We start from the raw sequence: 55,569 nt of genomic DNA, 5'->3' as shown, positions 1-55,569 counted from the left end.
AAACCTGGTGCACCGGCAAAACCTCGTCGAGCTGCAACGCAAGCTCGATGATCTGCACTCTGCCGACGTCGCCTACATACTTGAAGCCCTCCCGCTCGATGATCGACTGACCCTGTGGCAGTTGGTCAAGGCCGACCGTGATGGCGACATCCTGCTCGAAGTGTCGGACTCGGTGCGTGAAACCCTGATCGCCGACATGGACGATCACGAACTGTTAGCGGCGGCCAAGGAGATGGACGCCGACGAACTGGCCGACCTGGCGCCGGAATTGCCGCGTGATGTTGTCCACGAGCTGATGGAGGCCCTTGACGGTCAGCAGCGCGAGCGCGTGCGCTCAGCGTTGTCCTACGATGAGGATCAAGTCGGCGCCCTGATGGACTTCGAGATGGTCACCATCCGTGAAGACGTCAGCCTGGAAGTGGTACTACGCTATCTGCGTCGATTGAAAGAATTGCCAAGCCACACCGATAAGCTGTTCGTGGTGGATTACGAAGGTATTCTCAAGGGTGTGCTGCCGATCAAGCGGCTGCTGGTCAACGACCCTGAGAAAAAAGTGGCCGATTTGATGGCTAGCGACACGGTGAGCTTTCATCCTGACGAAGATGCTTACGAGGCGGCTCAGGCCTTCGAGCGTTACGACTTGATTTCGGCTCCCGTGGTCGATAAGAACGGCAAGCTGATTGGTCGTCTGACTATCGATGAAATCGTCGACCTGATCCGTGAAGAGAGTGAGACCGAAGTCCTCAACATGGCGGGTCTGCGTGAAGAGGAAGATATTTTTGCCTCGGTTTGGCGTTCGCTGCATAACCGCTGGGCGTGGCTTGCAATCAATCTGATTACTGCGTTTATCGCATCCCGCGTGATCGGATTGTTCGAAGGCTCCATCGAGAAGCTGGTGGCGTTGGCGGCGCTGATGCCGATTGTGGCAGGCATCGGCGGCAACTCAGGCAACCAGACGATTACCATGATTGTGCGTGCGATGGCACTGGATCAGGTGAGTACTGCCAACTCCTCGCGATTGCTGCGCAAAGAATTGGCGGTGGGCTTGATCAACGGATTGGTATGGGGCGGCGTGATCGGCGTCGTGGCTTACTTGCTGTATGGCAGCTGGTCGCTTGGCGTAGTGATGACTGCCGCCATGACCCTTAACCTTCTGTTGGCGGCGCTGATGGGGGTGTTGATACCCATGACCTTGGCACGCCTGGGACGCGACCCTGCCATGGGTGCCAGCGTGATGATCACGGCCATGACCGACAGCGGCGGCTTCTTTATATTCCTGGGCCTGGCGACGATCTTTCTCCTCTAAGCCAACTCGATGCGCGGCTGCCCGGCCGCTACGCCGCAAGAGCGAGCAGACTTGCTCTTGCGGTTGTCTTCACAAATCCCACGCAAAAAAAAAGCCAGCACTAGGCTGGCTTCTGCTTTCAGTTGCAATTCATTCGGCTTCTGCGGCCGCCTCAACGTCGTGCGCGATCAGCGAGACGAGAGCATTTTGCTGGCGATGGGAGAGCTGACGAAAACGCTGCAGCAGTTCGCGTTCGTGCAGCGACAGCTCAGGACTGTCCAGGCGCATGCTCAACTCTTCACCCAACGCACCTTCCTGAATAAGGCTCTGTTCCAGGCGCGCGATGATTTCGGAGTTCATGCTGCGGTGATGATTGCGAGCCACCTCGGCAATGCGTTCCCGCATTCCGTCTGGCAGACGTACGACGAACTTGTCAGCCGTACGGCTGGAATAAATTGCCTGTTTCAATGGGCGCATATATTTAACCGGTTAGTTCAGGGGAGCGGTTTCTGGAATTGGCCGCAAGATGAGTGTTAAGACAAGACTCACGACCAAAGTTCAACCCGAATTGCAAAGAGGCCGCATCATGCCTCACATTTGCCAGTTCCTTGGCGTCAATTCTGTGACAAATATTGAACTGCCTGGAGGCTTTATGCCAGCACTGATTTGCATTTTTGCGGACTGGTTGGAAAACATTCACTTGAGGGGCTACCCAGATGGAACTATCCCGAAAACCCAGTCGCAGCAGGGTTTGAGGCCGCACATCCTATAGCAAAGTGGCCTTTTGCCCTTATCCTTTAGACTAGTGGCAAACGGCCAAATGAGTAGGTTGAGGCGACGTAAGGTATGGGTGAATGAAAGGAAGAGGAGGAGCTGTCAGCGCAGGATCGGATCGAATTTGATCCGACGGCCTACGAAAAGGGTTAGTAAGAAAAAGCAGGCGGATATGCCGCTGATAATTAAAGCGGTGCTTTGCTCATCTTTTGTATACGTCTCTAAGCCATACAGGCCGGTGGCGGTGGTCAAGCACAAAAAAAGCCAGGCAGATTTGCTCATTATTAAATTCTCAGAAAACCCAGTGTTCGGATGTAGGTGCGGCCTGGGTGCCCTGGGTCAGGCGTACGGGAGATTGCGCGGTTGGCGTCATCACTGCCAGTTGCGGGCGTTGCTGCAAGTGGTGTGGAACAGCGTGTTGGCTGATCTGCGCTGGGTCCTGCGCATTTGACGATTGAAAGTGAAACATCACCAGTGCAGCCAGGGCGACAGAATTGAGAGCTAACAGAAGGGCGCTGTTCATGGGCATGTTCTCCGTTTACCGCCTGGCTGAGTGGTGGGGTATAAGAACAGTATTGCAGGTGTCGTGCCAAACCATTAACTCAATAAAATCAATGGCTTGTAGGCGTTTATGCTGCTTCTCAGGTTGCAATTTGCAACGCGACCAGTTTGGGGGAGTGCATTTTGCACGACTTAGACCAAGTGCCTATGTTTACGGGGCGAAACCGAATTCGCTGTAGTCAGGATCGGCTTACGGGCAAAAAGCCTAAGGACGACATGACAAAACCCACCTCCGCCGTTAACATGCACGCCGTCCATCGCCGCCATGGCTTGATGGCTGTCATTAGTCCCAGTAGCTCAATTGGATAGAGCATCCCCCTCCTAAGGGGAAGGTTGGCCGTTCGAACCGGCCCTGGGACGCCATATTCAAAGCCCCGTACGGAATATCCGGCGGGGCTTTTTTGTGCGCGCTTGAACTTTTGCAACACGGGTCGAACCTTGGCGTCAATCGAGGTTCACAGCAGGGCTTAGCGTGTATTTGTGGCAACGGTGTACCTCGCACCCCACTGAGCATCGTCTGAACAGCAGTTAATTGTTTTGTAAAAATTTATCCCCGGAAGCTGCCTGTATTGCCTGTCCGGAACCGACCACCGGGGACTATCATGCCGATAGCCCTGTTTCTCACTGCAAGGAGCCGCTCGGAACGCCGATGCGACAGATCTGGAAATCTTTTCGAGCCCTTTATTTCGCCTCCTTGATGATGCTGATCGGCTCTGGCTTGCTCAGCACCTACCTGGCTCTGCGCCTGGCGGCTGATAACGTTGACAGCCTGTGGGTCGGTGCGCTGATGGCCGCCAACTATTTTGGTCTGGTGCTGGGCGGCAAGATTGGACACCGCCTGATTGCCCGAGTCGGGCATATCCGCGCGTATGCGACCTGTGCCGGAATTGTCGGTGCGGCGGTGTTGGGTCATGGCCTGGTCGATTGGCTGCCGGCCTGGATCGTGCTGCGGGTGATCGTGGGTCTGGGCATGATGTGCCAGTACATGGTCATTGAAAGCTGGCTCAACGAACAGGCGGACGCCAAGCAGCGTGGTGTGGTGTTCAGTGGCTATATGATCGCCTCTTATCTGGGTCTGGTACTGGGTCAGTTGATTCTGGTGATGCATCCCCAGCTCGGCCTGGAACTGTTGATGCTGGTCGCGTTGTGCTTTGCGCTTTGTCTGGTACCGGTTGCCATGACTCGGCGCATTCACCCGGCGCCTTTGCGGCCGGCTCCGATGGAGCCGCGCTTCTTCATCAAGCGCGTGCCGCAGTCGCTGAGTACAGTGTTGGGCGCGGGGCTGATCGTCGGTTCTTTCTACGGTTTGGCGCCGCTGTATGCGTCCCAGCAGGGGTTGACGACCGAGCAGGTCGGCCTGTTCATGGGTAGCTGCATCTTTGCCGGGTTGGTGGTGCAGTGGCCGTTGGGCTGGTTATCGGATCGTTATGATCGCGCGCTGCTGATCCGTTGCTTCGCGCTTTGCCTGGCCGTGGCGTCATTGCCGTTGGCGATTCTCACTCAGGTGCCGCTGGAGGTGTTGTTCATCGCCGGGTTCCTGTGCTCGTTGGTGCAGTTTTGCCTCTACCCGCTGGCGGTGGCGTTTTCCAACGACCATGTCGAAGGTGACCGCCGGGTATCTTTGACGGCCATGCTGTTGGTTACATATGGCGTCGGCGCCAGTGTCGGGCCTTTGTTGGCGGGTGTGGTGATGAAGTTGTTCGGCAGTCAGATGCTGTACGCGTTTTTCACCTTGTGCGCGCTGATCCTGGTGTGGCGGATTAGGCCCAAGGCTGTCACTAATCTGCATCAGGTGGACGACGCGCCTTTGCATCACGTAGCGATGCCCGACAGTATGTCCAGTTCGCCGTTGGTCGCGGCGCTCGATCCGCGGGTGGATGAGCAAGTGGTGCAGGATCAGATGCAAACGAGCCCCGAGCCCGAAGTCGAGCCGCCGCAGCCGCCGGTCGAGGAGCCCAGTACCGAGGCGCCTGCCGAGCAGCCGGACTCCGACGAGCATCCCAACGGCTTGAGCGGGGCGCGTCCCTAACAACGAAAAACGGGCAGACCCCTGAGGGCTGCCCGTTTTTTATTGCGACCTGTGGCGCTTAAAAGTCGTCGTCTTTGTCGAAACGACGTGCTTCGCGCTGCAATTGGTAAACGAAACGCTCGACCTGTCGCTGCACCAGCCCGCTCATATTATGGAAGCGTACGCCGGCGAAAGTGGTGTTGATCTTCTCTTCGAAGTGCAGGTAGCGCAGTTCGACCGAGGTGGTCATGCTGCCGAAGGGCAGGGCGGCGATAAATCGGTCATAGACCTGGCCCAGTTGCAGGCGCTCAGTGATGTCTCCCTCGAAGCGCAATTTGCAGCCGGTGGCGGAAATATCCAATAGCTTGCCGTTGATCGGTGCCTTGAGCTTTTCACCACCCAGCTCGATGTTCACCAACTGTGCCAGCTTCAGGGCTGCACGAAAGGCATTCCTGCGTTGGTGATACACAACTTCATTGGGCATGCTGCCGGTGTAGATGCGGTGACCATTCTTTTCGCTGATGGTCATGCCACCGTTGCTTTCCCACGCGACGCGCACGCCATCGTGGAAGCCTTCGATGCGGAACGGCTCGCCATTTTCAAGATAGCGCTCACCGTCGCGGGGGATCATTTCGTCCATGACCAGCGTGTTACTGTCCCGATCGACATCCACCAGATAACTCTGGAAACGCTGGCTGCGCTCGTGAAACGTAATGATCAGCGGGTCATGGCTTTCTTGCAGCATTCGCAAGTTGCCGGCGATTTCCAGAGGCGTGGTGAGGACCTTGGGGGGCTGCGGAGCATCTTCCGCATTAAGAGCGTTGAACACGGTTCTTCCATCTCCAGACAAATACGACTACACGCAAGAACCGGCATTTTGCCAGCATGTAGCGCGCCTTGGATAGGGCGCGCGGTAAACCGGTGTCAGGCTTGGCTGCGGGTGCTGGGCTTGACCAGACGCGAGGTGGAGCCCTGAGCGTTATACAGCGCCGGTGGCTCGCCGCCGTGGAGTATACGCAACTGGTTGGCCGTCGTAGCTTGCTGAAGCTGAATCGACTGGCCGTTGAGTTGATTGGCTTCCTGGCACTGGCTGAGCAATTGATTGAGTGCTTTGCTCTGAGTGAGCAGATGGTCGCCCACCGAGGAGTGGCTGGCCAGCTGTGCCAGGCCGTCATGGTCTGCGGGCAGACCCAGGCTGATAAGGATCTGGCTGCGTTTCTTGCCATGCTGTTCCAGTAGGACGATCAGCGACTGCTTGCGCGCCAGGATTTCCTCAAGGAGCGGCATATCCCGGCCATAGAGCGCCAAGGATTCTTCTTTTAGCAGCTCGAGCAACTGTTGCGTCGGCGCTAGATCATCGATGATCAGTTGAAGCAGGGTTTCGTCGTGATGCATGGCTGGCCTTGGGTTTTAAGCGTCCAAAAGCCCGGCGCAGGCCTTTGCCTAGCGCTCGGCTTCGAAGTTAAGCAGCTTGCTGGCTACACGGTTGCTGTCGACTTTGTAGCTGCCATCAGCGATTGCCTGTTTCAATTCGGCCACGCGGGCTTTATTGACCACCGGTTGATCGCGCAGCGAGTCAGTGACCTTCTGCAACTGTTGAGCCTCATTGCTCAGGTGTACCGATTCCCCGCTCTGGCTGGCGCTGGTCTGTTCCGTCTTGGCAGGCGCTGGGGCCTTGGTTTCCGCACTTTCTTTGGCACCCGTGGTGCGAGCAGTACCAGACGTTGCCGGGGAGTTATTTAAACGATTGAAATCAATGACCATGATAAAAAACCTCTGGGTATTTGGACGCTTGCCATGTTTTCGGCCATACCCGGATAAACTTTAGGCGCGAATGACAATAAATCTCCACACGGGACTTCTCGTGCACAGTGTAGGAAAACCCAGCGTCCTCTACCAGCGATCTATAAAGCCACCTCCACTTGTCCTGGGGCGGTCACGCGCGCTTTGATCACGCGGTTTGAATTGAGGTTCTTAACCCGGATCTGCTCGCTCATGCCGCCGTTGGACAGTGCTTCACCGGGCATTTTCACATTCAAAGCGCCGCTACTGGCTGAAATCACCACCTGATCGCCCTTACGGATAACCTCGGCCTGCTCTAAATGAACCAGCGTGAGAACCTGATCGGTGACCACTGGTCGGGTTAATCTCTGCCCGATGGCCTGGTCGACGCTCGTCAAATAACCCTGACTGATCTGACTGATGTCACGTTCACGTAAGACGACATCCTCAAAAGCGATGATCCCGGTGCGCTTCAGTGGCCTCGCCACCACCACCACATCGCGGAATAGTTTGACCTGCGCCGGCACAAACACGGTCCAGGGCGAGGCGCCGTCGCACCGGACCCTTACAGTCACACGGCCGATGGGCTGGGCAGGACTTTCCAGGGTGGCTGTCAATTCCTTGTCGCACATCGGCATGCGCAGGCGAGGGTCCAATTGGTTGACTTGGATTTCATAACGACCCAGCGTCTGTGTAGTTGCCAGATAATCTTCTACAGTGAACTCAAGAAAGCCTTGAGTGACGCCGATAAGGAGATCAGGCAAGGTGACGTTCTCTGCGCGGGCCGTGGTGCCCAGGCAGAAAGCCAGCAATGCCATCGAGACGCTGAGCAATCTGCGGTGGCGGGGGTGTCGGGAAACTGTCGTTTTCATATCCATAGCCAACAAATAGCAAAGCTCGTGCCGTTTAGTGTCGGGTGCGCGTCGTACCCCCGAAGGTTTTAGCGTAGGAGTCTGGGCATGGCAGGTGTAATGGATTCAGTAAACCAGCGCACACAGCTGGTAGGGCAGAATCGCCTGGAGTTGTTGCTTTTCCGCCTCGATGGCAGGCAGCTGTATGGCATCAATGTGTTCAAAGTGCGGGAAGTGCTGCAATGCCCCAAACTGACGATCATGCCCAAATCCAGTCCGGTGGTATGTGGTGTGGCCAATATTCGCGGCGCCACTATCCCGATTCTTGATCTGGCCCTGGCGACAGGCTCGTCCGGTCTTCAGGACCGTGAAAGTCCGTTCGTGATCATCACCGAGTACAACACCAAGACCCAGGGTTTCCTGGTGCGCTCGGTGGAGCGCATTGTCAACATGAACTGGGAAGAGATCCATCCACCACCCAAGGGCACCGGCCGCGATCACTACCTCACGGCGGTGACGCGGGTCGATAACCAGTTGGTGGAAATTATCGATGTGGAGAAGATCCTCGCCGAAGTTGCCCCTACCTCTGAGACCATTTCGGTGGGCGTGGTCGATGCCGAGACGGCGCACAAAGCGGTGTCCCTGCGTGTGCTGACGGTGGATGACTCTTCCGTGGCGCGCAAGCAGGTGACCCGTTGCCTGCAAACTGTCGGTGTGGAAGTGGTGGCGCTCAACGATGGCCGCCAGGCGCTGGATTACCTGCGCAAACTGGTGGATGAGGGCAAGAAGCCGGAAGAAGAATTCCTGATGATGATCTCGGATATCGAGATGCCGGAAATGGACGGCTACACTCTCACAGCCGAGATACGTAGCGACCCGCGTATGCAAAAATTGCATATCGTCCTGCATACTTCATTGTCGGGTGTATTCAACCAGGCCATGGTCAAAAAGGTCGGGGCGGATGATTTCCTGGCCAAATTCCGTCCTGATGACCTTGCATCGCGGGTTGTCGACCGGATCAACGCAGCAGATCACGGCTAAGGTTTAACCTTGGCGATCATACGATTTTAGAGGCGGTATCAGTGTCGACAGGTAATTTGGATTTTGAACAGTTCCGGGTCTTCCTGGAAAAGGCCTGTGGCATATTGCTCGGTGAGAACAAGCAGTACCTGGTATCCAGCCGTCTCAACAAGCTGATGGAGCAGCAGGGCATCAAGTCCCTGGGCGAGTTGGTTCAGCGGATCCAGAGTCAGCCGCGCAGTGGGCTCAAGGAGATGGTGGTCGATGCCATGACCACCAACGAAACCCTGTGGTTTCGCGATACGTATCCGTTTGAAGTGCTTAAGAGCAAGGTGTTGCCGGAAGCCATCAAGGCCAGTCCCGGACAGCGCTTGCGCATCTGGTCGGCGGCCTGTTCGTCGGGGCAGGAACCGTACTCGATTTCCATGGCTATCGACGAGTTCGAGCGGACCAACATGGGCCAGTTGAAGGCTGGGGCACAGATTGTCGCCACTGACCTGTCCGGGACCATGCTGAACAACTGCAAGACCGGCGAATACGACACCCTGGCACTGGGTCGCGGTTTGTCTCAGGAGCGTTTGCAACGTTACTTTGACTCCAAGGGAGCAGGGCGTTGGGCGGTAAAGGCGCCGATCAAGAGCCGAGTGGAGTTTCGCTCGTTCAACCTGCTCGACAGTTACGCCAGCCTGGGCAAGTTCGACATGGTGTTCTGCCGCAACGTGCTGATCTACTTTTCGGCCGAAGTGAAGAAAGACATCCTGTTGCGTATCCATGGCACGCTCAAGCGTGGCGGCTACTTGTTCCTCGGTGCGTCTGAGGCGCTCAACGGCTTGCCGGATCACTACCAGATGGTGCAGTGCAGCCCTGGCATCATCTACCAGGCCAAGTAAACAAGGCCTGTGCAGTCAAAAATGTGGGAGGGGGCTTGCCCCCGATAGCGTCGGATCAGTCACCTATCCATGACTTGATACACCGCTATCGGAGGCAAGCCTCCTCCCACTTTTAGTTTTGCGGCAATCCCCCATTGCCGCTTTACTGGCGCCAAGCGGAAGCCGCTTGCCGCTTTTCTGGCATTGCCGCCGGTAATTTCTGCTTAAGTCCTTGATATATGGGGGCTGAAAAAATTGGCATGCACCTTGCTATACCTCTGTCAACGAACAGCAGGTCAGCCTAAAGGTTTCCGCCATGAGCATCAGCTTCGATAAAGCGCTCGGTATCCATGAACAAGCCCTGGGCTTTCGCGCCCAGCGTGCCGAAGTCCTGGCCAACAACATTGCCAACGCCGATACCCCGAACTACAAGGCTCGGGATCTGGATTTCTCCGCCGTGCTCGCTGCACAGCAGGACAAGACCAAAAACGGCACCTTTGCCTTGAATATGACCAACAGCCGTCATATCGAAGCGCAAGGCCTGAGCAGTGGTGACGAGTCGCTGCTGTATCGCACGCCGATGCAGCCATCCATCGATCAGAACACCGTCGACGCGCAGCTGGAGCAATCTGCCTATGCCGAGAACTCGGTGAACTTTCAGGCCAGCTTCACCCTGCTCAACAGTAAATTCAAAGGGCTGATGTCAGCCCTGCGTGGAGAGTAAGCCATGTCCCTGTCCAGTGTTTTCAATATTGCCGGCAGTGGCATGAGCGCGCAGACCACGCGCTTGAACACCGTCGCCAGTAACATCGCCAACGCCGAGACCGTGTCTTCGAGCATTGACCAAACCTACCGCGCCCGTCACCCGGTGTTCGCCACCATGTTCCAGGGCGGCCAGAGCGGTGGCAGCGATTCGCTGTTCCAGAACCAGGACGCCGCGGGCCAGGGTGTGCAGGTACTCGGCGTAGTCGAGGATCAAAGCAACCTGGAAGCCCGTTACGAGCCCAACCATCCGGCGGCGAACGAAAAAGGCTACGTGTACTACCCGAACGTCAATGTTGTCGAGGAAATGGCGGACATGATTTCGGCCAGCCGCTCGTTCCAGACCAACGCGGAAATGATGAACACCGCCAAAACCATGATGCAGAAGGTCCTGACCCTGGGTCAGTGATAAGGGGCGCCAACCATGGCCATTGTCGATACGTCTAATAACACGGCGGTTCAAGACCTTTTCAACTCGAAGGTCAAGACGGCGTCGGACAACACTAACTTAGCGGATGCTTCCAAGGCCGCGACCGGCAGCCAGTCACTGGGCAAGGACGCATTCTTGCAGTTGCTGGTCACCCAGCTGAAAAACCAGAACCCGCTGTCGCCCCAGGACAACGGCGCGTTCGTTGCCCAACTGGCGCAATTCAGCAGCCTGGAAGGCATCAACACCCTCAATGACTCGGTGAATTCGATTTCCAGCAACTTCAGCTCCTCCCAGGCGCTGCAGGCTTCGTCTCTGGTAGGTCGTTCGATCATCACCCAGACCGACAAGGCTTTGGTCGATACCAGCAAGAGCATGACCGGTTCGGTGGCGGTGACGGCGGCGACGGGCAACGTCTCCGTCAAGATTACCGACAAGGACGGCAACGTGGTCCGCACCATCGATATGGGCGCCCAAAGCGCCGGCACGTCCGACTTCATCTGGGACGGCAAGAACGACAAAGGTGAGGTGGCGGCAGCGGGTACTTATACCTTCGCGGCCACGACCAAGAACGACAAAGGCGACTCGGTGGCCCTGGCGACTTCGCTGCCGGCAACGGTGACCAGCGTGACGCTGAGCAAGACCGGCGGCGAAATGCTGCTGAACCTGGCGGGCGGCATGGGCAGCGTCAAGCTGTCGCAAATTCAGACTATCGGTACATAGAGCCGGCTAAATACGGCAGAAGGAGAGAAACATGTCTTTTAACATCGGCCTTAGCGGCCTCTATGCAGCCAACAAACAACTGGACGTGACGGGCAACAACATCGCCAACGTCGCGACCACTGGCTTCAAATCCTCTCGTGCGGAATTCGCCGATATCTACGCTGCCTCCAAGCTGGGCACCGGTCAGAACAGCATTGGTAACGGTGTGAACCTGGCGGCGGTGTCACAGCAGTTCACCCAAGGTGACGTCAACGGCAGCGGCGGTATCCTGGATATGGCGATTCAGGGCGGTGGCTTCTTCGTGCAGAAGGGCAGCGACGGCTCGCTTGAGTACACCCGTTCCGGTGCGTTCCGTGCCGACAAGGACGGCTACATCACCAACAACACCGGCACCTCGCGTCTGCAAGGTTATGCAGCGGATGAAGACGGCAAGATCATCAAGGGCGGCCTGACCGACCTGCAACTGAACCTGTCGAATCTGCCGCCAAAGGCGTCCACCAAAGTGGACTCTACCAGTAACCTGAACTCTTCTGAGCCGGTGATCGACCAGACGCTCAAGCCGTTCAACCCTACCGATACCAGCACCTTCACCACCCAGTACAGCACTACGTTGTACGACTCCCAGGGTAATGCGCACCCGATGGTGCAGTACCTGGTGAAAACCGACGGCAACAAGTGGAACGCCTACACCCTGATCGACGGCCGCAACCCGAACGGTTCGGCGCCTACCGGCACACCGTCCACGCCGCCTGTTCCGTCGACCCTGAGCTTTGATGGCGCGGGCAAGCTTACCGGTATTCTCACCGGGACTGTTTCCAGCACGACTCTGAACATCACCGGCTGGGTGCCAGGCACCGTGACCAATGGTGTGTGGAAGGCAAACGGTGCGGATGCCAACCCGACCGGTATCGCCATCAACATGGCCAACATCACGCAGTACAACTCCGCCACTTACCGTAACCCACCGGTGACTGACGGTTATGCGACTGGCCAGATCACCGGCCTGAAAATTGACGGCAGCGGTGTACTGTTCGCCACGTTCAGCAACCAGCAGAGCAAGGCCATCGGCCAGATATCTCTGGCCAGCTTCAACAATGAGCAGGGGCTGCAGCCTTCCGGCGGCACTTCCTGGCGTGAAACCTTTGCTTCGGGCCAACCGGGTTACGACACCCCTCAGGCCGGTACCTTGGGTTCGATCGTGGCCAACTCGCTTGAGAACTCCAACGTCAACCTGACCAACGAACTGGTAGACCTGATCAAGGCCCAGAGCAACTACCAGGCGAACGCCAAGACCATCTCGACCCAGAGCACCATTATGCAGACCATCATTCAGATGACCTGATGCCATCGCGCTCGGTAAAAAAGCCCCTCATTTGAGGGGCTTTTTTGTGGGCGCAGAAAAGTGATCGGAGGGCAGCAGTTAATTGCTGTTACGCATTGGCAGGAACGCCCGTTCCAGTCTCGCCACTGAAGTGAGCAGAACCCCATGGGGGGCACTGCAATGAACAGAGGGGCGGTGGTGATGGCAATTGCGGGAGCGTCGCGGCGCAGCGCCGTGAGTGTGCTTTACGGGGTGGATGCCAGGCAGTCGACTTCAGATGTCGTGGAACCGGTCAGCGAGGCTTCAACGGTCAAGGCACTGCTTAACGAACTATTTGATGCAACAAAAGACAACAAGTCGCAAACGGTTCAGGACGTACGGGACAAGTTGAATGCGTTGCGCGAAAAGCTGGGTGACGAAAAATTCAAGGAGATCTTGAACAAGCTGATCGAAGAGGCGAGAGGCGAGTGGCTTGAGTTTCTCAAGCGGCTGTTGGGACAGTGGTTTCCTGATGAAGTGACACCACCGGCTCCCCCGGCACCGTCACTACCCAGAGGTGGCGGTGGCGGCGGTGGCGGCCAAGTTAATCCGCAGGATTTCGGCCCCTCGGAATCCATGAGCGACAAGCCGATTACCGAAGGCGCGAATTTCTACGACTATAAGCCGGACAACAGTAATCCTGGGGTTAAACCCGACAAGGGAAGAGGGGCTGGCAATATCTGGAGTGGCTTTTTCCAAGGGCCTGACGGCAATTGCATTACGGTTTCAGCCATAAAGGCGGCCATGATGCATTTCGGCAAGAAACCTACGGATGTTTTCAAAAGCGTTAAAGAGGCCGGTGACGGTTATGACGTGGAAATGAGAGACGGGGTCAAAGTCCATTTGTCCAAGGACGAGCTGAAACAAGCCGCGCTTCACGCGCGTTTTAGAGGGGATGACCCCGAGATGTTGACCAATGCCAATTTCATGTACGCCGTTAGCGCCAAACGTGCGCAGAAGGAAAATAACGATGGCGTGGCTGGACGCAGTTTCATGGCGGCGATGCAAAGTCTTAACAATGGAGAGTATGCGCGAGAAGGCCTGGACCGTTTGAGCTTGAGAGGGCATTACCGGCCAGCAACCGATGCCGATTTGAGAAGTAGCAAAGTGGGGACGGTGGAGTACGGTGGGCATTCAATGGCGGTGATCGACGGCCGCATTGAGAAATGGGGGCGGCGAGGTTTAGCACCTGAGTCGGGCATTGCGACTGTGCTGATCTAAAGCGCTTTGGTATTTCGTCAGATAAAAGAAAAACCCCCGATACGCCATCAGGCGTATCGGGGTTTTTTTTAACCTTGGACGGTTAAGCCCGAGGCACGCTCAGCTTATTGGCAAGCTTCGCAATCCGGCTCGTCGATAGCACAGGCCTTTGGCACTGGCGCTGGGCCGGCCGGGGCGGCGAGTACCGAATCATCACCGTGGTTGCCGCTGGACACTGCGTTCAGCTTACCGGTGTTGATGGTCGACTTCTCAGTGCTGGTTGCGGCCAGGGCGCGGAGGTAATAGGTGGTTTTCAGGCCACGGTACCAAGCCATGCGGTAGGTCACGTCCAACTTCTTGCCCGAAGCGCCGGCGATGTACAGGTTCAGGGACTGCGCCTGGTCGATCCACTTCTGACGACGGCTGGCGGCGTCAACGATCCACTTGGTGTCTACTTCGAATGCAGTCGCGTAGAGCTCTTTGAGTTCTTGCGGGATGCGCTCGATCTGCTGCACGGAACCGTCGTAGTACTTCAGGTCGTTGATCATCACCGAGTCCCACAGGCCGCGGGCTTTCAGGTCGCGAACCAGGTACGGGTTGATCACGGTGAATTCGCCCGACAGGTTCGATTTCACATACAGGTTCTGGTAAGTCGGTTCGATCGACTGCGACACGCCGGTGATGTTGGCGATGGTGGCGGTCGGTGCGATGGCCATGATGTTGGAGTTACGAATACCTTTCTGCACACGGGCACGTACCGGCGCCCAGTCCAGGGTTTCGTTCAGGTCAACGTCGATGTACTTCTGGCCACGGGCTTCGATCAGGATCTGTTGCGAGTCCAGCGGCAGGATGCCCTTAGACCACAGCGAACCCTGGAATGTCTCGTAGGCGCCGCGCTCGTCGGCCAGGTCGCAGGAAGCCTGGATCGCGTAGTAGCTGACCGCTTCCATGGACTTGTCGGCGAACTCGACCGCAGCGTCCGAACCGTAAGGAATGTGCTGCAGGTACAACGCGTCCTGGAAGCCCATGATCCCCAGACCCACTGGGCGGTGCTTGAAGTTGGAGTTCTGCGCCTGTGGCACCGAGTAGTAGTTGATGTCGATCACGTTATCGAGCATGCGTACGGCGGTGTTGACGGTGCGCTCCAGCTTGGCGGTGTCCAACTTGCCGTTGACGATGTGGTTCGGCAGGTTGATCGAGCCCAGGTTGCAAACGGCGATCTCGTCCTTGTTGGTGTTCAAGGTGATCTCGGTGCACAGGTTGGAGCTGTGGACCACGCCCACGTGCTGCTGCGGGCTGCGCAGGTTGCACGGGTCCTTGAAGGTCAGCCACGGGTGGCCGGTTTCGAACAGCATGGACAGCATCTTGCGCCACAGGTCTTTGGCCTGGATGGTCTTGAACAGCTTGACCTTGCCTGGGTACTCGGTGAGGGCTTCGTAGTACTCGTAGCGCTCTTCGAAGGCCTTGCCGGTCAGGTCGTGCAGGTCCGGTACTTCGGAGGGCGAGAACAGGGTCCACTTGCCGTCATCGAAGACGCGCTTCATGAACAGGTCAGGAATCCAGTTGGCGGTGTTCATGTCGTGGGTACGACGACGGTCGTCACCGGTGTTCTTGCGCAGCTCGATGAACTCTTCGATGTCCATGTGCCAGGTTTCCAGGTAGGCACACACAGCGCCTTTGCGCTTGCCACCCTGGTTAACGGCGACGGCGGTGTCGTTCACCACTTTCAGGAACGGTACGACGCCCTGAGACTTGCCGTTGGTGCCCTTGATGTAGGAGCCCAGTGCACGCACCGGCGTCCAGTCGTTGCCCAGGCCACCGGCGAATTTGGACAACATGGCGTTGTCGTGGATCGCGTGATAGATGCCCGACAGGTCGTCCGGCACGGTGGTCAGGTAGCAGCTGGACAGCTGTGGGCGCAGGGTGCCGGCGTTGAACAGCGTCGGTGTCGAGGACATGTAGTCGAAGGACGACAGCAAGTTGTAGAACTCGATGGCGCGGTCTTCTTTGTGCTTCTCTTCGATCGCCAGGCCCATGGCCACGCGCATGAAGAACACTTGCGGCAGTTCGAAGCGGATACCGTCCTTGTGGATGAAGTAACGGTCGTACAGGGTTTGCAGACCCAGGTAGGTGAACTGCTGGTCACGCTCGTGGTTGATGGCCTTGCCGAGCTTTTCCAGGTCGAAAGTGGCCAGGACCGGGTTCAGCAATTCGAATTCGATACCCTTGGCGATGTACGCAGGCAGGGCCTTGGCGTACAGGTCGGCCATTTCATGGTGGGTGGCGCTTTCGGCGACTTTCAGGAAGCCCAGGCCTTCGGCACGCAGGGTGTCCATCAGCAGGCGCGCGGTCACGAACGAGTAGTTCGGCTCGCGTTCAACCAGGGTACGGGCAGTCATCACCAGCGCGGTGTTGACGTCGGTCAGGGCCACGCCGTCGTACAGGTTCTTCAGGGTTTCGCGTTGGATCAGGTCGCCGTCGACTTCTTCCAGGCCTTCGCAGGCCTCGGTGATGATGGTGTTCAGGCGGCCGAGGTCCAGCGGCGCAAAGCTGCCGTCGGCCAGGGTGATGCGGATCGACGGGTGCGCTTGTACCGCTGCTTCTTCGGCGGGAGTGCGCACGGCACGTTCCTTGGCGCGCGAATCGCGGTAGATCACGTAGTCGCGGGCGACTTTCTGTTCGCCGGCACGCATCAGGGCCAGTTCGACCTGATCCTGGATTTCTTCGATGTGGATGGTGCCGCCCGAGGGCATGCGACGCTTGAAGGTTGCGGTGACTTGTTCGGTCAGGCGGGCAACGGTGTCGTGGATACGCGACGAGGCGGCAGCGGTGCCGCCTTCAACTGCAAGAAACGCTTTGGTGATGGCGACGGTGATTTTGTCATCGGTGTAAGGAACGACAGTGCCGTTACGCTTGATCACGCGCAGTTGGCCAGGTGCAGTGGCGGACAGATCCATAGTTGAATCGGCGGCCTGCGGCACGGAGCCCTGCGGGTTCTCGCGAGTTGTGTCGGTTTGCATGGGGGGGTGTCTCCACATTCTATATTTATTTGGGCACCATCACGGTGCCCACCGTTCCGTCCTGAAGCACTTACAGCAGGCCTGGGCCTGGCATAACAACTTCGGGACAGTAGGAAGGGGGCTGTTCGCGCCGCTTCCATGCCGAAGTCTTCGGTTCGGGGCTCAATGCCCGTGGCCGTATTCCTGTTAGGTGACAGTTGCCGGATTCAAGCACTGCAACACCCATACCGTTTTGCGCTGTTGAAGCTTGAAAACGGTCGCCATCCGCGTGCGCGGTTTGGGCTTTCAAAAATTGCTTTGGTTCAACCAAACGGGAGCAAGAAATGACTTGAGTTTCTTGTCTGATCTGTGTTTGGTGGTTTCGCTTAAAACCCTACATGTAGGGGTTTTTTAGCGCCGAGCTACAAGATAATGCGTTTTGGAGGGCTTAGCAACGCACGGCCTGTGGATAACGCTGTGGGTAAAATGTGTATGAAACGTGGAACGCCCGCGTAGGCCGCAGCACTGCTGGATTCAGCCGTTTGTCACTGAATATTCCAAGATGAAAACAGCCGGTTGGATTTTTGAGGGCGCGAACCCTATCACAAAAAAAGGTGATCACCGAATGGATTTCCTGGCTTGTGTTTGAAGGCTGGCCCATGGCTACAATCGGCGGTAGTTTGCCCTTGCCAGATGACAGCTGTAGGAGCGCGCCTTCCTGCAGACGAGCTCGGCGATCACCCTGGCATCTTGCATAGACGCGGGCCCCTTGGGCTTCTCCAACAATAAATACAACCGAGGTAGCGGATGGAGCATGACGCCTGGCAAATCCTGATCGTCGAAGACGACGAGCGATTGGCCGAGTTGACCCGTGATTACCTGCAAAGCAACGGTCTGAGGGTTGCGGTGGAAGGCAATGGAGCGCTGGCGGCTGAGCGCATCATCGACGAGCAACCGGACCTGGTGATCCTCGACCTGATGCTGCCTGGCGAAGACGGCCTGAGCATCTGCCGCAAAGTGCGCGAACGCTATGACGGCGTGATCCTGATGCTCACCGCGCGCACCGACGACATGGACCAAGTGCTCGGCCTCGACCTGGGCGCCGACGATTATGTGTGCAAACCCGTGCGTCCGCGCTTGTTGTTGGCGCGTATCCAAGCGCTGTTGCGCCGCAGCGAGCCGGCAGAACCGGCGACGGTGGAGCTGCAACGGCGCCTGCAGTTCGGCCCGCTGGTGGTGGACAACGCCCTGCGCGAAGCCTGGCTGCATGACACCGGTATCGAGCTGACCAGCGCTGAGTTCGACCTGCTGTGGCTGCTGGTGGCCAACGCCGGGCGCATCCTGTCCCGCGAAGAAATCTTCATCGCCCTGCGTGGCGTCGGCTATGACGGCCAGGATCGCTCCATCGATGTGCGCATCTCGCGGATTCGCCCGAAAATCGGCGACGACCCGATCCACCCACGCCTGATCAAGACCATCCGTAGTAAAGGCTATCTGTTCGTCCCCGAAGCCGCCGCTGACATGCCGCTGTGAACTCGATCTTCCTGCGTATCTACGGCGGCATGTGCGCCGCGCTGATCCTGGTGGCGTTGCTTGGCGTGCTGGCGCTGCACCTGCTTAATGAGGTGCGCAGTGGTCAGTATCGCGAACGCTTGGCCCACGGCACGTTTGCCTTGATGGGCGACAACCTGCAGCCCATGAGCGCCATTGAACGTCAGCGCGCCCTGGCGGTATGGGAACGTCTGTTAGGCATTCCTCTGGAGTTGCGCACCCTCGCCGAAGCCCGCCTGGACCTCAGCCAGCGCACGCGCCTGCAACGCGGCCAAGTTCTGGTGGAACAGACCGGCCCCCACGCGGCGCGGGTGGTGCGCCTGGTCAGCGAGCAGGAACAACTGGTACTGACCGGCGAAGTGCAGCAGATCAGCGAGCAATTGGCCCGCGCGACTATTTATTTACTGGTCGATGAGCTGGTGCGCTATCCCGAGGCCGAGCAGCCGCAGCGGCTGGCGGATATCAAAGAAGCCAAGGGTTTCGGCTTTGACATGCATTTGATGACCCTCGACCAGGCCGACATGGACGATGATCAGCGTCGGCGCGTGTCCGAGGGCGACACGGTGATGGCCCTGGGCAAAGGCGGCGATTCGATCCGCGTGTTCGCCGGTATGGTCGGCACGCCTTGGGTGCTGGAAATCGGCCCGTTGTATCAAATGAACCCGTACCCGGCGCAATGGCTGATCCTGATTGCGTTGATCGGCCTGACCCTGATCGGCTTAATCGTCTATTTCTTAGTCCGTCAGTTGGAGCGCCGGCTCAAAGGGCTGGAAGCGGCGGCTACCCGTATCGCCAAGGGCAATCTGCAAGTGCGCGTACCGGCCCGTGGCGCGGACTCGGTGGGGCGCTTGGCGGCGGCGTTCAATGGCATGGCCGAGCACTTGCAGCAATTGCTGGCGATCCAGCGCGAACTGGTGCGTGCGGTGTCCCATGAACTGCGCACGCCAGTGGCGCGCCTGCGCTTTGGCCTGGAGATGCTAGGCGATGCCGCCACGCCGGAAGCGCGACGCAAGTACCTGGACGGTATGGACAGCGATATCCAGGATCTGGATGGACTGGTGGACGAAATGCTCACCTACGCACGCCTGGAGCAAGGCTCGCCGGCGCTGAATTTCCAGCGGGTGGACCTCAATGCGTTGCTCGATCAGGTGATCGGCGAATTGTCGCCACTGCGCCCGCAGATCACCGTCAGTCGTGGCATTTGTCTGTCATCGGTGCATTGGGATGACGCCTGGGTCGATGCCGAGCCGCGCTATCTGCATCGCGCGTTGCAGAACCTGGTGTCCAATGCCATGCGTCATGCCCAGGGGCAAGTGTTGATCAGTTATCAGGTAGGCCAGGTACGTTGCCGCATCGACGTGGAGGATGACGGCCCCGGCGTGCCGCAAAGCGCTTGGGAGCGTATCTTCACGCCGTTTCTGCGCCTGGACGACAGTCGCACCCGCGCTTCGGGAGGCCATGGTTTGGGCCTGTCTATCGTACGGCGCATCATTTATTGGCACGGCGGGCGGGCGTTGATCGGTAAGAGCAACAACCTGGGCGGGGCGTGTTTCAGCCTGAGCTGGCCGCGGAGCCAAGAAAAACCGGCAGATTGATCAATGGGGCTGGTTGGATACCGCCACGACGCTCAAGAGCTGACCATCGTCGAGCACAAACTGCCCCTGCAACTCTTTGCCCTGGCACCACTCATGGGACAGGTCCGTCAGCAACCGCAGGCGCACCTGGCCTGTTTCGGACCACTCCAGCAACTCGGCGTGCTCAAAGTAAAAGCGCTTCTGCACAATCGGATAGAGCGCCTTGAACAGGCTCTCCTTGATGGAAAACGTCAAGGTCACCAGCAGGGCGACCTGCTCTGGCGCCAGGGCGACCATGCGTTGCAACTCATCGGCGGTCAGGATTTCCGCGGCCAGGCGTTGCGCCCGCTCCAGGCTCAGCAGGTTCTCCAAGTCCATCCCCAGGCCGCGCCACTGCGCCTTGTGCCCGACAATCGCGGCGGCGTGGCCGGTGCTGTGGGTGATGGAGCCGCTGATAGACGTGGGCCATACCGGCGCGCGGTCTTCGCCAATGGCCGGGATGCAGTCGTGGTGACCGAGCTGATGCAGCGCGGCGCGGGCGCACGCACGACCGGCGAGGAACTCGGCCTGACGCTTGGCGACCGAACGCTGGATACTGGCCGGCGGCGGCACGGCGCAACGTTGGAAATCATCCGCTACCAGTGACGCAGGATCGAAGCGGGTGCTGAGGAATACCGTGCCCGGCAAGCGTTCGGGTAACGGCCAGCGGGCGTCAAGTGGGGTGCAGCAAGCGGGTAGAGGATTCATGGGCGCTATTTTGCCCAGTTGCCGCGCCACAGGATAGCCCGCGCCGGTTCAGGTTGGGTTCAGAGCCTGTTCAGGGGGAGTTCAGGGGCGCTTGCGTAGTCTGGCTCTACAGCCAAACGCGTATGAGGTAACACCATGACTGCGATCAAAAAGCTGATGCTGGCCTTGACCCTGCTGAGTGCCACCGCTGGCGCCCAGGCATCCGAAGGCGCTTTCGCCGAATTCGGCAGGGAGAAAACCAGGAAGCCCAGTAGCCTGATCCATCGTGTGAACTTCGAAGAGGTCAGCAGCCAAGCCTCGCCTTGGGGCCAACCCTTGGGCGCCACCGCCGCGCAGCCAGCCTACCGCGTCGGTTATGCGCACCTGACCGGCCAATTCAATGGCATTAAACTGCGCCCGCAAGACCTGCAGGGCCGCTATGATGTCACCCAGTCGGACAGTTGATTTGCTTTGGAGAGCCTTATGAAATTGCTGGTGGTGGAAGATGAGGCGCTGCTGCGCCATCACCTGTTTACCCGCCTGACCGACAGTGGCCATGTGGTCGAGGCTGTGGCCAACGCCGAGGAAGCCTTGTACCAGACCGGCCAGTTCAATCACGACCTGGCCATCATCGACCTGGGCCTGCCCGGCATGGGCGGCCTGGACCTGATTCGCCAGTTGCGCGCCAAGGGCAAGACGTTCCCGATCCTGATCCTCACCGCGCGCGGCAACTGGCAGGACAAGGTCGAAGGCCTGGCCGCCGGCGCCGACGACTATGTGGTCAAACCCTTCCAGTTCGAAGAGCTGGAAGCGCGGATGAATGCGTTGTTGCGCCGCTCCAGCGGGTTTACCCAGTCCACCATCGTCGCCGGGCCGTTGCTGCTGGATATCAACCGCAAGCAAGCCTCCCTCGACGAGCAACCCCTGGCGCTGACCGCCTACGAATACCGCATCCTCGAATACCTGATGCGCCATCACCAGCAAGTGGTGGCCAAGGATCGTTTGATGGAGCAGTTGTACCCGGACGACGACGAGCGCGACCCGAATGTCATCGAAGTGCTGGTCGGCCGCCTGCGCCGCAAATTGGAAGGCCCGGCCGGGTTCAAGCCAATCGACACCGTGCGTGGCCTGGGCTATCTGTTCAATGAGCGCTGCCGTTGATTCGCTCGCTACGTGTGCGCTTGATGCTGGCGGCCGCCACCCTGGCCGTGCTGTTTATGCTCGGTTTGCTGCCGGCGATGCAAGGCGCCTTCAGCCTGGCGTTGCAGGATTCCATCGAGCAGCGCCTGGCGTCGGACGTCACCACGCTGATCTCCGCCGCGCGGGTGGAAAACAACCACTTGCTGATGCCTGCGCAATTGCCCGATGAGCGCTTCAACCTCGCCGACAGTCGGCTGCTGGGTTACATCTACGACCGCGAAGGCCATTTGGTATGGCGCTCGCGCGCGACCCGCGAAGAAAACATCAACTACAAACCGCGCTATGACGGACGCGGCAATGAGTTTGCGCGGATTCGCGAAGACAACGGCCAGGAATTCTTCGTGTATGACGTCGAGGTCAAGCTGCTCGGCGGCAAGAGCGCGGCGTTCAGCATCGTGGCCCTGCAACCGGTGCGCGAATACCAACTGACCCTCGAAGGCCTGCGCGAAAACCTCTATCTGGGCTTCGGCGCGGCATTGCTGGTGTTATTGACTCTGTTGTGGCTGGGCCTGACCTGGGGCTTGCAGGCGCTACGGCGGTTGAGCCAGGAACTGGACCAGATTGAAGGCGGCACCCGCGAGAGTTTGTCCGAGCAGCACCCCCGCGAGCTGCTGCGCCTGACGGGCTCGCTCAACCGCTTGTTGCACAGCGAACGGGAACAGCGGGCGCGTTACCGCGACTCCCTCGACGACCTGGCCCATAGCTTGAAAACCCCGCTGGCGGTCTTGCAGGGCGTGAGCGAAGACATGGCTCAACGCCCTGCGGACCGCGACCAGGCCAGGGTGCTGCAAACACAGATCGAGCGCATGAGCCAACAGATCAGCTACCAGTTGCAACGCGCCAGCCTGCGTAAAAGCGGCCTGGTGCGCCATCAGGTGCGTCTGGAGCCGGTAGTGCAAAGCCTTTGCGATACCCTGGGCAAGGTGTACCGCGACAAAGCGGTGACGGTGTCTTTCCAGCTACCAGAGGAGTGTGACGTGCCCATCGAGAAGGGCGCCTTGCTCGAACTACTTGGCAACCTGCTGGAAAACGCCTACCGCCTGTGCCTGAGCCAGGTGCGCGTCAGCCTGGTGGAAAGCGACGACGGCACCGAGTTGTGCATCGAAGATGACGGCCCCGGTGTGCCGCCGGACCAACGTGCGCGCATCCTGCAACGTGGCGAGCGTCTGGACCGCCAACACCCGGGTCAGGGCATCGGCCTGGCGGTGGTCAAAGACATCATCGAAAGTTACGGCGCGCGCTTGACCCTGGACGATTCACCCCTGGGCGGCGCGGCGTTCAGGATTCACTTTCCGGCCGTGTGATCAGTTGTAGCTGGTTCGCTCGCCCGCATTTTTGATGCGCGAACCCGTACAAATGGGGAAGGGAGCTTGCTCCCGATGAGGCGCACCAACACCACCTCTCTAACTCTCCTGCTCGCGATAGGCGCCCGGCGTCAGCCCTGTCCACTTCTTGAACGCCCGATGAAACGCCGAGGGCTCGGAGAATCCCAACTGTTCGGCAATTTCCTGCAATGACAAGTCCGCCCGTCCCAAGTGAAAAATGGCGATGTCTCGCCGCAGTTCATCCTTGAGTGCCTGGAAACTGGTGCCTTCTTCGCGCAGATGTCGGCGCAGGGTCTGCGGGCTGATGTGCAGGTGCTGGGCAACCGCTTCAAGGTCCGGCCAAGGCGTGCGGTCGCGGCTCAGCAGGCGGCGCAACTGGCTGCTCAGGCTGTCGCCTTCGTCCGGGCGTGAGAGCAGGTCGGCGGGGGAGCGTTCGAGGAAATGCTTGAGGGTACGCTCGTCCTGCAGCAGTGGCAGGCTCAAATAGCGCACCGGAAACACCAGGCTGCTGTTCGGTGCACCGAATACCTGAGGGCACGGGAACAGCAGATCATATTCGCTGGCGTGGGCCGGTTTCGGGTAGGCGAAGGTGGCCTGGTGCAGTCGAATGCGCTGGCCAATCAGCCAACTGCCCAGCCGATGCCAGATGACCAGTAGGCATTCACTGAGGAAGTGGTCCGGGTCCCAGAGTTGGGTGTGGTCCAGGCTTAAGTGCGCCATTTCCCCTTCACGCGTCAGCTGCCAGCGGGGCCCCTGCGGGAACAGGCTATAAAACAACAAGCCGCGTTCCAGAGCCTTCTCCAAGGTACGGCAGTGGATCAGCGCGTGGCACATCATGGCGAAGGTGCCGCGTTTGCTGGGGCCTTCAGCAAACCCCAGGTATTCGTCGTCCAGCGCCAACCAGAGCAATTGCAACAGTCGGGTAAATTGTTCCGGTGCGATGCGTGCGCGTGGTTCGCTCAGCAGCTCCTGGGCAATGCCCACCTGCTGCAGCAGGGCCGAATAGTCGTAACCGACCCGCCGCGCACCGCCCAGGGCTGCACGGGCAAAGTGGCTGGCGATGGTACGTTCGCGCATAGGGGGCCCTCGTCCATAGAACGGCCGATGGTAGCCACCACCGAGTGGGAGCGACAAGGCGGATATCCGCCAAATTGCAGGATGCTATCGGTCGGTACGGCGGAAATCCGCCATGTGCTCGTCTACTTGGAGGGGCCGCTTGTAAACGCAGGGCCCGCTGTCTTAAGGCATAAAGCGGATTTGCGCAAAGTGGCACGACGTTTGCGATAGGTAAGACAGCGCAGGACTTATCTCACAGCCCTCGCAAACAACAAATCCCTCCAGTGCAGGAGGGTTCGCAATTCAAGTGTCGTGGGCAATGGCGGATATTTGCCACACGGGACGATTGAGGAATTTTGCAATGACGACTCGTCAGCCACTCTACAAATCCCTGTATTTCCAGGTGATCGTTGCAATCGTTATCGGTATTTTGCTCGGTCACTTCTACCCGCAGACCGGCGTGGCCCTCAAGCCATTGGGTGACGGGTTCATCAAACTGATCAAAATGGTCATCGCCCCAATCATCTTCTGTACCGTTGTCAGCGGCATCGCCGGCATGCAGAACATGAAATCGGTGGGCAAAACCGGTGGCTATGCGCTGCTCTACTTCGAAATCGTCTCCACCATTGCCCTGCTGATCGGCCTGGTCGTCGTCAACGTCGTGCAACCGGGCGCCGGCATGCACATCGACGTGTCGACCCTGGACGCGTCCAAAGTGGCTGCTTACGTCACCGCCGGTAAAGACCAGAGCATTGTCGGCTTTATTCTTAACGTGATCCCGAACACCATCGTCGGCGCCTTCGCCAACGGCGACATTCTGCAAGTGCTGATGTTCTCGGTGATCTTCGGCTTTGCCCTGCACCGCTTGGGCGCTTACGGCAAGCCGGTGCTGGACTTTATTGATCGCTTCGCTCACGTGATGTTCAACATCATCAATATGATCATGAAGCTGGCGCCGATCGGTGCCCTGGGCGCCATGGCGTTCACCATCGGTGCCTACGGCGTGGGTTCCCTGGTGCAACTGGGCCAGTTGATGATCTGCTTCTACATCACCTGCGTGCTGTTTGTGGTCCTGGTGCTGGGCGCCATCTGCCGCGCTCACGGTTTCAGCGTGCTGAAATTGATCCGCTACATTCGTGAAGAGCTGCTGATCGTTCTGGGTACATCCTCCTCCGAATCCGCGTTGCCACGCATGCTGATCAAGATGGAGCGCCTGGGTGCGAAGAAATCCGTAGTAGGTCTGGTGATCCCGACCGGCTACTCCTTCAATCTCGACGGTACCTCGATCTACCTGACCATGGCGGCCGTGTTTATCGCTCAGGCGACCGACACCCATATGGACATCACCCACCAGATCACCCTGCTGCTGGTGCTGCTGCTGTCCTCCAAAGGTGCTGCGGGCGTGACTGGTAGTGGTTTCATCGTACTGGCTGCAACCCTGTCGGCCGTTGGCCACCTGCCGGTTGCCGGTCTGGCGCTGATTCTGGGTATCGACCGTTTCATGTCCGAAGCCCGTGCGCTGACCAACCTGGTGGGTAACGCCGTTGCCACCATCGTTGTGGCCAAGTGGGTGAAAGAACTGGATACCGACAAGCTGCACAGCGAACTGGCATCTGGCGGGACCGGTATTTCCGAAACCCGTGAACTCGATGACCTGGGTGTGGCCGAAGGTCCTGCACCGGTGGTCAAGTAAGCCGCTAATGGCGTGAACTGACGCCCCCAGCTCTGCGCAAACGCCCCGACTTGTTCGGGGCGTTTGCGTTTCTGGCGCGCGGCACCCGGGTTATTTTTTGGTTACAGTAAGCGCGATATTGCCCGCGGGAGGCTTGATGGACAGTGTGGATCTGAATGTGCTGCGCAGTGTGCTGGAGTGGCGTCGTGCCGGGCAGCGAGTGGTGTTGTACAGCGTGGTCCAGACCTGGGGCAGCGCGCCGCGTCCACCGGGCGCCATGTTGGCGCTGCGCGGCGATGGTATCGTCATCGGCTCGGTGTCTGGTGGTTGCATCGAAGATGACCTGATAGCCCGCTTGCACGACGGCCGCCTGACGGACGACGGGCCGCCGGTGCAGTTAGTGACCTACGGCGTGACCCAGGACGAGGCCGCGCGTTTTGGCCTGCCCTGCGGCGGCACCTTGCGCCTGACCGAAGAGCGGGTGCTGGACTGGCAATGGGTCGCCGACCTGTTGGCGCGTTGCGAAGCCCATGAGATCGTCGCGCGGGAACTGAACCTGGCCACGGGCGAGGTTACCTTGAGCAGCGCCACCAAGACCGATGGCCTGAATTTCGACGGTGAACGCTTGCGCGCCATCTATGGCCCGCGCTGGCGTCTGCTGCTGATCGGCGCCGGGCAATTGTCGCGGTACGTGGCGGAAATGGCGCGCTTATTGGATTTCGAAGTGCTTATCTGCGACCCCCGCGAAGAGTTCGTCTACGGTTGGGAGGCGCAACACGGGCGCTTCGTGCCCGGTATGCCCGATGAAGCGGTACTGTCTATCCAGACCGACGAGCGTACGGCCATCGTTTGCCTGACCCATGACCCGCGCCTGGACGATATGGCGCTGCTGACGGCGTTGGATTCCCGGGCGTTCTACATTGGCGCGCTGGGCTCGCGGGTCAACAGTCAGAAGCGCCGGGAGAACTTGTCGGCGCTGGGCCTGTCGGCGCAGGCGATAGCGCGGCTACATGGGCCGATCGGCTTGCATATCGGCAGTCATACGCCGTCGGAAATCGCACTGTCGCTGATGGCGGAAATTGTCGCGATCAAAAACGGTGTAGCACCGATGCAGAAAAAGCCGCTGCCGGTGGTGGCCGAATGACCGTCACCGCGATTGTGCTGGCGGCGGGGCAGGGCAGTCGTTTCCGCGCCGAGGCGGGAGCTGATCAGGATAAATTGCTGGCGCCTTGCCTGGGGCTGGACGGGGTGACGCGGCCGGTGATCGAGCAGGTGTTGGTGAATTTGCCGACGTGCGTGGTAGAGCGCTGGCTGGTGACGTCGCCGGAGCGTGCCGAGGTGATTCAGTTGGCCGAGGCACATGGCTGTAAGGTTTTGCAACTGACGTCAGCAGGCATGGGCGACAGTATCGCAGCGGCGGTAGCGGCCAGCGCTACGGCCGAAGGTTGGTTGGTGGTACTGGGGGATATGCCCTTTATCCAGTCATCCAGCATCGAGCAAGTGATTCAGGGGCTGCCGGAGCAGGGCATTCGCGTGCCAGTGCAGGAGGGCCGTTATGGTCACCCTGTGGCGTTTGGGCGTGACTTCGGGCCGGGGTTGAAGGCGTTAGCGGGTGATCGAGGTGCCAGGCTCTTGTTTACACCGACGGCTGTGAGGGAGGTGCCGGTGAATGACCCAGGCGTGTTATGGGATGTAGATGTACCAGAGCGCCTTAATTACCGCTGATCCGATATAAAAAAGCCCCGCCTGATCACTCAGGCGGGGCTTTTTAGTAGCAGTTGGAATCAGACGAGAGGTTTAGGCTCGTGTTCTTCTTCCTGAACCTTGCGCTCGGCCACTTCTTCGACAGCAGAGTGCTCAGTCACGGTTTCTGCAGCCGGGGCTGGCGCCTCGACAGCTTCAACCACAGCCGGTGCAGCAGCTGCCGCAGCGGCGGCCGCCTCGGCTTCCTTGCGACGACGACGCACTTCACGCGGGTCGTTCGGCGCACGGCCGTTTTCGGTCAAGGCGCTGGCCGGTGAGGCTTCAACTACCGGCGCGGCGACTTCGGCAACCACGGGCGCTTCAACCACAGGCGCAGGTTCAGCCACCGGAGCGGCCTCCACCACGGGTGCAGGCTCGGCAACTACCACTTCGGCAACCGGTGCCGGTGCTTCTTCCGCCGCCGGCGCAGGCGCTTCAACCGGCGCAGCAGGTTCGGCGGTCCACTGGAAGGCGGTCTGTTCTTCACGAACTTCGCGCACTGCCGGGGCGGCTTCTTCTACAGCCGGCGCTTGTGCAGCGGCTTCAACCACGGGTTCAGGCTCAGCCACTGGCGCCACTTCAACCGCAACCACGTCGGTCACTGGCTGGGCGTCGCGAACCGGTGCGACTTCCACTTCCGGTACCACGGGGGCTTCGATCGGAGTTGTTGCTTCTACTACCGGCGCTTCAACTGCTGGGGTCTGCACCACAGGCGTTTCGGCGACAACGGTGTCCTCGACAGCGGCGGTAGCGCGTTCAGCCTGCTGATGAGCCTGGGCTTCAGCCGGTGCACTGATAACCGAGCTGGCAACCGCTGCGGTAACGGCCAGACCTGCAGCCAGTTCAGTAGTGGTCGGCTCGCTGTTGGCGCCTTCGGTGTTCTCGCCGGTCTCTTCCGAGCCTTCGATCACATTGCCGTTGGCATCACGCTGACGCTCACGACGGTTGCTGCGACGACGCTGGCCACGGGAGCGGCGGCGTGGACGATCGCCTTCGGCGTTGTCCTGACCGTCTTCCTGCAGCTGCTCTTCGCCGGTCAGCACTTCCTCTTCGCTTGCGGCAGCGGCCTGCTCGGCGCGCGGTTGACGCTCTTCACGCGGGGCACGAGGCTGGCGTTCTTCTCGTGGCGCACGCTCTTCGCGAGGCGCACGGGCTGGGCGTTCTTCGGTGGCAGCAGCAGCGGCAACGGCCGGGGCGGCATCCAGAGGCTCGCGCAGTTCACGCACACGCTCTTCACGCTCACCGCGAGGCTTGCGATCTTCACGCGGGGCACGCGGCGTACGTGGCGCGCGCTCTTCACGCGGTGCACGCTCTTCGCGGGCTACGGTCGGAGTGTCTTCGCGGGCTTCACGAGGCTGACGCTCTTCACGCGGCGCACGTTCTTCACGCGGTGCACGCTCTTCGCGAGGCTTGCGCTCTTCGTCACGGCGACCGTTGCGGTTACGGCTTTGCTGGCGACCGTTGCGACGCTCTTCGTTGCGCGCTGGGCGCTCGGCGGCAGGTTTTTCGACGACGACCGGTGCGACAGGCTCTTCCTTGGTGGCGAACAAGCTAACCAGGGATTTCACCAGGCCTTTGAACAGGCTTGGTTCAGGCATCGCGGCTGGTGCGGCAACCGGTGCAGCGGCCTCAACCGGAACCGGTGCGTTGGCACGGGCTGGAGCGGTCTTCACGGCGGCTTCCTGGCGGACCAGGGTGCGGGTTGCGGCGGCTGGCTGGACTTCTTCCACCTCGGCAGCGGCAGCAGCGATTTCGTAGCTGGACTGACCGCTGTGGGCTTCCGGGCTGTCATCACGCAGACGCTGCACTTCGAAGTGCGGCGTTTCGAGATGGTCGTTCGGCAGGATCACGATACGAGCGCGGGTACGCAGTTCGATCTTAGTGATCGAGTTGCGTTTTTCGTTGAGCAGGAACGCGGCCACCGGGATCGGCACCTGGGCGCGGACTTCGGCGGTACGGTCCTTCAGGGCTTCTTCTTCGATAAGGCGCAGGATTGCTAGCGACAGCGATTCAACGTCACGGATGATGCCGGTGCCGTTGCAACGCGGGCAGACGATGCCGCTGCTCTCGCCCAGGGAAGGACGCAGGCGCTGACGGGACATTTCCAGCAGGCCGAAGCGCGAGATGCGGCCCACTTGCACGCGGGCACGGTCGGCTTCGAGGCATTCGCGGACTTTTTCTTCCACGGCGCGCTGGTTCTTGGCCGGGGTCATGTCGATGAAGTCGATCACGATCAGGCCGCCGATGTCGCGCAGGCGCAGCTGGCGGGCAATTTCTTCGGCCGCTTCCAGGTTGGTCTGCAGGGCGGTTTCTTCGATGTCGCTACCTTTCGTGGCGCGCGCCGAGTTGATGTCGATGGACACCAGGGCTTCGGTCGGGTCGATCACGATGGAGCCGCCGGAAGGCAGTTCGACCACGCGCTGGAAAGCGGTCTCGATCTGGCTTTCGATCTGGAAACGGTTGAACAGTGGGACGCTGTCTTCGTACAGCTTGATCTTGCTGGCGTACTGCGGCATCACCTGGCGGATGAAGGTCAGGGCTTCGTCTTGTGCTTCGACGCTGTCGATCAGCACTTCGCCGATGTCCTGGCGCAGGTAGTCGCGGATGGCGCGGATGATTACGTTGCTTTCCTGGTAGATCAGGAACGGCGCGGAACGATCCAGCGAGGCTTCCTTGATGGCAGTCCACAGTTGCAGCAGGTAATCGAGGTCCCACTGCATCTCTTCGCTGCTGCGACCCAGGCCGGCAGTGCGCACGATCAGGCCCATGTCGGCCGGGGCGATCAGGCCGTTGAGCGCTTCACGCAGTTCGTTGCGCTCTTCGCCTTCGATGCGGCGGGAGATGCCGCCGGCACGCGGATTGTTCGGCATCAGTACCAAGTAGCGGCCGGCCAGGCTGATGAAGGTGGTCAGGGCGGCGCCCTTGTTGCCACGTTCTTCTTTTTCCACCTGAACGATGACTTCCTGGCCTTCGCTCAGGACGTCCTTGATGTTCACGCGGCCTTCTGGGGCTTTCTTGAAGTATTCGCGGGAGATTTCTTTGAGGGGCAGGAAGCCGTGGCGCTCGGAGCCGAAATCGACAAAGGCAGCCTCAAGGCTTGGTTCGATGCGAGTAATACGGCCTTTATAGATGTTGGCCTTTTTTTGCTCGCGTGCACCGGATTCGATGTCCAGGTCGTAGAGGCGTTGGCCATCTACCAGTGCAACACGCAACTCTTCGGGTTGAGTTGCGTTAATCAGCATTCTTTTCATGTTGTACCGTCGGTTTCCGGGCTGCCGGAAACGGCGTTCGGCACACACGACTTCTCACGGTCGGTGTCAGGTGCGTCAAGAGTGGTTGGCCACTCCAGTGTCCAGCAAAACCTGCCAATTGGGCGGGAGTCGCGACGGACGCGTCCTGCTTGTTAGCGGCGGTGACAAAGGCACCGCTTCAACAAAAGCTAAGGTCAGGAGGAGGAATCAACCGGCGACTGTGGACGAGATGAAGCGTCTAAATATAAGCCTAGTGCTACACGGTCCGACGGTTGTGCATCTCCACCCTACACGTATCCCTGATAATTCGGGTGCTGCCGCGCGCAGAATCCGCAGCGGGTTGGCATTTACCGTGTTCTCCAATGGGGAGTCCACGCTCATGGCTAAACAGGCCTGAATGAAAACGACTGCGCTCTCACTCAGCTCTTAACAGGCGTTGTTTCCGAAGCATTCGCCATGGTCTGGCTCAAAACTGACTGCACTTTGTGAACTGGCCGTAAATATCGGCGCCAAACGCGAGTATTCACTCTGCTTTTGGCACTCGCTTCAGGCCTCATGTCACCTGCGCTTGTTACAACTTTGAGCTTTCCAGGGTGGCAAACGCCCCGTAGGACGGCCTCGCGTCCTGATGAATTGCGATGGTCAGGGCCGGCAGTCTGCCGCAAGTCCTCTGGCCAGGCCGCTTTTGGCGGCGTTCGCGACTATAGCAGTAATGATTAAGTGCTTCAATTCCATAAAAAATTGTTATCATCGCCGCCATGACGACTACCGCCCCCCCGACCCCCAGCGTTCAGCTGCTTGAGGTCTCGCCGGAATATGCCGGCCAACGCATCGACAATTTTCTCCTGGCCAGGCTCAAAGGCGTGCCCAAGACCTTGATTTACCGCATCTTGCGTAAAGGCGAAGTGCGCGTGAACAAGGGGCGGATCAAGCCCGAGTATAAATTGCAGGCGGGCGATATCGTCCGTGTGCCGCCGGTTCGGGTGCCTGAGCGCGACGAGCCGGTGCCGCTGGCACAAGGCCTGCTTCAGCGCTTGGAAGCATCGATAGTCTTCGAAGACAACAAGCTGATCGTGATCAACAAGCCCTGCGGCATTGCGGTGCACGGCGGCAGCGGCCTGAATTTCGGCGTGATCGAAGCCTTTCGTCAGTTGCGCCCGGATGCCAAGGAGTTGGAATTGGTGCACCGTCTGGACCGCGACACCTCTGGCCTGCTGATGATCGCCAAAAAACGCAGCATGCTGCGTCATCTGCATACCGCTCTGCGCGGCGATGGCGTGGATAAGCGCTACATGGCGCTGGTGCGGGGCCACTGGGCCAGTTCGATCAAGAGCGTTCGTGCGCCGTTGCAGAAGAGCAACTTGCGCTCCGGCGAGCGCATGGTGGAGGTGGACGAGGAGGGCAAAGAGGCGCTGACTCTGTTCAAGGTGCTGCGCCGCTTCGGCGACTTCGCCACGCTGGTGGAGGCCAAACCCGTTACCGGGCGTACCCACCAGATCCGCGTGCACACCCTGCACGCTGGTCACTGCATTGCCGGTGACACCAAGTATGGCGATGAAGATTTTTCCAAGGAAATTCGCGATCTGGGCGGTAAACGCCTGTTCCTTCACGCCTATATGCTGACCGTGCCGCTGCCCGATGGCGGTGAGCTCAAGCTGCAGGCGCCGGTTGATGAGATGTGGGCCAAGACCGTGGAGCGTTTGAGTGTCGCACCGTGACTACAAACTGCTGATTTTCGATTGGGATGGGACCCTGGCCAACTCCATTGGTCGCATCGTCGAATCGATGCACATGGCCTCGACCCGCTCGGGGTTCGAGCTGTGCAGCGACCTGGCGGTCAAAGGCATCATCGGCCTGGGCTTGCCTGAGGCGATTCGTACCTTGTATCCGCAGATCGCCGATCAAGAGTTGCTCGCATTCCGTGAGCACTACGCCGATCACTACATTGCGCTGGAGGCCGAGCCTTCGCCTTTGTTCGAGGGTGTGCGCCAATCCCTGGAGGCGTTCCGTGCCGATGGCTACCACTTGGCTGTCGCCACCGGAAAGGCCCGTCGCGGTTTGGATCGGGTACTCAAGGCCCACGGTTTTGAAGATTATTTCGATATCACCCGCGCAGCCGATGAAACCGCCAGCAAGCCTCACCCTCTGATGTTGGAGGAGATTCTGGCCCATTGCGCTGTTTCCCCGCGTGAGGCGTTGATGGTGGGGGATGCGTCATTTGACCTGATGATGGCGCGCAATGCGGGTATGGACAGTGTGGCCGTCAGTTACGGCGCGCAGTCGCCCGAGGCGTTGCAGCAGTACGAGCCCAGGGTCACGATCGATCATTTTTCTGAATTGCACGCCTGGCTCAATCGGGCTCAATAAGTCTTTGCTGGGGTTTATGGCATGAGTGACGAGTGGAAAGCGCCCGAAAAGGCTGAAAGCAGCGACGACAAAAGCTGGAAACTGCTGGAGAAAACCCTGCTGGCCAGTGTGCAGGAGCAGCGTCGCTCGCGGCGCTGGGGGATTTTCTTCAAGCTGCTGACCTTCACTTACTTGTTGATCATGCTGGCGCTGTTCAGTCCATTAATGGATATGGAGAAAAGCGCGACCCGTAGTGCCAACTACACCGCGCTGATCGAAGTGCGTGGGGTGATTGCCGATAAAGAGCCTGCCAGTGCAGACAATATTGTCAGCAGTCTGCGCGCCGCGTTCGAAGACACCAAGGTCAAGGGTGTGATCCTGCGCATCAATAGCCCGGGCGGCAGTCCTGTGCAGTCGGGCTATGTGTATGACGAGATTCGTCGTCTGCGCGCTCTGCATCCGGACATCAAGCTGTACGCGGTGATCTCTGATCTTGGCGCCTCCGGTGCCTACTACATTGCCAGCGCGGCTGACCAGATTTACGCCGACAAGGCCAGTCTAGTGGGCTCCATAGGCGTGACGGCGGCCGGTTACGGGTTTGTCGGCACCATGGAGAAGCTTGGCGTGGAGCGCCGTACCTACACCTCGGGTGAGCACAAAGCGTTTCTTGACCCGTTTCAGCCGCAGAAGCCCGATGAAACGCAGTTCTGGCAGAGCGTGCTTGATACCACTCATCGCCAGTTCATTGCCAGCGTCAAGCAGGGCCGAGGCGATCGTCTGAAGGACAAGGAGCACCCTGAGTTGTTTTCCGGCCTGGTCTGGTCCGGCGAGCAGGCGTTGCCGTTGGGCTTGATCGACGGCTTGGGCAGTGCCAGTTCGGTGGCGCGGGATGTGATTGGTGAGAAAGAACTGGTGGACTTCACCGTTGAGGAATCGCCATTCGATCGGTTTTCCAAAAAGCTCGGCGCCAGCGTGGCTGAAAAACTGGCGCTCTATATGGGCTTTCAAGGTCCAACGTTGCGTTGAGATAGTCAGGCTGACATAGCCAAGATGTGGGAGGGGGAGGGCTTGCCCCTGATTGCTGTGGTGCTACAGACAGATTGGCTGATCCAATACTGTCGGGAGAAAGCTCCCTCTCACAATGGGTTTTGCGGTGTTCTTAAGGGACCTGCACCCCTTCGCTGAGCAGCATGTCCACCAGTCGAATCAGGGGTAAACCGACGAGGCTGGTGGCATCCGGCCCTTCGGTGCTCTGGAACAGGCTCACGCCCAAGCCTTCAGCTTTGAAGCTGCCCGCGCAGTCAAATGGTTGCTCGATGCGCAGGTAGCGCTCGATGCGCTCAATGTCCAGCTCGCGCATATGCACGGTAAAAGGCACGCAGTCGACTTGGCAGTGGCCGGTTTCGCTGTTGAGCAATGCCAGTCCGGTAAGAAAGCTGACACGCTTGCCGCTTGCCGCCAGCAACTGCTCGCGGGCGTTTTCGAATGTATGCGGCTTGCCGATGATCCGGTCGTCGAGCGCGGCCACCTGGTCCGAACCGATAATCAAATGCCCCGGATAGCTGGCGGCCAACGCTCGGGCCTTCTCTTCGGCCAGGCGTTTGACCAGCTCCACCGCCGGCTCATTTGGACGATGGCTTTCATCGATATCCGGAGAGCTGCAGATGAACGGTAGGTGCAGGCGGTTCAACAATTGCTGGCGATAAACCGAGCTGGATGCGAGTAATAAAGGCAGCATGGGCGACTCCTCAGGGCAGGCCGGGATTCTAGCGGGGTGACCGGCTGACGCACAGGGCTGAATTTCCTTTGACATGGCCGGGTGCATCCCTATAATGCTGCGCCTATGTTGAATGACCCGATTCCACCTCACGTTGACCCGCGCAAATTGGCTGATCGTGGCACCTCCCTTCAAGGTGAAGTGCTGCTGGCCGATTTGGAGAGACTCTGCGACCCGCTTTCCGACACTGTCGGTACGGTGCAGGCCAAATTCGTTTTTGAACGAGATGAACGTAAATCTGTGGTAATTCACAGCTTTATCGACACCGAAGTCAAAATGGTTTGCCAGCGTTGTCTTGAGCTGGTCACCCTGCCGATCCACAGCGAATGCAGTTACGCCGTGGTGAAGGAGGGTGCGAATACCCAGTCGTTGCCGAAAGGTTATGACGTGCTGGAACTGGGCGAAGATCCTTTGGATCTGCATGCACTGATCGAGGAGGAGCTTCTGCTCGCCTTGCCCATTGTGCCTGCTCATCATCCGGAAGAATGCCAGCAGCCGGCGGGCCTCGATGACGAGCCCGAACCGAGCGAGGACGAGGTAACGCGGTCCAACCCGTTCAGTGTATTGGCGCAGTTAAAGCGTGACCCAAACGTTTAGGAGTTAATCAATTATGGCTGTTCAGCAGAACAAAAAATCCCGCTCCGCTCGTGACATGCGCCGTTCGCACGACGCTCTCGAGGCAAGCACTCTGTCCGTGGAAAAGACCACTGGTGAAGTTCACCTGCGTCACCACGTATCGCCAGAAGGCGTATACCGTGGCCGTAAAGTGATCGACAAGGGCGCTGACGAGTAATCACTTGTCTGCTCTCGTCATCGCGATTGACGCAATGGGCGGGGACTTCGGTCCCCGCAGCATTGTTCAGGCCTGCGTTGCCAGCCTGTCTGCAACACCCTCGCTGCACCTGACCCTTGTCGGTCAACCCTCCCTTCTTGAAGAACTGATTGCCAGCCATCCGGCGGTGGATCGCGCGCGCCTGAGCATTGTGCCGGCCAGCGAAACCATCACGATGGATGAAAAACCGGCGGCGGCCCTGCGCGGTAAACCTGACTCTTCGATGCGGGTGGCCCTGGAATTGTTGCGCGACGGCAAGGTGCAGGCCTGTGTCAGCGCCGGCAATACCGGGGCCTTGATGGCGTTGTCGCGGCATGTGCTCAAGACTTTGCCTGGGATCGACCGGCCCGCCATGGTGGCGGCGATTCCCACGCAAACAGGCTATTGCCAGTTGCTGGACCTCGGGGCAAATGTGGATTGCACTGCTGAGCACCTGTTCCAGTTCTCTGTGATGGGCTCGGTGGCGGCGGAGGCCCTGGGAGTGGCCCGCCCGCGCGTGGCGCTGTTGAACATCGGCACCGAAGACATCAAGGGCAACCAGCAGGTCAAGCTCGCCGCGGCCTTGTTGCAACAAGCGCGGGGCTTGAATTACATCGGTTTCGTCGAAGGTGACGGTTTGTACCGGGGCGAAGCGGACGTGGTGGTGTGCGACGGCTTTGTGGGTAACATCCTGCTTAAATCCAGCGAAGGGCTGGCGACTATGATTGCCACACGCATCGAGTCGTTGTTCAGACAGAGCCTGGTCTCGCGTCTGGTGGGCGTTTTAGCGCTGCCATTGATGCGTCGCCTGCAGGCTGATCTGGCGCCGGCGCGGCATAACGGTGCGAGTTTTCTGGGCTTGCAAGGCATTGTGGTGAAAAGTCACGGTTCGGCGGGGGTGGAAGGTTTTCAGAGTGCGATTGCCCGCGCGGTGATCGAGATCCAGGAAAACCTGCCGCAACGCCTGCACGGCCGTCTCGGGGATCTGTTGCCTTAGGCGAATTGGCCCAGGAATGCTTAAATGTGACCGACCAGTTCAATTGACCATCCAATCTGTCAGTTTCGTGCGCTCCCACCGTAGGAGCGATCATTTTCCGACGACCAGATCATTAGGGGCTTGTTACATGTCTACATCCCTCGCATTCGTCTTTCCAGGGCAGGGTTCGCAGTCCCTCGGCATGTTGGCCGAGCTGGGCGCGCAATACCCGTTGATCCTGGACACTTTCAAGGAAGCTTCCGATGCCCTGGGTTACGACCTGTGGGCACTGACCCAACAGGGGCCGGAAGAGCAACTCAATCAAACCGATAAAACCCAACCGGCGATTCTGACTGCCTCGGTTGCCCTGTGGCGCTTGTGGCTGTCAGAGGGCGGCGCGCGTCCCGCATTCGTCGCCGGTCACAGTCTGGGCGAATACAGCGCGCTGGTGGCGGCGGGCAGCCTGACCCTCGGTGAAGCGGTCAAGCTGGTCGAGCGTCGTGGCCAGTTGATGCAAGAGGCCGTTCCGGCCGGGCAGGGCGGCATGGCCGCTATCCTGGGTCTGGAAGACGCGGTGGTGATCGAAGCCTGCGCCGAAGCCGCTCAGGGCGAAGTGGTCAGCGCTGTCAACTTCAATTCCCCTGGCCAGGTGGTGATTGCCGGTGCCAAGGCCGCCGTCGAGCGCGCCATTGAGGGTTGCAAGGCGCGTGGTGCCAAGCGTGCGCTGCCGTTGCCGGTGAGCGTGCCGTCCCATTGCGAGCTGATGCGTCCGGCGGCCGAGCGTTTTGCCGAGTCCATCGCTGCGATCAACTGGCAGGCGCCGCAGATCCCGTTGGTACAGAACGTCAGCGCAGCGGTAGTGGCCGACCTCGACACCCTCAAGCGCGACCTGCTGGAGCAGCTCTACAAGCCGGTGCGTTGGGTTGAGTCGGTTCAGACCCTGGCCGCCAACGGCGCCACCGAGCTGGTTGAGTGCGGTCCGGGCAAGGTCCTGGCTGGCCTGAACAAGCGCTGCGCCGATGGCGTCTCGACATCCAACCTCAATACCCCGGATGCCTTCGCTGCCGCTCGCGCGGCACTGGCCTGAACCCTGAATTCCGAACTTAGGAGAAGCCTGCATGAGTCTGCAAGGTAAAGTTGCACTGGTTACCGGCGCAAGCCGTGGCATTGGTCAGGCGATCGCCCTGGAACTGGGCCGTCAGGGCGCCGTCGTGATCGGCACCGCCACTTCCGCTTCGGGCGCCGAGCGTATTGCCGCGACCCTGAAGGAAAACGGCGTTCAGGGCACTGGCCTTGAACTGAACGTGACCAATGATGAGTCCGTGGCTGCTGTACTGGCCGAGATCACTGCACAGTTCGGTGCGCCGTCGATCCTGGTAAACAACGCCGGTATCACCCGCGACAACCTGATGATGCGCATGAAAGACGACGAGTGGTACGACGTGGTCGATACCAACTTGAACAGTCTGTTCCGCCTGTCCAAGGGCGTTTTGCGCGGCATGACCAAGGCGCGCTGGGGCCGAATTATCAATATTGGTTCCGTAGTGGGTGCCATGGGCAACGCAGGCCAAGTAAACTACGCAGCCGCCAAGGCCGGCCTGGAAGGTTTCAGCCGCGCACTGGCGCGTGAAGTCGGTTCGCGCTCGATTACGGTCAACTCGGTAGCCCCAGGGTTCATCGACACCGATATGACACGCGAACTGCCGGAAGCACAGCGTGAAGCCTTGCTGACGCAGATTCCGCTGGGCCGTCTGGGCCAGGCTCAAGAGATCGCGAATGTGGTCACTTTCCTGGCATCTGACGGTGCGGCATACGTGACTGGGGCTACAATCCCGGTGAACGGCGGGATGTACATGAGTTAAATTGTGACGGATCGCTTCAAAAAAATGTCATACGAGCTGTCTAAAATCCGTTATAAAGCTGCAACTTAATTTATAGGCAGAGGGTCGTTCGGGGTACAGGGTGAAGCTTTCAGTTGAAAAGCTGAAAAGGCTTTCTATACACTTACCCACTGGCCAGCTGCCTGAATTTGTCCATTAGGAGTGAAAACAAGGTATGAGCACCATCGAAGAGCGCGTCAAGAAAATCGTTGCCGAGCAACTGGGTGTTAAAGAAGAAGAAGTGACCAACAGCGCTTCCTTCGTTGAAGACCTGGGTGCCGACTCCCTTGACACCGTTGAGCTGGTGATGGCTCTGGAAGAGGAATTCGAGACCGAAATCCCGGACGAAGAAGCTGAAAAAATCACTACTGTTCAAGCTGCTATCGACTACGTTACTGCCCACCAGGCGTAATAGTTTGTAGTCGTCGCTTGCTGTCAGGGAAAAACCGCACTGCTGTAACGGCGTGCGGTTTTTTCTTTAGCTCCAATGAAAAGTGAGCGCTGAAGCAAAGTGTCGTCATCAAGAAAAAGGAGAGTGCTGTGTCGCGTAGACGCGTCGTAGTCACCGGTATGGGTATGTTGTCGCCACTGGGTACAGATGTGCCGAGCAGTTGGCAGGGCATTCTGGCTGGCCGCAGTGGTATTGGTCTGATCGAACACACGGACCTTTCTGCCTATTCCACCCGTTTTGGCGGCTCGGTAAAGGGGTTCAACGTCGAGGAATATCTCTCGATCAAAGAGTCCCGCAAACTCGACCTGTTCATTCAATACGGTTTGGCCGCTGGTTTTCAGGCAGTGCGTAATGCTGGCTTGGAAGTCACTGACGCCAACCGTGAGCGTATCGGCGTAGCCATGGGTTCGGGCATTGGCGGTTTGACCAATATCGAAGAAACCAGCCGCACGCTGCATGAGACGGGCCCACGTCGGATTTCGCCGTTCTTCGTGCCAGGCTCGATCATCAATATGATTTCCGGCTTCCTGTCCATCCACCTGGGCGCACAGGGACCCAACTACGCAATTGCCACGGCCTGCACCACGGGCACCCACTGCATCGGCATGGCGGCGCGCAACATTGCCTATGACGAGGCGGACGTGATGATTGCCGGCGGCGCCGAAATGGCCGCCTGCGGCCTTGGCATGGGTGGCTTCGGTGCCTCTCGTGCGCTGTCGACCCGCAACGATGAGCCGACCCGCGCCAGTCGTCCCTGGGACAAGGGCCGTGATGGCTTCGTGCTGTCCGACGGTGCCGGTGCCTTGGTATTGGAAGAGCTGGAACACGCCAAGGCGCGTGGTGCCACCATCTATGCCGAACTGATTGGCTTTGGCATGAGTGGCGACGCCTACCACATGACTTCGCCACCGTCCGATGGTGCTGGCGCCGCGCGCTGCATCACCAATGCGTTGCGTGATGCAAAGGTCAATGCCGACCAGGTGCAGTACATCAACGCTCATGGTACCTCGACCCCGACCGGCGACCTGGCGGAAGCCGAGGCCATCAAGTCGGTGTTCGGCGAGCACGCCTACAAGCTGGCGGTCAGCTCCACCAAGTCCATGACCGGTCACCTCTTGGGTGCGGCGGGCGCGGTTGAGGCGATCTTCAGCGTGATGGCCATCAAGGATCAGGTCGCACCGCCGACCATCAACCTGGATGAGCCGGACGAAGGCTGCGACCTGAACTTCGTGCCTCACGAAGCCCAGCCGATGCCGATCGATGTCGCCATCTCCAACTCGTTTGGCTTTGGTGGCACCAACGGCTCCCTGGTGTTCCGCCGGTTCGCCGAGTGATGCACTGCTGGGTCGACGGTCAGCCAGCGGACACCGTGCCCCTGAAAGACCGGGGCCTGGCATACGGCGATGGTCTATTCGAGACCATTGCCGTCAAGGCCGGGCGGCCCGTGCTGCTCGACCGACATCTGCAGCGCCTGGAAGAGGGTTGCCGGCGCCTCGCTTTAAAGGTCGACCACCGCCTTGTACGCAATGAAGTGCTGGCCTACGCCGCCGGCCTCGGCGAAGGCGTTCTCAAGTTGATTCTCACCCGTGGCGACAGCCTGCGCGGTTACGGCATGAACCCTGACGCAGCGGTGCGTCGCATTGTGCAGGGCAGCCCGCCCGCCTCCTATCCCCTGGCCCATGGAATCGACGGCATTCGTTTGTTTTCGTGTGCTACTCGTCTGGCCGAGCAACCGCTATTGGCCGGTCTCAAACACCTGAACCGGCTGGAACAAGTGATTGCCCGTGCCGAATGGCAGGACCCCGAGCATGCCGAAGGCTTGATGCTGGATATGTCCGAACGTGTCATCGAAGGCGTGTTCAGTAATTTATTTATCGTAAGCAACGGTTTGTTACTAACCGCCGATCTGAAGCGTTGCGGGGTTGCTGGCGTCATGCGTGCCGAGATTCTGGCTCAGGCCGAAGCGCTGGGCATCCCGGTGGCCGTGGCCGACATCAATGTCGAGCAGTTACGGCAGGCGGACGAAGTCTTCGTCTGCAACAGCGTTTATGGCATTTGGCCGGTGCGTGAGTGCGCGGCGATGAGCTGGTCGGTTGGCCCGCTCACCCGTAAACTGCAGGGCATTGTTCGCGCCCTATTGGATATTTGAGTTGATACGAAAACTGGTTGTACTGCTGCTGATCGGTCTGTTTTCCGCCGGTCTGCTGTTGGGCTTTTCTGCCTGGAAACTCGACTCTGCCCTCAAGCAGCCCTTGAAGCTGACCCAGGAGCAATTGCTTGATGTACCGGCCGGGGCAACCCCCACCGGTACCTTCAATCGCCTCGAAGCCGACGGTGTGCTCGACGACGCCTTTTGGTTGCGCTTGTACTGGCGCTTCAACCTGGACGGCCAACCGCTGCATAGCGGTGAATATCGCATGACCCCCGGCATGACTGCCCAGGGGCTGATCGGTTTGTGGCAGCGTGGCGAAGTGGTGCAATACAGCCTCACGTTGGTGGAAGGCTGGAACTTTCGTCAGGTGCGGGCGGCGTTGGCCAAGCACGAAAAGATCGTACAGACCTTGGCGGGCCTGACCGACAGCGAAGTCATGGATAAGCTCGGTCATCCTGGTGTATTCCCCGAAGGGCGATTCTTTCCCGATACCTACCGCTTTGTGCGGGGCATGACTGACGTCGAATTCCTGAAAAAAGCCTATAACCGCTTGGACGATGTCCTGGCTCAGGAGTGGAGTAAGCGCGCCGCTGATGCGCCCTACACCGATCCTTACCAGGCGCTGATCATGGCGTCTTTGGTGGAGAAGGAAACCGGCGTACCGGAGGAGCGCGGTCAGATTGCCGGTGTGTTTGTGCGCCGCTTGAAGATCGGCATGTTGCTGCAGACCGATCCCACGGTGATCTACGGCCTGGGCGAGCGCTACAACGGCAAATTGACCCGCGCCCATCTCAAGGAAGCCAACCCCTACAACACTTACATGGTGGCCGGGTTGCCGCCGACACCGATCGCCATGGTCGGCCGTGAGGCGATCCATGCGGCGTTGAACCCCGCACCGGGCAGTAGCCTGTATTTTGTCGCGCGTGGCGATGGCAGCCATATTTTCTCGGATGATCTGGATGCGCATAATGCGGCCGTGCGCGAGTTTCAGCTCAAGCGTCGGGCCGATTACCGCTCCAGCCCGGCACCGGTGGTGAAGCCGCCGGAAGAGGCGGCACCTCCGGCCGAGGCGGTGCCGGACACCGCCGCGCCGCAAAGCCCGCAATGACTCTGACTAAGGACCGCCTGTGACTGGCTTGTTTATTACCCTGGAAGGCCCGGAAGGCGCCGGCAAAAGTACCAACCGCGACTACTTGGCCGAGCGCTTGCGCACCGAAGGGATCGAGGTGGTGTTGACCCGTGAGCCTGGCGGTACGCCTCTGGCCGAACGCATCCGTGAAGTGCTGTTGGCCCCGGGCGAAGAACAGATGAATCCGGACACCGAGCTGCTGCTGGTATTCGCCGCCCGCGCCCAGCATCTTGCCGAAGTGATCCGTCCGGCCCTGGCCCGCGGCGCCGTGGTGATCTGCGATCGTTTCACCGATTCGACCTACGCCTACCAGGGCGGTGGTCGCGGCTTACCCCTGGAGCGCATAGCCACGCTGGAAACCTTTGTACAGGGCAGCCTGCGCCCGGACCTGACCCTGTTGTTCGATCTGCCGGTGGAAGTGGGCATGGCGCGCGCCAGTGCCCGTGGCCGTCTGGACCGTTTCGAGCTGGAAGGCCAGGTGTTCTTCGACGCCGTGCGTCGCGCTTTCCTCGCGCGCGCCAAGGCCGAACCTGCGCGCTATCACCTGCTGGATGCGGCGCAACCGTTGGCCAATGTGCAACAGGCCATCGATGCGCTGTTGCCCGCGCTGCTGGAGCGCGCCCGTGGCTGAAGCCTATCCGTGGCAAGACAGCCTTTGGCAGCAGTTGGCCGGACGTGCCCAGCATGCCCATGCCTATTTGCTGCATGGGCCGGCGGGCATCGGTAAGCGCCATCTGGCCGAGCGCTTGATGGCCAGTCTGTTGTGCCAACGGCCGGTCAATCTGGAGGCTTGCGGCGAGTGCAAATCCTGCTTGTTGCTCAAGGCGGGCAGTCATCCGGATAACTACCTGCTCGAACCGGAGGAGGCCGACAAGGCGATCAAGGTCGACCAAGTGCGCGATCTGGTCAGCTTCGTGGTGCAGACCGCGCAGATGGGCGGGCGCAAAGTGGTGCTGATCGAGCCGGTGGAGGCGATGAACATCAATGCTGCCAATGCCCTGCTTAAAAGCCTCGAAGAGCCTTCCGGCGACACTGTTCTGTTGTTGGTGAGTCACCAGTCCAGCCGCTTGTTGCCCACCATTCGCAGCCGCTGCGTGCAGCAGGCTTGCCCTCTGCCAAGCGAGGCGATGAGTGTGCAATGGCTGGCGCAGGCCCTGCCGGATTGCTCCGCTGAGGAGCGCGTGGAGTTGCTGACCCTGGCGGCCGGCTCGCCACTGGCGGCCGTCAAGCTGCAGGCCCAAGGCGTGCGTGAGCAGCGGGCCCTGGTGGTCGATGGAGTGAAGAAACTGCTCAAGCAGGAGCTGTCCGCCACTCAGTTGGCCGAGACGGCCTGGAAGGATATCCCTCTGCTGCTGTTGTTCGACTGGTTCTGCGACTGGTCCAGTCTGATCCTGCGCTACCAACTGACCCAGGACGAAGCCGGCCTGGGTCTGCCGGATATGCGCAAAGTGGTGCAATACCTCGCGCAGAAAAGCCCCCAGGCCAAGGTGCTGACTATCCAAGACTGGATCCTTGCCCAGCGCCAGAAAGTCCTCGGCAAAGCCAACCTCAACCGTGTGCTGCTGCTTGAAGCGCTGCTGGTGCAATGGGTTGGCCTGCTCGGGCGCCGTTGATCCTTCGATGGCCGACGGGTGTATCGTTGGTCAGACATTTACCGTGACTTAAGTCGTACCTTCTTATGCTCGTAGATTCCCATTGCCACCTTGACCGCCTTGACCTCGCCCAGCATGCCGGGTCCCTTGACGCTGCGCTTGAAGCCGCGCGCCAGCGCGGGGTAGGGCATTTCCTGTGCATCGGCGTCAGCGCCGAAAACGCCGCTGATGTCAAAGCCCTCGCCGAGCGCTACGCCGATGTGGATTGTTCGGTGGGTATCCACCCGCTGGACCTCAAGCCTGGTGAAGCGCCAGCGCTCGATTGGCTGCTGACAGAGCTCAATCATCCACGCGTGGTGGCCATTGGCGAGACCGGCCTGGATTACCACTACGAGCCCGAAGCCGCCGAGTTGCAGCAGGCGTCCTTCCGTTTGCACCTGCAAGCCGCCCAGCAGACCGGTAAACCGGTGATCGTCCATACCCGTGGCGCCCGTGCCGACACATTGACGCTGCTGCGCGAAGCCGCCTTGCCCCAGGCCGGTGTGCTGCATTGCTTCACCGAGGACTGGGACATGGCCAAGGCCGCCCTGGACCTGGGTTTCTATATCTCCTTGTCGGGGATTGTCACGTTCCGCAATGCCGATGCCCTGCGCGACGTGGCGCGACAAGTACCGGCCGACCGTCTGCTGGTGGAAACCGACTCGCCGTATCTGGCCCCTATCCCCCATCGCGGTAAGCCGAACCTGCCGGAGTACGTACGCGATGTGGCGGATTACCTGGCGATGCTGCGCGGCGTGCCCTACGAGCGGTTCGCCGAGCAGACCACCGAGAACTTCAAACGCCTGTTCCCGTTGGCTCATGTCGCCGCTTGAGGGAACAAATCCCAGGCAAAAAAAACCCGGGTTCTGGGGGGTGAATCCGGGCTAAGACCATTAGGAGTAAACAAGGGCACGCAGTCCGTCGGTACCCAGATCGGCGTTTCACTTGGGGGAGATGTCACGCCGACAGTTGAAGTATTGATCAGTATCCGATTCAGTCCAGTCGCCCCTGATCGTTTTTTAAACAGATTTGGAATACGTGCGCTTCAGTTGAGTTCTCATCGACGCCATGGTCATGGGTGCGTGTTGCGTATTATTTCTGACTGATAACCGCTGATTCGTTGGCATGCTGTCATTAAAGTGCAGAGTGGGTTCACATAGGCGTTGCCCAACGACCGTTCAGTCGGGATAATCCCTCGCATCGGCTAAATCGTATCGCCACGTATCCGTGGCCTTGCATGGCCCTCCCTCTACCGACCTCTGCAGACCTCTTCCTCATGCACAAAGAACCCCGTAAGGTCCGTGAGTTTCGCCGCCGAGAGCAGGAAATTCTCGACACCGCGCTCAAGTTGTTCCTCGAACAAGGTGAAGACAGCGTCACCGTCGAGATGATTGCGGATGCCGTGGGTATCGGCAAAGGCACCATCTACAAACATTTCAAGTCCAAGGCCGAGATCTACCTGCGCCTGATGCTCGACTACGAGCGCGATTTGAACGAGTTGCTGCATTCGGCCGACGTGGACAAGGACAAGGAAGCCCTGTCCCGCGCCTACTTCGAATTCCGTATGCGTGACCCCCAGCGCTACCGCCTCTTCGACCGTCTGGAAGAGAAGGTGGTCAAAGGCCATCAGGTACCGGAAATGGTTGAGGAGTTGCACAAGATCCGCGCCTCGAACTTCGAACGCCTGACCCTCCTGATCAAAGGCCGTATCAGCGAAGGCAAGCTGGAGGATGTACCGCCGTATTTCCACTATTGCGCCGCCTGGGCGTTGGTGCACGGCGCCGTGGCGCTGTATCACTCGCCGTTCTGGAGCAATGTGCTGGAAGATCAGGAAGGGTTTTTCCAGTTCCTGATGGATATCGGTGTGCGTATGGGCAACAAGCGCAAGCACAGTTCCGAACCGGCGCTTGAAGCCACGCCCGCCAGTCAAGATTAGCTGCCAGGCGCAGTAACCCAGGAATATACTCAGGCAAGGATCTTGCTAAAAGCTGATTTATAGGTCAGCTTTCAGTGCGCCCGAATTATCCTCTGCCGGAGTGATCCATGATCGTTGATCGTCAAGGCAGGCGTTTTCGCAATTTGCGGATCAGCCTGACCTCAGCCTGCAATTACGCGTGTACCTACTGCGTGCCTGATGGCAAGCGGCTGGTGGCTGCCCAGGACGAACTCTCGGCCGAGGCCATGGCCCGTGGCGTTGCGTACCTGATTGAAGCGGCCGGCATCGAGCGTTTGCGCATCACTGGCGGTGAGCCGCTGGTCAGTCCCAAGCTGGAAGCTTTCCTCGGTGCCGTGGGCCAGTTGGGGCTGGGCGATATCAGCCTGACCACCAATGGCCAACTGCTCGCTCGCAAATTGCCGCTGCTGGTGGATGCCGGCATCCGTCGTATCAACGTCTCCCTCGATACCCTGGACGCCGGCGCGTTCCGCAGCATTGCCCGTGGCGGCGACCTGGCCACCGTGCTCGATGGCATGGATCAGGCTCGCGCCGCCGGGCTCAAGATTAAGGTCAATATGGTGCCATTGCGCGGCCAGAACCTGGATCAGGTGATGCCGCTGCTTGATTACTGTTTGGAGCGCGGCTACGAGTTGCGCTTTATCGAGTTGATGCGCATGGGCCACCTGGCCAGGGATTCCAACGCCTTTCTGCAGCAGTTCGTCAGCCTGCAACAACTGTTGAGCCTGATCGGCGAACGCTACGAATACTTGCAAGCCAATGCCCCAGTGGACGCCACGGCGGTGCGCTATGAAGTGCCGGGCAAAGGCCATTTCGGCGTGATCGCCAACGAAAGCGTGCCGTTCTGCCGTACTTGCTCGCGGTTGCGGCTGTCGTCCACCGGTTGGTTGCATGGCTGCCTGTCGTCGAGCAACCGCCACTATGTCGGCGACTTGCTCGACAAGCCCCGTCATCAGGCGCTGCCGGCCTTGCAGGGTTTGTTGATGAAAGCCCTGGGTGATAAGCAGGAAGTGGCGTTCTCCGGCGGCGCAACCATCATGAAAATCATCGGCGGCTAATGCCGCATGCGCGCGCCTCCCCTGGCCCAGATTCTGCATCTCGTGCCCATTCGCCGGTTTTCCGTCACCGGCTTCTGGAGGAATAGGATGCGTAGTCTGGTTTTGTTGCTGGCGTCGTTGACGCTGAGTGGTTGCATGACCGTCAGCGATATGGCCGAAGGCACCCGCTATCAGATGAGTGACGCCGGGTTGCTGGATCACAGCGACACTCGCCGCACGGCGTCGATTCGTGTGCAGCCGGATTCCTTTATTTTTATCGCCCAGGGCGCGTTTGTGCCGCCGGGCAGTGCCTATCCGCGTCCGAACGTAGTGGCTGAGGAAGCCTTCAATGGTTTCGTCGAATATTTCCCCATGGTGCGTCGCGCCCGCCAACCTGAAGGCCTTGAGCAAGCCATGGCCGAAGCCCGTGCGGCGGGCGCTCATTACCTGCTGTACTGCCGCTTCGCCAAGGCCGACGACCGTATCGGTAATGCCGATGAGTGGGCCGATCAAGAGGCGCTCGACCGTGTTGGCCTGGACAGCGGCGTTATCCAGATCATGTTGATCGAGACCAGCACCCAATATTTGATTGATACTGCACGTATTCGCAGTCGTGGCGGTTTACTGACATTCCACGACAACAAGCCACAAGACCTGATTGCCCGCCCCCTGGCGCAGTACGCACGAGGCTTGCTGGGGATGAGTGATCAGTAGGTCCGGCACGTAAACAAGGGAGAACCCATGACCGATTCCGCCAAGGCCAACGATCTGTTGGCGCAACTGCCTAAAGGCAAGGGCCCGGCACCGGTGCATCTGTGGAACCCGGATTTCTGCGGCAATATCGACATGCGCATCGCCCGCGACGGCACCTGGTTTTACCAAGGTACGCCGATCGGGCGAAAGCCGATGGTCAAATTGTTCTCCAATATCATTCGCCGCGATGGCGATGATTACTTCCTGGTTACCCCGGTGGAAAAAGTCGGGATCGTGGTCGACGACGCGCCGTTCGTTGCGGTGACATTGGAGGTGGAAGGCGAGGGCGAAAGTCAGCGGCTGCGCTTGACCACCAACATCGACGAGCAGATCGAGGCGGGTCTCGAACATCCCCTACGGGTGGTGATTGACCCGGTCACCGAAGAGCCATCGCCTTATCTGCGCGTGCGCGCTAACCTCGAAGCCCTGGTGCATCGCAACGTGTTCTATCAATTGGTCGAGTTGGCGGTGAGTCGTCCGATCAACGGGCGAAATTGGCTGGGTGTGTGGAGCGGCGGGGAGTTTTTCCCGATTGGCCTGGAGCCCTGAGGCCGCTTATTACCAAGCCCTGACATAATTCGCTTGCCGCTCACCGGGCCTTTCGGTTATCAATTTGTACATGATTAGACATGTGCGATTCGATAAGAAAAAACGCGTCGTCGACGAACTCATCCGCCGCATTGAAGGTGGCATGATGGCCGACGGTTTCCTGCTGCCGGGCGAGCACCAATTGGCCGAAGAGTTCGGGGTCAGCCGAGGCACCTTGCGCGAGGCTCTGGCCGAGCTGAAGCGCCGTAATTACATCGCCACCCAGAGCGGGGTCGGCTCCATTGTCACCTTTGACGGCATGGTGCTCGATCAAGCCAGCGGCTGGGCGCAGGCCCTGGCCGATACGGGGGCGTTGATCACCACTGACGTCCTGCGCCTGGAAGCGGTAACCCGCTCGGACTTGCTCAACCGCTTCGGCAGCGATCAGTTCATCGCCCTCGACCGGCGCCGTCGGACCACCGATGGCACTGCCGTGTCCCTGGAACGCTCGTTGATGCCCGCCTCTGGCAGTCTTGAGAGCCTGCCCCGGGTCGGCCTGATCGACAATTCTCTGACCATTACCCTGGCGGCCTATGGCTATGTCGGCGCTGATGGCGACCAGTGGATCGGTGCCGAGCCATTGAGCGACGAAGACGCCGAGCTGCTGGGGCGCCCAGTCGGCACGGTGTTTTTGAAGGCGTCGCGAACCACTTTCGACCGTCGCGGACGTTTTATGGAGTACCTCGAAAGCGTGCTTGACCCTGTGCACTTTCGCCTGCACCTGCAATTCGGAACCGCCAAATGACCCCGCATAATCGCGCCCTCGGCGCCTTTTACGGCCTGGCCCTGGGCGATGCCCTCGGCATGCCGACCCAGTCGCTCAACCGCGAGCAGGTACGCGCGCGTTTCGGCGCGATCACGGCGCTGGTCGATGCCCACGCCGACCAACCCATTGCCCCCAACATGCCCGCCGGCTCGGTCACCGATGACACCGAGCAAGCGATTCTGGTGGGCGAGTTACTGGTGCAGGGCCAGGGCACGATCGAGCCTGCGATCCTCGCCCAGCGCCTGATCGACTGGGAAGCGAGCATGCGCGCCAAGGGCTCCCAGGACTTGCTCGGTCCCTCCACCAAGCGCGCGATCGACATGATCCTCGCCGGCCATACTCCAGAGGAATCCGGGCGTTATGGCACCACCAACGGCGCGGCCATGCGTATCACCCCCGTGGGCATTGCCGCCGATGTCAACGACTCGGTTCGATTTGTCCAGTCGGTGATTCAGGCGTGCCAAGTCACCCACAACACGACCCTGGGCATCTCCAGCGCGGCAGCGGTGGCTGCGGTGGTTTCGGCCGGTATCAACGGCGTGGATCTGGGCGAAGCGTTAAGCATCGGCACCCAGATTGCCCAACAAACCGAGAGCCATGGTCATTGGGTGGCGGGTGGGCGGATTTCCACGCGCATCAGTTGGGCCCGCACCTTGAGCGTTGGCAGCGGCGATACCGCGCTGTTCGCTGACCTGTTGTATGAGTTGATCGGCACCTCCGTGGCCTCCCAGGAGTCGGTGGTGGTGTCGTTCGCCCTCGCGCAGCGGGTAGCGGTGGGTGAGCTGACGGCGCTGGACGCGTTGTGCCTGGCCGCCAGCCTCGGCGGCGATACCGACACCATTGCAGCGATGCTGGGCGCCATGCTTGGCGCTTGTCTGGGCATGCAGTGCTGGCCACCAGCGATGATCGAGCAGGTCAAACGGGTCAATGGGCTGGATTTGCAACCCTTGGTCCAGGGGCTGCTCGCCTTGCGTTAAGCGCGCGTTGCGACGTGCGTTGCTGAACACAGTCAGGATGACGGGTTAACCCTTTAACTATTTGCCATCACCACAACAAATACAGGCACCAGGAGCAGCACCATGAGCAGCACGTCTGCCGGCCAAAACGCCGGGCAATTGGAAACACGCGGTATCGAACCGGTCCCCGAAGCGGAGTGCAATGGTCATCCGCTGCAGCTGTTCTGGGTATGGTTCGCCGCCAATATCAGCATCCTCGGCCTGCCGCTGGGTGCCACGTTGGTGGCGTTTCGCGGCTTGGCGATCTGGCAGGCGGTGATCGTGGCGATCCTCGGCGCCGCCGGTTCCTTTGCTGTGGTGGGCATCATCTCCATCGCCGGCCGACGCGGCCGCGCACCCAGCCTGACGCTGTCGCGCGCCATCTTCGGCGTGCGCGGTAATATCGGTCCGACTTTGGTTTCGCTGATGTCGCGCCTGGGCTGGGAAACCGTCAACACCACCACCGCTGCGTTTGTGCTGCTGTCGCTGTGCTCAATCCTGTTCGGCACGGCGGTCGAGGCCAAAAGCGCGCCGGTGCTGACCCTGATCTTTATCGGCATCTTCGTGCTGCTGACCCTGGCGGTCTCCGGCCTGGGCCACGCCACGTTGTTGGTGATCCAGAAATGGGCCACTTACGTGTTTGGCGCGCTGAATATCCTAGTGGGTGGTTTTCTCTGCGCCACCATCGACTGGAACGCCGTGTTCAATGCCACGCCGGCACCGCTGAGCGCGATGATCATCGGCATCGGCACCATGGCGGCCGGTACCGGTATCGGCTGGGCCAACGCCGGTGCCGATATGTCGCGTTACCAGCACCGCAGCGTCAAGGCCGCGCGACTGGTGGCGTCCGCCGCCTTTGGCGCGGGCATTCCGCTGGTGCTGTTGATCACCCTGGGCGGCCTATTGTCGGTGGGCAATAACGACCTGGCGGCGGCCACGGACCCGATCATCGCGATCCGCGACATGCTGCCCACCTGGATGGCGGTGCCGTACCTGATCACGGCGTTCGGTGGGCTATTGCTGTCGAATAACCTGTCGGTGTATTCGGCGGGCCTGACCACCCTGACCCTCGGTTTGAAGGTCAAGCGCGTACATGCGGTGATCGTCGATATCGTGGCGATCTTCGCCGGTTCGATTTACTTCATGCTGATTGCCGACAGTTTCTACGGCCCGTTTATTACCTTCATTTCGCTGCTGGCGGTGCCGATTACCGCGTGGGTCGGCATCTTCGTGGTCGACTTGATCCACCGTCACTACTACAGCGCCCAGGATCTGCTGGACGTCAGCCCCAGCAGTGCCTACTGGTATCGCGGCGGCGTGGAATGGCGCGCATTCGGCGCGTGGGCCGTGGCGATCGTGCTGGGTTTTAGCTTCACCACCATCGGTACTACCGCCGACAACATCTGGTTCGCCGGGCCGTTGTCCGACTCCTGGCTGGGCCATAACGGCTTGGGTTGGATTATCACGTTCTTGGTCGCGGGTGGGATCTACGCCGTGCTGGGTGGTGCATCTGATCGACGCCCGGCGCTGGTCGAGGGCGCACATGTCTAGATTGCTGCACACGGGGCAGGTCATCGTCGACCTGGTCATGGCCCTCGATACGTTGCCCGCCACTGGGGGCGACGTATTGGCGCAATCGGCCAGTTTCGAAACCGGCGGCGGCTTCAATGTGATGGCCGCCGCGCGACGCAACGGCATGCCGGTGGTGTACTTGGGGCGCCATGGCACCGGGCGCTTCGGCGATCTGGCCCGAGCGGCGATGCAGGCGGACGGCATCGACATAGCCCTGGCACCGAGCAGCGGCAGGGACACAGGCCTATGCGTGGCCCTGACCGAGGCGTCCACGGAGCGCACTTTTATTTCACGCCTTGGGGCAGAGGGCGAACTGAGCGCCGAAGATTTGGCCCGCGTGGTGCCATGTGCCGATGACTACGTGTATGTCAGCGGCTACAGCCTGCTGCTGGAAGGCAAGGCCCAGCCGCTGATCGACTGGCTGCTGGCCTTACCGCGGCCCATCGCGGTGGTGTTCGATCCGGGGCCGCTGGCCAAGGGGCCGAATTCGGCACTGATGCTTGCCTTGCTGCCGCGCATCGATATCTGGACCAGCAACGGGCCAGAAGCGCTGGCATTCACCGGGGCGGCGGATATTGCGCAGGCGTTGACCGACCTCGCTCGCCACTTACCCGCTGACACGCTGTTGGTGGTACGCGATGGTCCGAATGGCTGCTGGGTGGGGCGGGGGGCTCGGATCGAACATGTGCCGGGGTTCACGGTGCAGGCGGTAGATAGCAATGGCGCCGGGGACGCGCACGCGGGGGTGATGATTGCCGGTCTGGCCCAAGGCCTCGAACCGGTGGAATCGGCGCGCCGTGCAAATGCGGCGGCGGCGTTGGCGGTGACGCGCTGGGGCCCGGCCACTGCGCCGACCGGTGCTGAAGTCGACGCCTTCCTCAAATCATGACAACCAACGGTGGCAGGACGCGGACGTCCTCCCACCGTTGTCAGGCAGGGGTCAACTTGCCTTCTTCAACGCTTCGATCAACTGATCTTTACGCATGCTCGAACGCCCGCGGATATCTTTCGCTCGGGCTTCCTTGAGCAGGCTTTCCTTGGTCTGGGTGCTTAAGGACACACGGCTGTTGCGCGGATGCCCTTCACGGCTGGCGGCAGCCCGCTTGGCCGAGTCATGACGATCCTGGGCCTTCTTCGCCGGGGCCTTGCGCTGACCCGAGCCGCCGGCCTTTTCGCCCCCGCCGGACTGCTTGTTGACGGTGGCCCACGCACGGGCTTCGGCTTCGGATTTGGGCACGCCTTTGTCCTCGTAACTCTGTTCGATACGGGAGGCTTTACGCTTCTGTGCGGCGGTGTATTTGGCTTTGCTTCCAAGAGGCATTGCGATACTCCTACTGGCCCTGTCGCCAGGGCCAGACCAGACAAAATGAATTACTGAGGGTCGGCACTTTCCAGCTTGCGCGCCTCATCGACACCCGACGCGGTCAGCTTGATCGGCAGGTTCAAGGCATATTCACCGGCAGCGTCGGTGGTCACGTGACCGTCCTTGATAAGCCCACGGTCTTGAAGGAACGCCAAGGCACTGGCGACTACTTTCTCGCCGCGGTAGTTGTCCAGTACCTCCTTGCCCAAACCATGGGGATGGGCGTGCAACAGGCGGGTGAGGACTTCTCTCTCAAGGTTCTTATCGACGTTCATGCGTACCTCTTCATGGGAAAATGATCGGGTGTTCGTCTCGCGTGCGATGAATCAAGGTGCAGTTTGTTTCGGCGCGCCCGGCAGGTTCGAGTCGTCGCCTTTGTTGACCTTGGGCTCATCGACCGACGGGCCCATCTTGCCGTTACCTACCGCAGCCGGTGCCTGGCGCTGGGTGTCATGGCCTTGAGTGTGCGGGTCGGCCGCGTTGGTGTTATCGATCACCGCGCCGCCATTGGTGTCCAGGCCAGTGCCCATGGACTTCTGCGACTCGGTGGTGGCGTCCGGGTTGGTCGGGCCGGTGGACGAGGTCGCGGCGAAGCTGCTCAGGGAAACCGCGGACAGCAGACCGGCGAGGGCGAGGGCAGCACATTTGGAATGGTTCATGAGGGTGTCTCCTTATGATTAATGTCCTTACCCTTTGTTGGTCAGCCGACGTTTATTGATCGTGCCTCGATGGCGACGAACGGTATCAAGTTGCCTGTAAAAATTTGTGTGTCAGCGCACCGGGCCACAACGACGCCACCTCGTAGCCCATAAAATTGCGCTGCAATCAGTCATCAAAGCGCCTTAGTATGTGGGCTTTGACATTGCCAAGGCTCGCCCATGACCATCGAGATTCGTCCCGCCGTGCCCAGTGACGCTGCGCAGATCCTGACTTTTATCACCGAGCTTGCGGAGTACGAAAAAGCCCGGCATGAAGTGATCGCCAGTGTGGTGGACATCGAACGTAGCCTGTTCAGCGAGGGCGCCACCGCCCATGGTCTGATTTGCTCGCGGGACGGCGTGCCCATCGGTTTTGCAGTGTTCTTCTTCAGCTACTCCACCTGGCTTGGCAGTAACTGCCTGTACCTCGAAGACCTCTACATCAACCCGGAACAACGTGGCGGCGGGGCGGGCAAGAAGTTGTTGCGCCACCTGGCCAAGATCGCGTTCGACAATGGCTGCGGGCGCTTTGAGTGGAGCGTGTTGGACTGGAACGAGCCGGCGATTGCCTTCTACAAATCCATTGGCGCACAGCCGCAGGAAGAGTGGGTGCGGTACCGCATGGAAGGCGATGCGTTGCGTGACTTTGCCTTGGGTTGAGGCTGAAAGTCGTCCATGGCTTGATCAATAACCGGCATGAATGTGCCGGTTTTTTTACATCTGTTCTCACAATATGGGATGTAAATTTATATATTGAGATATTTCAAGTTCTAGGTTTATAGTCGGCGGCATCAGCACTCACTACCAAAAATAAAACAGGTGAAGCGATGCAGGCACAACCGTTGTCGTTGCCCAGGGTGCCCGAGCCTACTTACGGCGAGCGTCTCAAAGGCAAGGTGGTCGTGATCACCGGTGCCGCTCAAGGCATTGGCGAGGCGATCGTCGCGTGCTTTCAAGCCCAGCAGGCGCAGTTGGTGATCGGCGATATCCTGGGCGACAAGGTCGAGGCCGTTGCCGCTCACTGGCGCGAACGCGGCGCCCAGATCCATGCACTTCCTATCGATATCACCGCCAAGGAACAGTGGCAGGCGCTGGTCAACCTGGCCATCGAGCGCTTCGGGCGTGTGGATGTGCTGGTCAATTGCGCCGGGGTCAATGTGTTCCGCGACCCGCTGGAAATGAGCGACGAAGACTGGCGCCGCTGCTTCGCCATCGATCTCGACGGTGCCTGGTTCGGCTGTCGCACGGTGTTGCCGCACATGATCGAGCAGGGCATCGGCAATATCATCAACATCGCCTCCACCCATTCCAGCCACATCATTCCCGGGTGCTTTCCGTACCCGGTGGCCAAACATGGCCTACTCGGCCTGACCCGCGCTCTGGGTATCGAATACGCGCCCAAAGGCATCCGCGTGAATGCGATTGCGCCGGGCTATATCGAAACCCAGCTGAATGTCGATTACTGGAACGGTTTCCCCGACCCCCACGCCGAACGCCAGCGCGCCTTCGACCTGCACCCGCCCAAGCGCATCGGCCAACCGGTCGAGGTGGCGATGACGGCGCTGTTCCTGGCCACCGACGAAGCGCCTTTTATCAATGCCACCTGCCTGATGATCGATGGCGGGCGGTCTGTGATGTACCACGACTAGAACCTGCCGCTCTCCAATAACAACAAGAGGTGCCGTTCATGAAAAAAGCCTTACGTGTTCTCGCTACCGCCGTGGCGTTCAGCAGCCTCAGCTCCTTCGCCCTGGCCGCTGATACAGTCAAAATCGGCTTCCTGGTCAAACAAGCCGAGGAACCTTGGTTTCAGACCGAGTGGGCCTTCGCTGAAAAAGCCGCCAAGGACAAGGGGTTTGAGTTGATCAAGATCGCCGTGCCCGACGGCGAGAAGACCCTGTCGGCCATCGACAGCCTGGCCGCCAATGGCGCCAAGGGTTTTGTGATCTGCCCGCCGGATGTGTCCCTCGG

At 59.7% G+C, this 55,569-nt stretch carries 57 protein-coding genes, 1 tRNA gene and 1 pseudogene (1 of these 59 only partly in view); 44 read left to right on the top strand and 15 right to left on the bottom strand.

Annotated elements, in window-relative coordinates; genetic code table 11:
• On the top strand, positions 1–1,306 hold the 3' portion of the coding sequence (gene mgtE / locus ACFZPT_RS11410) for a magnesium transporter (RefSeq protein ID WP_034099922.1). Its footprint begins 137 nt before the window's first position; 1,306 of the gene's 1,443 nt are visible here — the last part of the coding sequence; its start codon lies beyond the left edge, outside the window; the stop codon is at positions 1,304–1,306.
• A 129-nt stretch (positions 1,307–1,435) separates the two neighbouring features.
• Here mgtE and ACFZPT_RS11405 read toward each other — a convergent pair whose 3' ends face one another.
• The 3 genes from ACFZPT_RS11405 to ACFZPT_RS11395 form a co-directional block, all read right to left on the bottom strand.
• Entirely contained in the window at positions 1,436–1,762 is a 327-nt protein-coding gene (locus ACFZPT_RS11405; protein ID WP_017849200.1) for an Arc family DNA-binding protein, read from the bottom strand.
• 399 nt (positions 1,763–2,161) lie between these two features.
• Positions 2,162–2,341: a PA3371 family protein gene (locus ACFZPT_RS11400; RefSeq protein ID WP_047882818.1), complete on the bottom strand. Its 180-nt coding sequence runs from the start codon at positions 2,339–2,341 to the stop codon at positions 2,162–2,164.
• Positions 2,342–2,351: 10 nt separating this feature from the next.
• Positions 2,352–2,582, bottom strand: a complete 231-nt coding sequence (locus tag ACFZPT_RS11395) for a hypothetical protein (RefSeq protein WP_034099919.1) — start codon at positions 2,580–2,582, stop codon at positions 2,352–2,354.
• A 324-nt stretch (positions 2,583–2,906) separates the two neighbouring features.
• Here ACFZPT_RS11395 and ACFZPT_RS11390 point away from each other — a divergent pair.
• Positions 2,907–2,983: transfer RNA gene (locus ACFZPT_RS11390), tRNA-Arg, on the top strand.
• Between the two features lie 286 nt (positions 2,984–3,269).
• On the top strand, positions 3,270–4,649 hold the full coding sequence (locus ACFZPT_RS11385) for an MFS transporter (protein WP_034099918.1): 1,380 nt from the start codon (positions 3,270–3,272) through the stop codon (positions 4,647–4,649).
• A gap of 58 nt (positions 4,650–4,707) precedes the next feature.
• Here ACFZPT_RS11385 and ACFZPT_RS11380 read toward each other — a convergent pair whose 3' ends face one another.
• The 4 genes from ACFZPT_RS11380 to flgA form a co-directional block, all read right to left on the bottom strand.
• Positions 4,708–5,457 carry a flagellar brake protein gene (locus ACFZPT_RS11380; RefSeq protein ID WP_034099917.1) on the bottom strand — a complete coding sequence of 250 codons (750 nt, stop codon included), beginning with the start codon at positions 5,455–5,457 and terminating at the stop codon, positions 4,708–4,710.
• A gap of 95 nt (positions 5,458–5,552) precedes the next feature.
• Positions 5,553–6,023, bottom strand: a complete 471-nt coding sequence (locus ACFZPT_RS11375) for a flagella synthesis protein FlgN (protein WP_034099916.1) — start codon at positions 6,021–6,023, stop codon at positions 5,553–5,555.
• Positions 6,024–6,071: 48 nt separating this feature from the next.
• Positions 6,072–6,392 carry a flagellar biosynthesis anti-sigma factor FlgM gene (gene flgM, locus ACFZPT_RS11370; RefSeq protein WP_034099915.1) on the bottom strand — a complete coding sequence of 107 codons (321 nt, stop codon included), beginning with the start codon at positions 6,390–6,392 and terminating at the stop codon, positions 6,072–6,074.
• 140 nt (positions 6,393–6,532) lie between these two features.
• Positions 6,533–7,288 carry a flagellar basal body P-ring formation chaperone FlgA gene (gene flgA / locus ACFZPT_RS11365; protein ID WP_034099914.1) on the bottom strand — a complete coding sequence of 252 codons (756 nt, stop codon included), beginning with the start codon at positions 7,286–7,288 and terminating at the stop codon, positions 6,533–6,535.
• Positions 7,289–7,369: 81 nt separating this feature from the next.
• On the opposite strand from flgA, the gene ACFZPT_RS11360 reads away from it, so the two are divergent.
• The 7 genes from ACFZPT_RS11360 to ACFZPT_RS11330 all read left to right on the top strand — a co-directional run bounded on the left by ACFZPT_RS11360 (position 7,370) and on the right by ACFZPT_RS11330 (position 13,643).
• Positions 7,370–8,302, top strand: a complete 933-nt coding sequence (locus ACFZPT_RS11360; RefSeq protein ID WP_034099913.1) for a chemotaxis protein CheV — start codon at positions 7,370–7,372, stop codon at positions 8,300–8,302.
• A 41-nt stretch (positions 8,303–8,343) separates the two neighbouring features.
• Positions 8,344–9,171, top strand: coding sequence for a protein-glutamate O-methyltransferase CheR (cheR, locus tag ACFZPT_RS11355; protein ID WP_034099912.1), 828 nt, complete (start codon positions 8,344–8,346; stop codon positions 9,169–9,171).
• A 295-nt stretch (positions 9,172–9,466) separates the two neighbouring features.
• Positions 9,467–9,874 carry a flagellar basal body rod protein FlgB gene (gene flgB, locus ACFZPT_RS11350; RefSeq protein ID WP_003175633.1) on the top strand — a complete coding sequence of 136 codons (408 nt, stop codon included), beginning with the start codon at positions 9,467–9,469 and terminating at the stop codon, positions 9,872–9,874.
• 3 nt (positions 9,875–9,877) lie between these two features.
• Complete coding sequence (gene flgC / locus ACFZPT_RS11345; RefSeq protein ID WP_024076985.1) at positions 9,878–10,321, top strand: flagellar basal body rod protein FlgC; 444 nt, start codon at positions 9,878–9,880, stop codon at positions 10,319–10,321.
• Positions 10,322–10,336: 15 nt separating this feature from the next.
• Complete coding sequence (gene flgD / locus ACFZPT_RS11340; RefSeq protein ID WP_034099911.1) at positions 10,337–11,062, top strand: flagellar hook assembly protein FlgD; 726 nt, start codon at positions 10,337–10,339, stop codon at positions 11,060–11,062.
• Between the two features lie 31 nt (positions 11,063–11,093).
• Positions 11,094–12,404: a flagellar hook protein FlgE gene (gene flgE / locus ACFZPT_RS11335; protein ID WP_034099910.1), complete on the top strand. Its 1,311-nt coding sequence runs from the start codon at positions 11,094–11,096 to the stop codon at positions 12,402–12,404.
• 159 nt (positions 12,405–12,563) lie between these two features.
• The gene (locus tag ACFZPT_RS11330; protein ID WP_379555352.1) at positions 12,564–13,643 is read left to right on the top strand and encodes a hypothetical protein; all 1,080 of its coding nucleotides are present in this window, start codon (positions 12,564–12,566) and stop codon (positions 13,641–13,643) included.
• A gap of 104 nt (positions 13,644–13,747) precedes the next feature.
• Here the strand turns inward: ACFZPT_RS11330 and ACFZPT_RS11325 are convergent, their stop codons facing one another.
• Positions 13,748–16,642: a ribonucleoside-diphosphate reductase subunit alpha gene (locus tag ACFZPT_RS11325; RefSeq protein WP_034099909.1), complete on the bottom strand. Its 2,895-nt coding sequence runs from the start codon at positions 16,640–16,642 to the stop codon at positions 13,748–13,750.
• A 786-nt stretch (positions 16,643–17,428) separates the two neighbouring features.
• On the opposite strand from ACFZPT_RS11325, the gene ACFZPT_RS11320 reads away from it, so the two are divergent.
• Positions 17,429–18,154: a response regulator gene (locus tag ACFZPT_RS11320; protein ID WP_034114870.1), complete on the top strand. Its 726-nt coding sequence runs from the start codon at positions 17,429–17,431 to the stop codon at positions 18,152–18,154.
• Complete coding sequence (locus ACFZPT_RS11315) at positions 18,151–19,767, top strand: ATP-binding protein (RefSeq protein WP_034099907.1); 1,617 nt, start codon at positions 18,151–18,153, stop codon at positions 19,765–19,767. The genes ACFZPT_RS11320 and ACFZPT_RS11315 overlap by 4 nt, the downstream gene beginning before the upstream one ends.
• Here ACFZPT_RS11315 and ACFZPT_RS11310 read toward each other — a convergent pair whose 3' ends face one another.
• Positions 19,768–20,493 (bottom strand): 4'-phosphopantetheinyl transferase, encoded by a 726-nt coding sequence (locus ACFZPT_RS11310; protein WP_034114869.1) that lies wholly within the window; start codon positions 20,491–20,493, stop codon positions 19,768–19,770.
• Positions 20,494–20,628: 135 nt separating this feature from the next.
• Between ACFZPT_RS11310 and ACFZPT_RS11305 the strand changes: the two genes are divergently transcribed.
• Genes ACFZPT_RS11305 through ACFZPT_RS11295 form a run of 3 tightly spaced genes read left to right on the top strand, consistent with a single transcriptional unit; the run spans position 20,629 to position 22,976 of the window.
• The gene (locus tag ACFZPT_RS11305) at positions 20,629–20,937 is read left to right on the top strand and encodes a hypothetical protein (protein WP_034099905.1); all 309 of its coding nucleotides are present in this window, start codon (positions 20,629–20,631) and stop codon (positions 20,935–20,937) included.
• An 18-nt stretch (positions 20,938–20,955) separates the two neighbouring features.
• Positions 20,956–21,633: a response regulator gene (locus tag ACFZPT_RS11300; protein WP_034099904.1), complete on the top strand. Its 678-nt coding sequence runs from the start codon at positions 20,956–20,958 to the stop codon at positions 21,631–21,633.
• On the top strand, positions 21,630–22,976 hold the full coding sequence (locus ACFZPT_RS11295) for an ATP-binding protein (protein ID WP_034099903.1): 1,347 nt from the start codon (positions 21,630–21,632) through the stop codon (positions 22,974–22,976). Before ACFZPT_RS11300 ends, ACFZPT_RS11295 begins: the two co-directional genes overlap by 4 nt.
• 99 nt (positions 22,977–23,075) lie before the next feature.
• On the opposite strand, the gene ACFZPT_RS11290 is transcribed toward ACFZPT_RS11295, so the two are convergent.
• Complete coding sequence (locus ACFZPT_RS11290) at positions 23,076–24,074, bottom strand: AraC family transcriptional regulator (RefSeq protein WP_034099902.1); 999 nt, start codon at positions 24,072–24,074, stop codon at positions 23,076–23,078.
• Positions 24,075–24,414: 340 nt separating this feature from the next.
• Here ACFZPT_RS11290 and ACFZPT_RS11285 point away from each other — a divergent pair, with 340 nt between their 5' ends.
• The 3 genes from ACFZPT_RS11285 (at position 24,415) to ACFZPT_RS11275 (ending at position 27,450) form a co-directional block, all read left to right on the top strand.
• Entirely contained in the window at positions 24,415–25,746 is a 1,332-nt protein-coding gene (locus tag ACFZPT_RS11285; protein ID WP_034099901.1) for a dicarboxylate/amino acid:cation symporter, read from the top strand.
• Between the two features lie 136 nt (positions 25,747–25,882).
• Positions 25,883–26,869 (top strand): XdhC family protein, encoded by a 987-nt coding sequence (locus tag ACFZPT_RS11280; RefSeq protein WP_034114868.1) that lies wholly within the window; start codon positions 25,883–25,885, stop codon positions 26,867–26,869.
• Positions 26,866–27,450: an NTP transferase domain-containing protein gene (locus ACFZPT_RS11275; RefSeq protein ID WP_034099899.1), complete on the top strand. Its 585-nt coding sequence runs from the start codon at positions 26,866–26,868 to the stop codon at positions 27,448–27,450. Before ACFZPT_RS11280 ends, ACFZPT_RS11275 begins: the two co-directional genes overlap by 4 nt.
• A gap of 59 nt (positions 27,451–27,509) precedes the next feature.
• On the opposite strand, the gene rne is transcribed toward ACFZPT_RS11275, so the two are convergent.
• The gene (rne, locus tag ACFZPT_RS11270; RefSeq protein WP_080758777.1) at positions 27,510–30,710 is read right to left on the bottom strand and encodes a ribonuclease E; all 3,201 of its coding nucleotides are present in this window, start codon (positions 30,708–30,710) and stop codon (positions 27,510–27,512) included.
• A 767-nt stretch (positions 30,711–31,477) separates the two neighbouring features.
• Between rne and rluC the strand changes: the two genes are divergently transcribed.
• Genes rluC through ACFZPT_RS11255 form a run of 3 tightly spaced genes read left to right on the top strand, consistent with a single transcriptional unit; the run spans position 31,478 to position 34,091 of the window.
• A complete protein-coding gene (rluC, locus tag ACFZPT_RS11265) occupies positions 31,478–32,437 on the top strand; it encodes a 23S rRNA pseudouridine(955/2504/2580) synthase RluC (protein WP_034114867.1) in 960 nt (319 codons plus the stop codon).
• The gene (locus ACFZPT_RS11260; RefSeq protein WP_034114866.1) at positions 32,424–33,086 is read left to right on the top strand and encodes an HAD-IA family hydrolase; all 663 of its coding nucleotides are present in this window, start codon (positions 32,424–32,426) and stop codon (positions 33,084–33,086) included. Before rluC ends, ACFZPT_RS11260 begins: the two co-directional genes overlap by 14 nt.
• A 21-nt stretch (positions 33,087–33,107) precedes the next feature.
• Positions 33,108–34,091, top strand: a complete 984-nt coding sequence (locus tag ACFZPT_RS11255) for a S49 family peptidase (protein ID WP_034099896.1) — start codon at positions 33,108–33,110, stop codon at positions 34,089–34,091.
• A 133-nt stretch (positions 34,092–34,224) separates the two neighbouring features.
• Here ACFZPT_RS11255 and ACFZPT_RS11250 read toward each other — a convergent pair whose 3' ends face one another.
• Positions 34,225–34,803: a nucleoside triphosphate pyrophosphatase gene (locus ACFZPT_RS11250; protein WP_034114865.1), complete on the bottom strand. Its 579-nt coding sequence runs from the start codon at positions 34,801–34,803 to the stop codon at positions 34,225–34,227.
• A gap of 105 nt (positions 34,804–34,908) precedes the next feature.
• On the opposite strand from ACFZPT_RS11250, the gene ACFZPT_RS11245 reads away from it, so the two are divergent.
• The 20 genes from ACFZPT_RS11245 (at position 34,909) to ACFZPT_RS11150 (ending at position 52,426) form a co-directional block, all read left to right on the top strand.
• The gene (locus ACFZPT_RS11245; protein WP_034099894.1) at positions 34,909–35,439 is read left to right on the top strand and encodes a YceD family protein; all 531 of its coding nucleotides are present in this window, start codon (positions 34,909–34,911) and stop codon (positions 35,437–35,439) included.
• Between the two features lie 13 nt (positions 35,440–35,452).
• Positions 35,453–35,635 (top strand): 50S ribosomal protein L32, encoded by a 183-nt coding sequence (gene rpmF / locus ACFZPT_RS11240; protein ID WP_003179396.1) that lies wholly within the window; start codon positions 35,453–35,455, stop codon positions 35,633–35,635.
• A gap of 4 nt (positions 35,636–35,639) precedes the next feature.
• A complete protein-coding gene (gene plsX, locus ACFZPT_RS11235; protein ID WP_080758776.1) occupies positions 35,640–36,650 on the top strand; it encodes a phosphate acyltransferase PlsX in 1,011 nt (336 codons plus the stop codon).
• A 127-nt stretch (positions 36,651–36,777) separates the two neighbouring features.
• Positions 36,778–37,716 carry an ACP S-malonyltransferase gene (gene fabD / locus ACFZPT_RS11230; RefSeq protein ID WP_034099892.1) on the top strand — a complete coding sequence of 313 codons (939 nt, stop codon included), beginning with the start codon at positions 36,778–36,780 and terminating at the stop codon, positions 37,714–37,716.
• A 31-nt stretch (positions 37,717–37,747) separates the two neighbouring features.
• Positions 37,748–38,491 (top strand): 3-oxoacyl-ACP reductase FabG, encoded by a 744-nt coding sequence (gene fabG, locus ACFZPT_RS11225; protein WP_034099891.1) that lies wholly within the window; start codon positions 37,748–37,750, stop codon positions 38,489–38,491.
• A 193-nt stretch (positions 38,492–38,684) separates the two neighbouring features.
• Positions 38,685–38,921, top strand: coding sequence for an acyl carrier protein (gene acpP / locus ACFZPT_RS11220; RefSeq protein WP_016973676.1), 237 nt, complete (start codon positions 38,685–38,687; stop codon positions 38,919–38,921).
• A gap of 128 nt (positions 38,922–39,049) precedes the next feature.
• Entirely contained in the window at positions 39,050–40,294 is a 1,245-nt protein-coding gene (gene fabF, locus ACFZPT_RS11215) for a beta-ketoacyl-ACP synthase II (protein ID WP_034099890.1), read from the top strand.
• Positions 40,294–41,109, top strand: a complete 816-nt coding sequence (pabC, locus tag ACFZPT_RS11210) for an aminodeoxychorismate lyase (protein WP_034099889.1) — start codon at positions 40,294–40,296, stop codon at positions 41,107–41,109. Before fabF ends, pabC begins: the two co-directional genes overlap by 1 nt.
• Before the next feature lies 1 nt (position 41,110).
• Positions 41,111–42,220: an endolytic transglycosylase MltG gene (gene mltG / locus ACFZPT_RS11205; RefSeq protein ID WP_034099888.1), complete on the top strand. Its 1,110-nt coding sequence runs from the start codon at positions 41,111–41,113 to the stop codon at positions 42,218–42,220.
• Between the two features lie 19 nt (positions 42,221–42,239).
• Positions 42,240–42,872, top strand: coding sequence for a dTMP kinase (gene tmk, locus ACFZPT_RS11200; protein WP_034114864.1), 633 nt, complete (start codon positions 42,240–42,242; stop codon positions 42,870–42,872).
• The gene (locus ACFZPT_RS11195) at positions 42,865–43,854 is read left to right on the top strand and encodes a DNA polymerase III subunit delta' (protein ID WP_034099886.1); all 990 of its coding nucleotides are present in this window, start codon (positions 42,865–42,867) and stop codon (positions 43,852–43,854) included. Before tmk ends, ACFZPT_RS11195 begins: the two co-directional genes overlap by 8 nt.
• A gap of 65 nt (positions 43,855–43,919) precedes the next feature.
• Positions 43,920–44,705, top strand: a complete 786-nt coding sequence (locus tag ACFZPT_RS11190) for a TatD family hydrolase (protein ID WP_034099885.1) — start codon at positions 43,920–43,922, stop codon at positions 44,703–44,705.
• Between the two features lie 443 nt (positions 44,706–45,148).
• Positions 45,149–45,808, top strand: a complete 660-nt coding sequence (locus tag ACFZPT_RS11185) for a TetR/AcrR family transcriptional regulator (RefSeq protein ID WP_034099884.1) — start codon at positions 45,149–45,151, stop codon at positions 45,806–45,808.
• A 107-nt stretch (positions 45,809–45,915) separates the two neighbouring features.
• Positions 45,916–46,884 carry a GTP 3',8-cyclase MoaA gene (locus ACFZPT_RS11180; protein WP_034099883.1) on the top strand — a complete coding sequence of 323 codons (969 nt, stop codon included), beginning with the start codon at positions 45,916–45,918 and terminating at the stop codon, positions 46,882–46,884.
• 87 nt (positions 46,885–46,971) lie between these two features.
• Complete coding sequence (locus ACFZPT_RS11175) at positions 46,972–47,577, top strand: DUF4823 domain-containing protein (RefSeq protein WP_025854156.1); 606 nt, start codon at positions 46,972–46,974, stop codon at positions 47,575–47,577.
• Between the two features lie 27 nt (positions 47,578–47,604).
• Positions 47,605–48,165: a DUF1285 domain-containing protein gene (locus tag ACFZPT_RS11170; protein WP_379555370.1), complete on the top strand. Its 561-nt coding sequence runs from the start codon at positions 47,605–47,607 to the stop codon at positions 48,163–48,165.
• 70 nt (positions 48,166–48,235) lie between these two features.
• Positions 48,236–48,949 (top strand): GntR family transcriptional regulator, encoded by a 714-nt coding sequence (locus ACFZPT_RS11165; RefSeq protein WP_379555372.1) that lies wholly within the window; start codon positions 48,236–48,238, stop codon positions 48,947–48,949.
• Entirely contained in the window at positions 48,946–49,947 is a 1,002-nt protein-coding gene (locus tag ACFZPT_RS11160; protein ID WP_034114862.1) for an ADP-ribosylglycohydrolase family protein, read from the top strand. Before ACFZPT_RS11165 ends, ACFZPT_RS11160 begins: the two co-directional genes overlap by 4 nt.
• Positions 49,948–50,049: 102 nt before the next feature.
• Entirely contained in the window at positions 50,050–51,516 is a 1,467-nt protein-coding gene (locus tag ACFZPT_RS11155; RefSeq protein ID WP_034114861.1) for a cytosine permease, read from the top strand.
• Entirely contained in the window at positions 51,509–52,426 is a 918-nt protein-coding gene (locus ACFZPT_RS11150; RefSeq protein ID WP_034114860.1) for a PfkB family carbohydrate kinase, read from the top strand. The genes ACFZPT_RS11155 and ACFZPT_RS11150 overlap by 8 nt, the downstream gene beginning before the upstream one ends.
• 51 nt (positions 52,427–52,477) lie before the next feature.
• On the opposite strand, the gene ACFZPT_RS11145 is transcribed toward ACFZPT_RS11150, so the two are convergent.
• Genes ACFZPT_RS11145 through ACFZPT_RS11135 form a run of 3 tightly spaced genes read right to left on the bottom strand, consistent with a single transcriptional unit; the run spans position 52,478 to position 53,559 of the window.
• Positions 52,478–52,858 (bottom strand): termination factor Rho, encoded by a 381-nt coding sequence (locus ACFZPT_RS11145; protein WP_034114859.1) that lies wholly within the window; start codon positions 52,856–52,858, stop codon positions 52,478–52,480.
• A 50-nt stretch (positions 52,859–52,908) separates the two neighbouring features.
• Entirely contained in the window at positions 52,909–53,175 is a 267-nt protein-coding gene (locus ACFZPT_RS11140) for a hypothetical protein (RefSeq protein ID WP_034114858.1), read from the bottom strand.
• A gap of 51 nt (positions 53,176–53,226) precedes the next feature.
• A complete protein-coding gene (locus ACFZPT_RS11135) occupies positions 53,227–53,559 on the bottom strand; it encodes a hypothetical protein (RefSeq protein ID WP_034114857.1) in 333 nt (110 codons plus the stop codon).
• A gap of 219 nt (positions 53,560–53,778) precedes the next feature.
• Here ACFZPT_RS11135 and ACFZPT_RS11130 point away from each other — a divergent pair, with 219 nt between their 5' ends.
• The 3 genes and pseudogenes from ACFZPT_RS11130 to ACFZPT_RS11120 all read left to right on the top strand — a co-directional run.
• A complete protein-coding gene (locus ACFZPT_RS11130) occupies positions 53,779–54,258 on the top strand; it encodes a GNAT family N-acetyltransferase (RefSeq protein ID WP_034099874.1) in 480 nt (159 codons plus the stop codon).
• A gap of 167 nt (positions 54,259–54,425) precedes the next feature.
• Complete coding sequence (locus ACFZPT_RS11125; protein WP_034099873.1) at positions 54,426–55,247, top strand: SDR family oxidoreductase; 822 nt, start codon at positions 54,426–54,428, stop codon at positions 55,245–55,247.
• A 38-nt stretch (positions 55,248–55,285) separates the two neighbouring features.
• Positions 55,286–55,569, top strand: a pseudogene (locus ACFZPT_RS11120) (arabinose ABC transporter substrate-binding protein); the annotation flags it as partial.

This window comes from Pseudomonas sp. MD330_10, assembly GCF_042610415.1.
Lineage (GTDB): Bacteria > Pseudomonadota > Gammaproteobacteria > Pseudomonadales > Pseudomonadaceae > Aquipseudomonas > Aquipseudomonas rhodesiae.
Note: the sequence above shows the minus strand (reverse complement) of the source record. Positions and strands in the feature narration are given on the sequence as shown.

Coding starts and splice junctions, on each gene's coding strand:
- ACFZPT_RS11405 (WP_017849200.1), bottom strand. CDS start 1,762: ATGCGCCCATTGAAACAGGCAATTTATTCCAGCCGTACGGCTGACAAG.
- ACFZPT_RS11400 (WP_047882818.1), bottom strand. CDS start 2,341: ATGAGCAAATCTGCCTGGCTTTTTTTGTGCTTGACCACCGCCACCGGC.
- ACFZPT_RS11395 (WP_034099919.1), bottom strand. CDS start 2,582: ATGAACAGCGCCCTTCTGTTAGCTCTCAATTCTGTCGCCCTGGCTGCA.
- ACFZPT_RS11385 (WP_034099918.1), top strand. CDS start 3,270: ATGCGACAGATCTGGAAATCTTTTCGAGCCCTTTATTTCGCCTCCTTG.
- ACFZPT_RS11375 (WP_034099916.1), bottom strand. CDS start 6,023: ATGCATCACGACGAAACCCTGCTTCAACTGATCATCGATGATCTAGCG.
- flgM (WP_034099915.1), bottom strand. CDS start 6,392: ATGGTCATTGATTTCAATCGTTTAAATAACTCCCCGGCAACGTCTGGT.
- flgA (WP_034099914.1), bottom strand. CDS start 7,288: ATGGATATGAAAACGACAGTTTCCCGACACCCCCGCCACCGCAGATTG.
- ACFZPT_RS11360 (WP_034099913.1), top strand. CDS start 7,370: ATGGCAGGTGTAATGGATTCAGTAAACCAGCGCACACAGCTGGTAGGG.
- flgB (WP_003175633.1), top strand. CDS start 9,467: ATGAGCATCAGCTTCGATAAAGCGCTCGGTATCCATGAACAAGCCCTG.
- flgC (WP_024076985.1), top strand. CDS start 9,878: ATGTCCCTGTCCAGTGTTTTCAATATTGCCGGCAGTGGCATGAGCGCG.
- flgD (WP_034099911.1), top strand. CDS start 10,337: ATGGCCATTGTCGATACGTCTAATAACACGGCGGTTCAAGACCTTTTC.
- flgE (WP_034099910.1), top strand. CDS start 11,094: ATGTCTTTTAACATCGGCCTTAGCGGCCTCTATGCAGCCAACAAACAA.
- ACFZPT_RS11330 (WP_379555352.1), top strand. CDS start 12,564: ATGAACAGAGGGGCGGTGGTGATGGCAATTGCGGGAGCGTCGCGGCGC.
- ACFZPT_RS11325 (WP_034099909.1), bottom strand. CDS start 16,642: ATGCAAACCGACACAACTCGCGAGAACCCGCAGGGCTCCGTGCCGCAG.
- ACFZPT_RS11320 (WP_034114870.1), top strand. CDS start 17,429: ATGGAGCATGACGCCTGGCAAATCCTGATCGTCGAAGACGACGAGCGA.
- ACFZPT_RS11310 (WP_034114869.1), bottom strand. CDS start 20,493: ATGAATCCTCTACCCGCTTGCTGCACCCCACTTGACGCCCGCTGGCCG.
- ACFZPT_RS11305 (WP_034099905.1), top strand. CDS start 20,629: ATGACTGCGATCAAAAAGCTGATGCTGGCCTTGACCCTGCTGAGTGCC.
- ACFZPT_RS11300 (WP_034099904.1), top strand. CDS start 20,956: ATGAAATTGCTGGTGGTGGAAGATGAGGCGCTGCTGCGCCATCACCTG.
- ACFZPT_RS11290 (WP_034099902.1), bottom strand. CDS start 24,074: ATGCGCGAACGTACCATCGCCAGCCACTTTGCCCGTGCAGCCCTGGGC.
- ACFZPT_RS11285 (WP_034099901.1), top strand. CDS start 24,415: ATGACGACTCGTCAGCCACTCTACAAATCCCTGTATTTCCAGGTGATC.
- ACFZPT_RS11280 (WP_034114868.1), top strand. CDS start 25,883: ATGGACAGTGTGGATCTGAATGTGCTGCGCAGTGTGCTGGAGTGGCGT.
- ACFZPT_RS11275 (WP_034099899.1), top strand. CDS start 26,866: ATGACCGTCACCGCGATTGTGCTGGCGGCGGGGCAGGGCAGTCGTTTC.
- rne (WP_080758777.1), bottom strand. CDS start 30,710: ATGCTGATTAACGCAACTCAACCCGAAGAGTTGCGTGTTGCACTGGTA.
- rluC (WP_034114867.1), top strand. CDS start 31,478: ATGACGACTACCGCCCCCCCGACCCCCAGCGTTCAGCTGCTTGAGGTC.
- ACFZPT_RS11255 (WP_034099896.1), top strand. CDS start 33,108: ATGAGTGACGAGTGGAAAGCGCCCGAAAAGGCTGAAAGCAGCGACGAC.
- ACFZPT_RS11250 (WP_034114865.1), bottom strand. CDS start 34,803: ATGCTGCCTTTATTACTCGCATCCAGCTCGGTTTATCGCCAGCAATTG.
- ACFZPT_RS11245 (WP_034099894.1), top strand. CDS start 34,909: ATGTTGAATGACCCGATTCCACCTCACGTTGACCCGCGCAAATTGGCT.
- rpmF (WP_003179396.1), top strand. CDS start 35,453: ATGGCTGTTCAGCAGAACAAAAAATCCCGCTCCGCTCGTGACATGCGC.
- fabD (WP_034099892.1), top strand. CDS start 36,778: ATGTCTACATCCCTCGCATTCGTCTTTCCAGGGCAGGGTTCGCAGTCC.
- fabG (WP_034099891.1), top strand. CDS start 37,748: ATGAGTCTGCAAGGTAAAGTTGCACTGGTTACCGGCGCAAGCCGTGGC.
- acpP (WP_016973676.1), top strand. CDS start 38,685: ATGAGCACCATCGAAGAGCGCGTCAAGAAAATCGTTGCCGAGCAACTG.
- pabC (WP_034099889.1), top strand. CDS start 40,294: ATGCACTGCTGGGTCGACGGTCAGCCAGCGGACACCGTGCCCCTGAAA.
- ACFZPT_RS11190 (WP_034099885.1), top strand. CDS start 43,920: ATGCTCGTAGATTCCCATTGCCACCTTGACCGCCTTGACCTCGCCCAG.
- ACFZPT_RS11185 (WP_034099884.1), top strand. CDS start 45,149: ATGCACAAAGAACCCCGTAAGGTCCGTGAGTTTCGCCGCCGAGAGCAG.
- ACFZPT_RS11180 (WP_034099883.1), top strand. CDS start 45,916: ATGATCGTTGATCGTCAAGGCAGGCGTTTTCGCAATTTGCGGATCAGC.
- ACFZPT_RS11175 (WP_025854156.1), top strand. CDS start 46,972: ATGCGTAGTCTGGTTTTGTTGCTGGCGTCGTTGACGCTGAGTGGTTGC.
- ACFZPT_RS11170 (WP_379555370.1), top strand. CDS start 47,605: ATGACCGATTCCGCCAAGGCCAACGATCTGTTGGCGCAACTGCCTAAA.
- ACFZPT_RS11165 (WP_379555372.1), top strand. CDS start 48,236: ATGATTAGACATGTGCGATTCGATAAGAAAAAACGCGTCGTCGACGAA.
- ACFZPT_RS11160 (WP_034114862.1), top strand. CDS start 48,946: ATGACCCCGCATAATCGCGCCCTCGGCGCCTTTTACGGCCTGGCCCTG.
- ACFZPT_RS11155 (WP_034114861.1), top strand. CDS start 50,050: ATGAGCAGCACGTCTGCCGGCCAAAACGCCGGGCAATTGGAAACACGC.
- ACFZPT_RS11150 (WP_034114860.1), top strand. CDS start 51,509: ATGTCTAGATTGCTGCACACGGGGCAGGTCATCGTCGACCTGGTCATG.
- ACFZPT_RS11145 (WP_034114859.1), bottom strand. CDS start 52,858: ATGCCTCTTGGAAGCAAAGCCAAATACACCGCCGCACAGAAGCGTAAA.
- ACFZPT_RS11140 (WP_034114858.1), bottom strand. CDS start 53,175: ATGAACGTCGATAAGAACCTTGAGAGAGAAGTCCTCACCCGCCTGTTG.
- ACFZPT_RS11135 (WP_034114857.1), bottom strand. CDS start 53,559: ATGAACCATTCCAAATGTGCTGCCCTCGCCCTCGCCGGTCTGCTGTCC.
- ACFZPT_RS11130 (WP_034099874.1), top strand. CDS start 53,779: ATGACCATCGAGATTCGTCCCGCCGTGCCCAGTGACGCTGCGCAGATC.
- ACFZPT_RS11125 (WP_034099873.1), top strand. CDS start 54,426: ATGCAGGCACAACCGTTGTCGTTGCCCAGGGTGCCCGAGCCTACTTAC.